This window comes from Streptomyces sp. NPDC030840, from assembly GCF_055572015.1.
Genome location: NZ_JBVIEE010000028.1, coordinates 57,672 through 114,124, shown reverse-complemented (window position 1 = coordinate 114,124; position 56,453 = coordinate 57,672). Strand labels below are relative to the sequence as shown.

The following is a 56,453-nucleotide window of genomic DNA, read 5'->3' as shown; positions in this document are numbered from 1 at the left end:
GGCCGTCGAACAAGGACGACGTCCTGCTCGAACTGGCGTGGGCCGTCACGGTGCACAAGTCGCAGGGCTCGGAATTCGGTACGACCTTCCTGGTCCTGCCCGCCCGGGCCAACCTGCCCCGGGAACTCATGTACACGGCGTTGACCCGGCAGAAGGACAAAGTTGTCATCCTCCACGAGGGCACTCTGGCAGACCTCCGTGCCTTCGCCGAGCCGAGCAACAGCGAAACCGCCCGCAGACTGACCGACCTCTTCGAGACCCCCCATCCGTTCGCGCTCGACGTGCGGGGCCAAGCCCGCAGGTTCGACCGCAAGCTGATGCACGTGTCCGCCGACGGGACGCCGATGGCTTCGAAGAACGAGGTCATCATCGCGGGTCTCCTCGACCGCCTCGCACCGGGACGGTGGCTCTACGAGGAGCCGCTCACCGGCGCGGACGGCCGCGTCGTCCGCCCCGACTTCACCGTGGCCACGAAGGACGGCCGAACGGTCTTCTGGGAACACGCCGGCATGCTCGACCTTCCCGACTACGCGCGGAAGTGGGAGCGCAAGAAGGAGTGGTACGCGAAGAACGGCATCGACTCATGGGACAAGGGCGGCGGTCCGAACGGCACCCTGATGTGGACCCACGACCTCGACGGCGCGGACGCCCGAGCCTGGCTCACGCTCGCCTCCCAGGTCTTGAACGCTGAGCCGACGGACCCCGGGACAGCGGCTGTACCTGCGCGGAGGGCGGCGAAGAAGACCGCTGCTCGACGACCAAGGCCATAGCGCGAGTGCGCGTTCGGCGACGAACGACCGGCCCAGCCACCTTTGCCTGACGCGCCCCGCTCCGGACTCGGGCACGCAACGCACGCCGTCAGACCTTGATCACTGTGATACGCCCGCCGCACAGCACTGTCACGTCCTCAGGATCGGAGGTGAGGACGGTGACGGGGCCGGGCGCGGTGAGGGCGGTGGCGCTGAGCATGGCGTCGATGGCGTACTTGTGGCCGTGGAGGCCGGCGTCAGCGAGGAGAGTTGCAGCGCGCCGGGCGATCGACTCGGTGACCGGTTCGACGACGAGGCGGGAAAGGGTCCACTCCAGCGCCGGGCGGTTGATCCGGGGATGGACTACTTCCACGAGGGTGGCCGCCGAAGTGATCACGCGCAGGTCGTCGGCGCGGGCCAGGGCGAGCCAGCTGGTCACTGTGCGGTCGCGCAGGACAGCCTTGGCCAACCCCTCGCTGTCGAGGACCAGGGTGCCGCCGGGGACGGCGGGTGAACGGGTCACGCCGCGTTCGCTCCGCCCTGCGTCTGCTGCTCGCGTGCCTGGTGGAGCTGGTCCCGCAGGGACTGGATCTCTTCTTCTGTGATGGGTCCGTGCTCGGCCTCGGCCACCTGGATCAGCTCGTTGAGGTTGTCCCGTTCGATCTGGCGGGCGACGGCCGCGGCCACATAGGCGGACAGACCGGAGGGGCCGCTGCGGGCCTTGGCGGCTTCGGCGATGTCGCGCGGCATGGTGATCGAGTACTTGCCGGTGGGCTCACTCATGCTACTGATCCTACCTCTCATGCTCCCTGCGCGGGATTCATGCGCTCTGCTTCTCTGGCATTGCTGCAAGTGATGCGTTGACTTGGAGCTTGGCGGTGGAGGCCGTGTGGACTTCGACAGTTCAGGCGCGGTGCTCCCAGGAGCGTGTGGACCGCGGACGGTGATTGCAGCGCAGCCCTAGCGAGGACGGGCTGCGGCGGAGGGGCGGACATCAGAACGAGGGCCGACGAGCTCGGGGCCGCGTTGGTCAACGCCGTCAAAGGCGGGCTCGGCGGATCCAGTACGTACGACGCCTTGAGGTAACTAATCGTCAACCGGCCAGGGGGTTGGCTCCCCTGGCCGAGGCGATGGGTTCACTGGGCATTCTTTTTCCTAATCTTATTGGCTTCCTGGTGAACCTGCCATGCGATCCAGAAGTCACTCTCGCGCAATGTTGCCAGGTCGCTTGACTTCTTCACTCTGGCCTGGATGAGTTCGGCAAAGGTGGCCGATCCTGCCGCAGTCGACAACACGCCCGAGGCTGCGGGCGAGATTGAATGGAGTGCGGCTGCGACCCCGATTAGAGAAGATGTGAGGGCCATGCCTTCCAGGGATCTTCTGTGGTTTTTTCGGATTGATTCAAAGCGGGCCTCGGCCAAGCGGCATTCGTGATCAATCTCTTCGATAATTTCCCGAAATTGAGTCTCTGAGCTTGAATCTGAGAGGCCGGTCAGGAATTTCCGCAAAGCATACCGTAGTCGGCTAAACGCGTCCTCGTAGTCGCGTCTCAAGCGTGACATGTCTGCGAGCGAAAGCCCGCGCAGGTCCGGCAGGAGCAAGCCAGCAGAGAAGGGTGTCCCGTCGGACGTCCCAGCGTCCTGGGCAAGGAGTTTCCGTACTATGCTTTCTTCTGCCCCAACGCCGATACTGTCCACTCTTTCTCTGATCTGTGCGAACTGGCTGTTTAGGAGTCGTTCGTAATCCCCTGCGTCCAGCACGTCCTCTCCGCCGTCGATTTGGTAGTATAGCGATACTTCCTCAGGCAGGACTACGCAGTACTCGTTGGCATCCAGGCCAGCGGAGACTAGGGTCTCCTCGATTTTATTCAGCTCAGGTGTCATCTCCCAGCCTGAACTGAATCCGGCCCACATGCCGTCACTGCTGACTTTGAGATACCTCATTCTCGGAATTTCAAGCACCACGAACGAGGAGGAGAGTAGGCACCTTCTCACGAGTCGGTCAATCCGGGAGTTAGCTCTGTGGTGGTGACCGACGTTGATCACATGGAACAGTCCATCGTCTTGGCTGAGACATTCGATTCGATCGCTTACGGAACTGACGAAATGTTCCTCGTCGCTCCACAGGCGGGAGGGATCGCCGGACCGCATTCAGGAACCTCTCTAGGTGCATGCTGAAATACTGCTCGCGGGAGAGGTTAAGGTGTGTAAGTTGAGACGTCTCGATATGTGCGAAATTGAAGGGAAGTGGTCCGTCTTGGGGCGGCAGGGTTACGGCCGCGCTACGGCCTCAGTCCCTTTCTGAACGCTGCTCAGGGCTGTTTCTTACCGGGTGGGTGCATGGGGCGGATTCCTGAAAGTCTGGGACTCTCGCGCGCACTGCGGTACCGCCCTAATTGCTGCTGTGGCCGTAGAGCATTCTGGTGTGTCGGAGGTGTGTCGCAAACGCTGAGACACGACGAGAGAGGGCGGGAGTCAGTGAGACTGACTCCCGCCCTCTTCTGTCGGCATCCGCCCTGGTCAGACCTATAATTTCCGCTGATCTGTGGCGAGTGCCCCCGGCAGGATTCGAACCTGCGCACACGGCTCCGGAGGCCGTTGCTCTATCCCCTGAGCTACGGGGGCGATGTCGTGGCGCGGTGTGCGCGGCGACGGGTAGAACCCTACCAGCTTCGGAGGGGAGGTCATGAACGGGTTTCCGGGGGAGCGGGGGTGGGGCTGACCTGGGGGAGGGCGCACGGACGGGGCGGAAGTGGGGAAAACCCGGACGCGGCGGTGGGTGTCGACCTACTCTCGAGTTGTGCCAGGCGCGTCCGGCCGGGTGCTTGTTGTGGACGACAACAAGGTCATCCGGCAGCTGATCAGGGTCAATCTGGAGCTCGAGGGGCTCGAGGTGGTGACCGCGGCCGATGGTGCCGAGTGCCTGGATGTCGTTCACCAGGTTCGGCCGGATGTCATCACCCTCGATGTCGTCATGCCCCGGCTCGACGGTCTTCGTACCGCCGCTCGGCTCCGCAATGATCCCCGTACCCGGAATCTGCCCATCGCCATCGTCAGCGCCTGCAGCCAGTACGAGGTCGAGGCCGGACTCGAGGTCGGTGTCGACGCCTTTCTCGCCAAGCCGTTCGAGCCCGTCGAACTCGTGCAGCTCGTAAGGGAGTTGATCGAGCTGCGGGCGCGAGGCGCGCAGGGGGAGGGGAGCGGTGGAGGGCGTGAGGGCGACTCCCGGTTCGGCTTCGGCGGTGGTACGGGTACGACCACGTCGGTCGGCGGCGGGGCCGCGAGCTGAGTTGGTGGTCCGGTGAGATCCGGTGCGGGGGGTGGGCGGAGGGTCCGTGGCGCTCCTCGGCCCGCACCCCTGTACCCTCCCCGGCTCCCGCACCCCTGTACCCTCCCCGGCTTCCGCACCCCTGTACCCCCCGGCTCCCGTTCCCGTCCACATCCCGGACCCTCCGCCAAACCGGCTCGCCTACCCACCCCCCTCCTCCCCTACGCTTGTCCCGTGACCCCCGTCGAGCTCTCCCGTACCGTGCTGCGCGCGGTGCGCCGTGCTGTGGATGAGGGGGAGCTGAGCGTGGCGGTGCCGGCACGGGCGGTGGTGACGCCGCCGGGGCCCGGCGGGCGAGGGGACTACGCGACGAACATCGCGTTGCAGCTGGCCCGGCCCGCCGGTCGGCCGCCCCGGCAGGTGGCCGAGATCCTTCGCCCCCACATCAGCCGCACGGAAGGCGTGGCCGACGTCGAGATCACCGGGCCCGGTTTCCTCAACATCCACCTCGACGGGGCCGCCACCGCGGCGCTGGTGCGCAGCATCCAGCAGGCAGCCCGGCCGGGTGCCCCCGCCGGAGCGGAAGCTCAGCACGTAGCTCGGCCGGGTGCCCCCGACGGAGCGGAAGCTCAGCACGCAGCCCGGCCGGAGGCCCCCCACGGAGCGGACGCCTCGCAGGCAGTCCGGCCTGAGGCCCCCCACGGAGCGGAAGCCCCGCACGGAGCCCGGCAGCGAGACCCCCGAACAACCCCGCAGCGGCCCTACGGCCACAGCGACGACCTCGCCGGAGACGTCGTCGAGCTCCGCATCCCGTACGACATCCGCGCCGAAGTCGTCGCCGACGCCCTCGTGCGGATCATCGCCAGTCAGGGCGGCCGCGTCGAGGTCGAGCACGCCGAGCCCGTGAACCTCCGGCCCGTACCGGCGCCGGAGGACCCCGCGACGCTCGGGCCCGACGCCGCTCGGTGGGCGCTGCTGTACCCCGCCGCCCATGACAGGCCCCGGGTCACCGCCGATCTCCTCGTGCAGCGCGCGAGCAACCCCCTCTTCCGGGTCCGTTACGCCCACGCCCGCGCCCGGGCCCTCGAACGCAACGCCGCGGCCCTCGGCTTCACCAGCGCCCCGGGAGACGTACGGGACGCACCCCCACGAGATCCACAGGGCCCCGCCCCGCAGGGCCCGCCCCCCACCCCACCGCGGTCCGCCTCGTCGCAGGCCGACGCCTCTCCCGCCACCCCCCTCGTCACCGCCCTCGCCGAATACCCCCACGTCCTCGCCCACGCCGCCACGCACCGCGCCCCCGACCGCCTGGCCCGGCACCTCGTCACCGTCGCCGACGCACTGCTCGCCTTCCAGCACACGGTGCTCCCGCGCGGCGAGGAGAAACCCTCGGCCGCCCACCGTGCCCGGCTGGCCCTCGCCGAAGCAGCCGGGACGGTGCTGGCCGGCGGCCTGTCCCTGCTCGGCATCGACGCACCCGAACACCTCTAGAGAGCCAGCCAAGAACATGAGCCGTTCCGCACACCCCGCAGGGCCCCGTCACGCCGACGTCCTCCCCGAGGGCCATTACTCCGCTCCGCCCGCCGACCTCAACACCCTCGATCCCAAGGTGTGGGCACAGACCGTCAGCCGTGGTGCCGACGGTGTCGTCACCGTGGGCGGGATCGACGTGAAGACGCTGGCCGAGGAGTTCGGCACGCCCGCGTACTTCGTCGACGAGGCCGACTTCCGGGCCCGGGCGCGGGCCTGGCGCACCGCCTTCGGGCACGACGCCGACGTCTTCTACGCCGGCAAGGCCTTCCTCTCGCGCGCCATCGTGCGCTGGCTGCACGAGGAAGGGCTCAACCTGGACGTGTGCTCCGGCGGCGAGCTCACCACCGCCCTGTCCGCCGGTATGCCCGCCGACCGCATCGCCTTCCACGGCAACAACAAGTCGACGGCCGAGATCCGTGCGGCGATCGAGGCCGGTGTCGGGCGGATCGTGCTCGACTCCTTCCAGGAGATCGTGCGGGTCGCGCACATCGCGCAGGAGCTCGGCAAGCGCCAGCGGGTCCAGATCCGCGTCACCGTCGGAGTGGAGGCGCACACGCACGAGTTCATCGCCACCGCCCACGAGGACCAGAAGTTCGGCATCCCGCTCGCCGGGGGACAGGCCGCCGAGGCCGTACGGCGCGCGCTCCAGCTCGACGGGCTCGAACTGATCGGCATCCACAGCCACATCGGGTCGCAGATCTTCGACACGTCCGGGTTCGAGGTCGCCGCGCACCGCGTCGTCGGGCTGCTGAAGGAGATCCGCGACGAGCACGGCGTCGAGCTTCCCGAGATCGACCTCGGCGGCGGGCTCGGGATCGCGTACACGAGTGACGACGACCCCCGCGAACCGCACGAGATCGCCAAGGCGCTCACCGAGATCGTCAGCCGCGAGTGCGAGGGGGCCCGGCTGCGCACCCCCCGTATCTCCGTCGAGCCCGGGCGCGCCATCGTCGGGCCGACCGCCTTCACGCTCTACGAGGTCGGCACCATCAAGCCGCTCGACGGGCTCCGTACGTACGTCTCCGTCGACGGCGGCATGTCCGACAACATCAGGACCGCGCTGTACGACGCCGAGTACAGCGTCGCCCTGGTCTCCCGCACGAGCGACGCCGAGCCGATGCTCGCCCGTGTCGTCGGCAAGCACTGCGAGAGCGGGGACATCGTGGTGAAGGACGCGTTCCTGCCCGCCGACCTGGCACCGGGTGACCTGATCGCCGTGCCCGCCACGGGCGCGTACTGCCGTTCCATGGCCAGCAACTACAACCACGCGCTCCGCCCGCCCGTCGTCGCCGTGGGCGGGGGCGAGGCCCGGGTGATCGTCCGCCGCGAGACGGAGGAGGATCTGCTGCGCCTCGACGTCGGCTGAACTCCGGCCGTATGAACGCGCGTCTGCGGTCACCTGAGATGTCCACCCGAAGGTCCGCACGAAGGGACGTCCGAAGGTCCGACTGAAGGTCCGCACGAAGGGCCGTCCGAAGGTCCAATGGAACGTCCATCGCGAGCCGGCGGAAGATCTCCTGTCTTCCCCCGTCAAGAAAATGAAATACATGTCTCACGATCCGGACGGAGGATAGAAACTCCCGTCCGGTGAGTGAGACTGGTCCCACCGTATTCGGTATGTGAGGAAACGAGGTCGGATGATGCGTACGCGTCCGCTGAAGGTGGCGCTGCTGGGCTGTGGGGTTGTCGGCTCAGAGGTGGCGCGCATCATGACGACGCACGCCGACGACCTCGCCGCCCGGATCGGCGCCCCGGTGGAGCTCGCCGGGGTGGCGGTACGGCGGCCCTCCAGGGTGCGCGAGGGCATTCCCGCCGAGCTCGTCACCACCGACGCCACCGCGCTGGTCAAACGCGGGGACATCGACGTCGTCGTCGAGGTCATCGGAGGGATCGAGCCGGCTCGGTCCCTCATCACCACCGCCTTCGAGTACGGCGCGTCCGTCGTGTCCGCCAACAAGGCGCTGCTCGCCCAGGACGGCGCCGCCCTGCACGCCGCCGCCGAGGACCACGACGCGGACCTCTACTACGAGGCCGCCGTCGCCGGTGCCATCCCGCTGATCCGTCCGCTGCGCGAGTCGCTCGCCGGCGACAAGGTCAACCGGGTGCTCGGGATCGTCAACGGCACCACCAACTTCATCCTCGACAAGATGGACAGCACGGGCGCCGGGTACCAGGAGGCGCTCGACGAGGCCACCGCTCTCGGGTACGCGGAGGCCGACCCCACCGCCGACGTCGAGGGGTTCGACGCCGCCGCCAAGGCCGCCATCCTCGCCGGGATCGCCTTCCACACGCGCGTACGGCTCGACGACGTGTACCGCGAGGGCATGACCGAGGTCACCGCGGCCGACTTCGCCTCCGCGAAGGAGATGGGCTGCACCATCAAGCTGCTCGCCATCTGTGAGCGGGCGGAGGACGGCGCATCCGTGACCGCGCGCGTCCACCCCGCCATGATCCCGCTCACCCACCCGCTCGCCTCCGTGCGCGGCGCCTACAACGCCGTATTCGTCGAGTCGGACGCCTCCGGGCAGCTGATGTTCTACGGGCCGGGCGCGGGCGGCGCCCCGACGGCCTCCGCGGTCCTGGGCGACCTGGTCGCCGTCTGCCGCAACCGGCTGAGCGGCGCGACCGGGCCCGGGGAGTCCGCGTACGCGGCCCTGCCCGTCTCCGGGATGGGCGACGTCGTCACGCGCTACCACATCAGCCTCGACGTCGCCGACAAACCGGGTGTTCTCGCCCAGGTCGCCACCGTTTTCGCTGAGCACGGTGTCTCCATCGATACGGTGCGCCAGCAGGGCAAGGACGGTGAGGCCTCCCTCGTCGTCGTCACCCACCGCGCGTCCGACGCCGCCCTGAGCGGGACCGTCGAGGCGCTGCGCAAGCTCGACACCGTGCGGGGTGTCGCCAGCATCATGCGGGTTGAAGGAGAGTAACGAGCAATGACCCACCAGTGGCGCGGAATCATCGAGGAGTACCGGGACAGGCTGCCGGTCTCGGACACCACGCAGGTCGTGACGCTCCGCGAGGGCGGTACGCCCCTCGTGCCCGCGCAGCTGCTCTCCGAGCGCACGGGCTGTGACGTTCACCTCAAGGTGGAGGGCGCGAACCCGACCGGTTCCTTCAAGGACCGCGGGATGACGATGGCCATCACCCGGGCCAAGGAGGAGGGTGCGAAGGCCGTCATCTGCGCGTCGACCGGCAACACCTCGGCCTCCGCCGCCGCGTACGCCGTACGGGCCCAGATGGTGTCCGCCGTGCTCGTGCCGCAGGGCAAGATCGCGCTCGGCAAGATGGGCCAGGCCCTCGTGCACGGCGCGAAGATCCTCCAGGTCGACGGCAACTTCGACGACTGCCTCACCCTTGCGCGCGAACTGTCGGACAACTACCCGGTGGCCCTGGTCAATTCGGTCAACCCGGTGCGTATCGAGGGCCAGAAGACGGCCTCGTTCGAGATCGTGGACATGCTGGGCAACGCCCCCGACATCCACGTCCTGCCGGTGGGCAACGCGGGCAACATCACGGCCTATTGGAAGGGCTACAAGGAGTACGCGGCCGACGGGATCGCTGCGCGGACCCCCCGGATGTGGGGTTTCCAGGCCTCCGGCTCCGCCCCGATCGTGCGCGGTGAGGTCGTCAAGGACCCGTCGACCATCGCCACCGCGATCCGTATCGGCAACCCCGCTTCCTGGCAGCACGCGCTGGCGGCGAAGGACGAGTCGGGCGGTTTCATCGACGAGGTGACGGACCGTGAGATCCTGCGCGCCTACCGGCTGTTGGCCGCGCAGGAGGGTGTCTTCGTCGAGCCCGCCTCCGCAGCGTCCGTGGCCGGCCTGCTGAAGGCCGCCGAGCAGGGCAAGGTCGACCCCGGGCAGACCATCGTGTGCACGGTCACCGGCAACGGCCTCAAGGACCCCGACTGGGCCGTCGCCGGAGCCCCCCAGCCGGTCACCGTCCCGGTGGACGCGGCTACGGCGGCGGAGCGGCTCGGCCTCGCGTGAGCGCTCCGCGTGAGTGCTCCGCTGGGTGCGTGGTGAGTCCGCGGGGCGGTGGGGGCTGGTCGCGCAGTTCCCCGCGCCCCTACGGGGCGCGGGACACCGCGCCCACGCGGACCTCGGCCTCCCGTGCGACCGCGCACAGCGCTCACCCGCCGCGCAGAAGCGTGCCGGGCACCACGTTCCGGCGTAAGGAGGGCCCTCCTGGGGGATAACCCCGCATGGGACCCGACACAGGGGGCACAGGGGGCTTACGACACGCATCGTGCGCCTCCTGTGCGCCCTATGTCGCCACTGAACCTTCCTTCGATAGGCTGTACCGAACCCGCCCGCCGCATATGCCGCGGTGCCGCGTGGTCGACAGTGGTCCCCGGATCTCGTCGGCAGCGGCCTGAAGGGTCTTCGTACGCCTCGGATGTCATTCGAACGTCATTCGACAGTTCCGCAGCTCAAGGAGAGTCATCGAGCGATGGCCGGTCCAGCGTTCCGCGCCGCCGCCGTCCGGGTGCGCGTTCCCGCCACCAGCGCCAACCTCGGCCCGGGCTTCGACGCCCTGGGCCTGTCGCTGGGTCTCTACGACGACGTGGTCGTCCGGGTGGCCGACTCCGGCCTGCACATCGACATCGCGGGTGAGGGCAGCGAGACACTCCCGCGTGACGAGAGTCACCTCCTCGTCCGCTCCCTGCGTACCGCCTTCGACCTGCTCGGCGGACAGCCCCGCGGCCTCGAAATCGTCTGCGCCAACCGCATCCCGCACGGCCGCGGCCTGGGCTCCTCCTCCGCCGCCATCTGCGCCGGCATCGTCGCCGCGCGCGCCGTGACCATAGGCGGCGACTCCCGGCTCGACGACACCGCGCTGCTCGAACTGGCCACGGAGATCGAGGGACACCCCGACAATGTCGCGGCCTGTCTGCTGGGCGGCTTCACGCTCTCCTGGATGGAGGGCGGCGCCGCGCGGGCCATCAGGATGGACCCCGCCGATTCCATCGTTCCGGTGGTTTTCGTGCCGGGGAAACCGGTACTGACCGAGACGGCCCGCGGACTGCTCCCGCGCACCGTCCCGCACGTCGACGCCGCCACCAACGCGGGCCGTGCCGCCCTGCTCGTCGAGGCCCTGACCAGGCGCCCCGAGCTGCTGCTGCCCGCCACCGAGGACCGGCTGCACCAGGAGTACCGCGCCCCGGCCATGCCGGACAGCGCCGCCCTGGTGGAGCGGCTGCGGGCCGACGGAGTCCCCGCGGTGATCTCCGGCGCCGGACCCACGGTCCTCGCGCTGGCCGACGGCGACAGCGCCGACAAGGTGGCCCACCTGGCCGGCCCTGGCTGGGCCGCCAACCGGCTGGAACTCGACGCCCAGGGAGCGAGCGTTTTGCCGCTCGCCACCTCCGGTGTTGATTAATTGCGCGCGGTTGCCGGATTTCGAGAGGGGGAATGTTTGTTGGATCCGGTAGTGTTAACCTCAAGTCTGCACCCGACCCCACCATGGCGAGGTGCTTCGTGTCCCCGTCCGGGACAACCTTCTTCCGGGAGCCTCCCAAATCGCACCGTGTTCTCGTACGTCACGCAGTACGTCGTACGCAGGCGCTGAGCGATCTGTCGAGCACGCTCCGGAACCGGCGTGACCGAGCCGCGTGACACAGGACACTCAGTGCCACGGCTCAGGGAAGCGCCGAATCACAGAAATCACCTCCGCCGCCTTTGGCGGACCACCGCCCCGGCACGGTCCACACAGCAAGGACCGAAGCCGGACAGCACAACCGGTCGCCGAGCCAGACAGGCCGACGTCCGCTCCAGGGAAGGACCCTTCGTGAGCGACACCACCGATCTGATGGGCGCACGTGTCGAGGAGACCGCTGCCGCGCCCGCCACGGACGCCTCCGCGCCTGCCACCGGTGCCGGCTCCCGGCGGCGCCGCGGTACCGGCCTCGAGGGCATGGTGCTGGCCGAGCTGCAGCAGGTCGCATCCGGCCTCGGAATCAGGGGCACCGCGCGCATGCGCAAGAGCCAGCTGATCGAGGTCATCAAGGAGGCGCAGGCGGCCGGGGGCGCCCCGGCGAAGGCCGACGCCGCCGCCGAGACCAAGCCGAAGCGCCGCGCCACCTCGAAGGCGCGAACGGGTGAGGACGCCCCCGCCGCGAAGGCCGAGGCTCCCGCCGAGAAGAAGGCGGACAAGAAGGCCGCCGCGAAGGCCGAGGCCCCCGCCGAGAAGGCCGTGGCCCAGCAGCAGATCGAGATCCCCGGCCAGCCGCAGCCGGCGAGCGAGGACGCGCCCACCGAGCGCCGCCGCCGTCGGGCCACCGCCGAGGCGGGCAGCCCCGAGACGGTCGCCGCCGAGGCCAAGAGCGAGCCCAAGGCCGAGACGCCGGCCCCGGCGCAGACCCAGTCGCAGGGCGAGTCCCGCTCCGACGCCGGTGACCAGGGCGGCGAGGGCCGTCAGGGCCGCCGTGACCGCCGCGAGCGCGGCCGGGACCGGGACCGCGGGGACCGCGGCCGCGGCAAGGGCGACGACCAGCAGGGCGGCCAGCAGCAGCGTGGCCAGCAGCAGGGCCAGCAGGGTGGCGGCGGCCGGCAGGACCGCCAGCAGGACGACGACGACTTCGAGGGCGGCCGCCGTGGCCGTCGCGGGCGCTACCGAGACCGCCGTGGCCGCCGTGGCCGCGACGACATCGCCGAGCCGCAGCTCGCCGAGGACGACGTCCTGATCCCCGTCGCGGGCATCCTGGACATCCTCGACAACTACGCCTTCATCCGCACCTCGGGTTACCTGCCGGGCCCGAACGACGTGTACGTGTCCCTCGCCCAGGTCCGCAAGAACGGCCTGCGCAAGGGCGACCACGTCACGGGTGCGGTCCGTCAGCCGAAGGAGGGCGAGCGCCGCGAGAAGTTCAACGCGCTGGTCCGCCTGGACTCCGTCAACGGCATGGCGCCCGAACACGGTCGTGGCCGCCCGGAGTTCAACAAGCTGACGCCGCTGTACCCGCAGGACCGCCTCCGCCTGGAGACGGACCCGGGTGTGCTGACCACCCGCATCATCGACCTCGTCTCGCCCATCGGCAAGGGCCAGCGTGGTCTGATCGTGGCCCCGCCGAAGACCGGCAAGACCATGATCATGCAGGCGATCGCCAACGCGATCACGCACAACAACCCCGAGTGCCACCTGATGGTCGTCCTCGTCGACGAGCGTCCGGAAGAGGTCACCGACATGCAGCGGTCGGTCAAGGGCGAGGTCATCTCCTCGACCTTCGACCGCCCGGCCGAGGACCACACCACGGTCGCCGAGCTCGCCATCGAGCGCGCCAAGCGGCTGGTGGAGCTCGGCCACGACGTGGTCGTGCTGCTCGACTCGATCACGCGTCTGGGCCGTGCGTACAACCTGGCCGCGCCCGCCTCCGGCCGCATCCTGTCCGGTGGTGTGGACTCCACCGCGCTGTACCCGCCGAAGCGCTTCTTCGGTGCCGCGCGGAACATCGAGGACGGTGGCTCGCTCACCATCCTCGCCACCGCCCTGGTGGACACCGGGTCCCGCATGGACGAGGTGATCTTCGAGGAGTTCAAGGGCACCGGCAACATGGAGCTCAAGCTCGACCGGAAGCTCGCCGACAAGCGCATCTTCCCGGCGGTGGACGTGGACGCGTCCGGTACGCGTAAGGAAGAGATCCTGCTCGGCAACGAGGAGCTGGCCGTCGTCTGGAAGCTGCGGAGGGTGCTGCACGCGCTCGACCAGCAGCAGGCGATCGAGCTGCTGCTCGACAAGATGAAGCAGACCAAGTCGAACGTCGAGTTCCTGATGCAGATCCAGAAGACGACGCCGACGCCTGGTAACGGTGACTAGTCGCTTCGCGGTAGTGCCGGGGGACTGCTTGTTGTAGGGCGGCTGCGAGTTCGTCGTGGCTGGTCGCTCCCCCACTCTCGGCTTCGCTCGAGCGGGGGGACCCCCATCGCGGCGGAGCCGCACATCCAACACAGCCCCGCGCCCCTAAAGACCTGGAGGGCGCCCTCGTGATGAGGGCGCCCTCCAGGTGTGTTTGGGACAGGTGTACGATCACGGTCTTCATGTTGTGTCGAGGTGTGTGTCGCCTGATGTTCGGCGGACCTTCGGCATCTCAACTCTTGACGCTCAGGGGGGACTTGAGTGGGTACACCTTTGTCTGGCCTGTCCGGGGGCGGTCGTCACAGACGCCGGATACGGATCGGGCTGCCGGTAGGGGCGGCCGCGGTCGCCGCAGCCGTCGCGGGGGCGCTGCTGGTGTCGTCCGCGGGCGCGGCCACCGCGCTGCCGACGCCGACGTCCAAGCCGAGCACCAGCGCTCCCTCGCTCGACGAACTCACGCAGCGCCTCGCGGGTGCGGTGGCCAGTGATGACACCGCCGGGGAGACGGCGAGGAAGCAGTCGTCACTGAGCGCCGGTCCGGCGGCGTCGGGCGACTCCGACTCGCCGATCGACGCGAAGATCATCGGTGGCAACGAGACCACCATCACCTCGGCGCCGTGGATGGCGCAGCTCTGGTACTACGACGACACCCAGGACCTCGGGTTCTTCTGCGGCGGCGCCGTGGTCGCGCCGACGAAGATCCTCACCGCGGCGCACTGCGTCGACGGCTACAACTGGAAGCAGTACGGTGCCGTCGTCACCGGCACCTCGCAGCTGCCCGACGACGCGGGGGAGACCGACGGCACCGTCTCCGCCGTCTGGCGCCAGTGGGACCACCCGTCGTACAACGGGGACACGATCGACAACGACATCGCGGTCCTCACGCTGCCCAACCCCATCAAGGCGACGCCCATCAAGATGACGACGTCGAACGACACGGCGTCGTACGCGGAGGGCACCAGCGCCAAGGTGTACGGATGGGGCCGCACCAGCTCCACCAGCGACGACATCTCCCCGACGCTGAAGACGGCCACGCTGCCCATCCAGACCGACGCCACCTGCTCCGGCGCGTACGGCGACTGGTTCATCAAGGGCCACATGGTGTGCGCGGGCGAGCCGGCCACCGGCAGCGACGAGGGCACCACCTCCGCCTGCAACGGTGACTCCGGCGGCCCGCTGGTCGTCAACAACCGCATCGTGGGCGTCGTGTCCTGGGGTGTCGAGGACTGTGTGGCTGCGGGCGCCTACAGCGTCTTCAGCAAGGTCAGCACGTACGTCGGCGCCGCCTACCCGCGCGTGGACGACACCGACATCAGCGGCGACGGCAGGGCCGACCTGTTCCTGCGCAAGGACTCCACCAACGTCGGCTACGTGAAGAACTCCAAGGGCACCTCGTTCGCCGCGCGCGAGTCGTGGGGCTCCTGGGCGGGTCTCAACGTCGTCCTGCAGACCGACCTGAACCGGGACGGCTACCAGGACTTCGTGGTCCGCCGCAGCTCCGACGGCGACGTCTTCTGGATGCACTTCGTGCCCTCCACGGAGACCTGGTCCAACACGAAGATCTTCGACAACTGGAAGACCCGCACCCGGATCGTGGCCCCCGGCGACGTCACCGGTGACGCCCTGCCCGACCTGCTCTCGGTCGACTCCGGCGGCTACCTGTGGATCTACCCGGGCAAGGGCAACGGCTCCTTCTCGTCCCGCGTCCAGGTCGGCTCCGGCTGGAACCAGTACAACTCGGTGCGCGGCCACGGCGACTTCACCGGCGACGGCAAGGCCGACCTGATCGTCCGCAAGAGCAGCACCTCGGACATCTACCTCTACAAGGGCACCGGCAAGGCCGGCACCGGCGCGTTCTCCACCCGGATCAAGGTCCGCAACTGGAGCAGCTACAACGCCTTCGTCGCCCCCGGCGACGTGACCGGCGACGGCAAGGCCGACTTCCTGGCCCGTACGAGGGGCGGCACGCTCTACCTGTACAAGGGCACGGGCAAGGCCACCAGCGAGATCTTCGCCACAAGGATCTCGGTCGGTACCGGTTACGACCAGTACGACCTCTTCGGCTGAAACCGCAGGTGAGCCCGCGCTCACCGTAGCGGCCGATCACACACTGTGCCCATCGCGTCCACGCGATGGGCACAGTGCCGTGTGCAACCCTTTTTCCCGATCCGCCATCTGACCGTACGGAGTGGCCACCGCAGCGCCACTGGCCACGGTCGGCGGTGCCTGCACCTGACAGCAGGGGGTAACCGACCCGCACGAGGACCGAGGAGCACATGTCTGCCGAGAGCATGCCGGAGCCCGCCCCACACAGGAGGGCCGGAACCACGGGCCCACATCACCGCGCCAAGGGCCACCGCCGCAGGCCCAGGAGCAGAGGCAGCAAGGCCCTCCTGGTCACCGCCTGGACCACCGCCGGCATCGTCGTACTCGGCGGCACGGGCTTCGGCTACCTGTACTTCAAGCTCAACGGCAACATCAAGAGCGTCGACATCAACCAGGCCCTCGGCACCGACCGGCCCGCGAACGTCGACAACGGCTCGCAGGACATCCTCGTCCTCGGTTCCGACACCCGCGCAGGCGGCAACAAGAAGCTGGGCGGCGGCGTCGACGACGGCAGCGCCCGCTCGGACACGGCGATGATCGTGCACATCTACGAGGGCCACAAGAAGGCCAGCGTGGTCTCCATACCGCGCGACACCCTCGTCGAGCGCCCCGAGTGCACCGACAGCAAGGGCAGGGAGTACCCCGCCGCCGAGAACGTGATGTTCAACTCCGCGTACTCCACCGGCGGCGCGGCCTGCGCGGTCAAGACCGTCGAGGACCTGACCGGCATCCGCATGGACCACTACCTGGAGGTCGACTTCGCCGGCTTCCAGAAGCTCATCGACGAGCTCGGCGGCGTCGACATCACCACCACCAAGGACATCGAGGACCCCGACAGCCACCTGGACCTCAAGGCGGGCCCGCACACCCTGAACGGCAAGCAGGCCCTCGGCCTCGTGCGCACCCGGCACGGCGTCGGCGACGGCTCCGACCTCGGCCGCATCCAGCTCCAGCAGGCGTTCGTCAAGGCCCTGGTCAACCAGGTCAAGGACCTCGGCATCCTGACCAGCCCCACGAAGCTGTACGACCTCGCCGACACCGCCACCAAGACGGTGACCACGGACTCCCAGCTCGGCTCCGTCACGGACCTGGCGACCTTCGCGAGCGGCCTCAAGGGCATCAGCCCCAAGAACATGACCATGGTCACGATGCCCGTCCAGTACGACTCCGCGGACCCCAATCGCGTCCTGCTGGCCAAGAGCAAGGCCGACCTCGTCTGGAAGGCCCTCAAGGCCGACAAGCCGATCCCGAAGTCGGCCACGAAGGGCACGGCCCAGGGCGAGGCGAACGGAGTGGTGGAGTCGTCCTGAGGGCACGCGCACCGGCTTCTGGGGTGCGTCAGGGCTTCTAAGGGGCGCGGGGCTGTGTCGATGTGCGGCTCCGCCGCGATGGGGGTCCCCCCGCTCGAGCGAAGCCGAGAGTGGGGGAGCGACCAGCCACAACGAGCCCGCAGCCGCCAACAAAGATCACCCGGCACCCCCTCGGGCGACCCCCTCCAGGCGCCAGGGGAATACTCAGGCTCAACCCCCGGTTTGGGAGGATGGCCCCAGTCCTGGCAGACTGGACCGTCGGCTCCGGTTCACGCTCCCGCACCCCGCGGCAGCGACCCGGCGCCCTCCCGAAACTAGGAGACACCCTTGAAGCGCGACATCCACCCCGAGTACGTCGAGACGCAGGTCAGCTGCACCTGCGGCGCGTCGTTCACCACCCGCAGCACGATCACCTCCGGCGCCATCCGTGCCGACGTCTGCTCCGAGTGCCACCCGTTCTACACGGGCAAGCAGAAGATCCTCGACACCGGTGGCCGCGTGGCCCGCTTCGAGGCCCGCTTCGGCAAGGCTGCCGCTGCCAAGAAGTAGCGAGCCCCTGGGGCCTGTCCGTCCTGATCGGCCGGACAGGCCCTGGCGCCGGTCCCTGGTGCCCCCGTTCGGGGGTCCCGGGACCGGCGTTTTGCGGTAACAGCAGCCCACTTATTCGTCGTACGCACGTCCCCGGGCTCATGATGGGAGCGGGGGACAGTCCAGGGAGCCGGAGATGTTCGAGGCGGTCGAGGAACTGGTCGGTGAGCACGCCGATCTGGAGAAGAAGCTCGCCGATCCGTCGGTGCACGCGGACCAGGCCAACGCGCGCAGGCTGAACAAGCGTTACGCCGAGCTGAGCCCGATCGTCGCCACGTACCGCTTCTGGAAGGCGAACCGCGAGGACATCGAGACGGCGCGCGAACTCGCCGCCGACGACCCGGACTTCGCCTCCGAGGTCAAGGAACTGGAGAAGCTGCGCGAGGAGCTGACGGAGAAGCTGCGCTTCCTGCTCATCCCGCGCGACCCCAACGACGAAAAGGACGTCATCCTCGAGATCAAGGCGGGCGCGGGCGGCGACGAGTCGGCCCTGTTCGCCGGTGACCTGCTGCGCATGTACCTGCGGTACGCGGAGCGCGTCGGCTGGAAGACCGAGATCATCGACTCCACCGAGTCCGAACTCGGCGGCTACAAGGACGTCCAGGTCGCCGTGAAGACCAAGGGCGGCCAGACTCCCGAGCCCGGACAGGGCGTGTGGGCGCGCCTGAAGTACGAGGGCGGCGTGCACCGCGTGCAGCGGGTGCCCGCGACGGAGTCCCAGGGCCGTATCCACACCTCCGCGGCCGGTGTGCTGGTCACGCCCGAGGCCGAGGAGATCGACGTCGAGATCAACCCGAACGACCTGAGGATCGACGTCTACCGGTCCTCCGGCCCCGGCGGCCAGTCCGTCAACACGACCGACTCCGCGGTGCGCATCACGCACATTCCCACCGGAGTCGTCGCCTCCTGCCAGAACGAGAAGAGCCAGCTGCAGAACAAGGAGCAGGCGATGCGTATCCTGCGCTCCAGGCTGCTGGCGGCGGCGCAGGAGGAGGCGGAGAAGGAGGCCGCCGACGCCCGTCGCAGCCAGGTCCGCACCGTCGACCGCTCCGAGAAGATCCGCACGTACAACTTCCCGGAGAACCGCATCTCGGACCACCGTGTCGGCTTCAAGGCGTACAACCTGGACCAGGTCCTGGACGGCGACCTCGACGCGGTGATCCAGGCGTGCGTGGACGCGGACTCCGCCGCGAAGCTGGCAGCCGCGTAAGGCACGTACGAGTACCAGACGGAGGACTTGCGTGAACCTGCTGCTCGCAGAGGTGGCCCAGGCCACCCAGCGGCTGGCCGACGCCGGCGTGCCCTCGCCGCGCAACGACGCGGAGGAACTCGCCGCGTTCGTGCACGGCGTGAAGCGGGGCGAGTTGCACTCCGTGAAGGACTCGGACTTCGACGCCCGGTACTGGGAGGTCATCGCGCGCCGTGAGCAGCGCGAGCCGCTGCAGCACATCACCGGGCGGGCCTTCTTCCGGTACCTGGAACTCCAGGTCGGGCCAGGGGTGTTCGTGCCCCGCCCCGAGACCGAGTCCGTCGTCGGCTGGGCCATAGACGCCGTGCGGGCCATGGACGTCGTCGAGCCGTGCATCGTCGACCTGTGCACCGGTTCCGGCGCCATCGCGCTCGCGCTCGCCCAGGAGGTGCCGCGTTCCCGGGTGCACGCCGTGGAGCTGTCCGAGGACGCCCTGGTGTGGACCCGCAAGAACATGGACGGCTCCAGGGTCGACCTGCGCCAGGGGAACGCCCTGGACGCGTTCCCCGACCTCGACGGCCAGGTCGACCTGGTCATCTCCAACCCCCCGTACATCCCGCTGACGGAATGGGAGTACGTCGCTCCCGAGGCGCGGGACTACGACCCCCAGCTCGCCCTGTTCTCCGGCGAGGACGGCCTCGACCTGATCCGGGGCATCGAGCGCACCGCACACCGGCTCCTGAGGCCCGGCGGTGTCGTCGTGATCGAGCACGCGGACACGCAGGGCGGCCAGGTGCCGTGGATCTTCGCCGAGGAGCGGGGCTGGGCCGACGCGGCCGATCACCCCGACCTCAACAACCGGCCGCGCTTCGCGACCGCCCGCAAGGCGTTGCCGTGAGCACGCCACAGACTTCCACCCAGCAGTACGTGTACGAGGAGGCCCGCCAGATGGCACGGCGATACGACACCAATGACGCGACCGACCGCGCGACGGGTCTGCGTGAGGCAGGGTCCGCGGTTCGCCGTGGCGAGCTGGTGGTCCTCCCGACCGACACCGTGTACGGGGTGGGCGCCGACGCGTTCTCCTCGGAGGCCGTGGCCGATCTGCTGGAGGCGAAGGGCCGGGGCCGCAGCATGCCCACGCCCGTCCTCATCGGCTCCCCGAACACGCTGCACGGCCTCGTCACGGACTTCTCCGAGACGGCCTGGGAGCTCGTGGACGCCTTCTGGCCGGGCGCGCTCACGCTCGTCGCCAAGCACCAGCCGTCGCTCCAGTGGGACCTCGGGGACACCCGGGGCACGGTTGCCGTGCGCATGCCACTGCACCCGGTCGCGATCGAGCTGCTGACGGAGGTCGGCCCGATGGCGGTGTCGTCCGCGAACCTCACGGGACACCCGGCCCCGGAGGACTGTGACGCCGCTCAGGAGATGCTCGGCGACTCCATCTCCGTCTACCTGGACGGCGGCCCGACCCCGGGCAACGTGCCCTCCTCGATCGTCGACGTCACGGGCAAGGTGCCGGTGCTGCTGCGCGCGGGCGCCCTGTCGGCCGACGAGCTGCGCAAGGTCGTACCCGACCTCGAGGTGGCGAATTGACGGCCCCTGACGCGGGGCGTGGCATAGGGAACGGGGACGAGACGAGGACCTTCACAGGGCTTCCGCGTGACACCTTCCGCATCCTCCACGTCAGCACCGGCAACGTGTGCCGCTCGCCGATCACCGAGCGGCTGACACGCCATGCCTTGGCGGACCGGCTCGGCGACCCGCTGGGGGGCGGGCTCATCGTGGAGAGCGCCGGTACCTGGGGCCACGAGGGTGCGCCCATGGAGGCCAACGCCGAGGCGGTCCTCGCGGACTTCGGCGCGGACGCCTCCGGGTTCGTCGGCCGGGAGCTGCTGGACGAGCACGTCATCATGGCCGACCTGGTCCTGACCGCGACCCGGGACCACCGCGCCCAGGTCATCTCCATGGGCCACTCGGCGGGCCTGCGCACCTTCACCCTGAAGGAGTTCACCCGCCTCGTACGAGCCATAGACCCGACCACCCTGCCCCCGCTGGAGGAGGGCCTGGTCGCGCGTGCGCGGGCGCTGGTGCGCGCTGCGGCGGCTCTACGCGGGTGGCTTCTCGCGCCGACGGCGGAGGCGGACGAGGTGTACGACCCGTATGGGGCGCCGCTGCCGTTCTTCCGCTCGGTGGGGGACGAGATACACCAGGCGCTGGATCCGGTGGTGACTGCTTTGACAGGGGTGCCCGCGCGGGCCTAGGGCGGTGTCTGGGCAGGTACCGGTTGGACGCGACGCCGGGCGGCTCACGGGGCACGGCCCTACATTGGGTGCTAGCGGACCTGTCGAAGCCCGGTGCGGTACCGCGCCCCTCAGGGGCGCGGGGAACTGCGCGACCAGCCACAGACGGCCCGCACAATCGAACCGCGATTCCAGCGGAGCGCCCCGGCACCCGGAGCCCACCATGTCGGTCACCCCTTCGGTCACACCCACGCTCGAAGCGGACGTCCTGCGCCGGCAGGACCCGGAACTCGCCGAGATCCTGATCGGCGAGCTGACCCGGCAGTCGACGACGCTGCAGCTCATCGCCGCCGAGAACTTCACCTCGCCGGCCGTGCTCGCGGCACTCGGATCACCGCTCGCCAACAAGTACGCGGAGGGGTACCCCGGGGCACGGCACCACGGCGGGTGCGAGATCGTCGACGTGGCCGAGCGGATCGCCGTCGAGCGGGCGAGGGCGCTGTTCGGCGCCGAGCACGCCAACGTGCAGTCGCACTCGGGCTCGTCGGCCGTCCTCGCCGCGTACGCGGCCCTGCTGCGGCCGGGGGACACCGTGCTCGCCATGGGACTGCCCTTCGGAGGGCACCTCACGCACGGCTCGCCCGCCAACTTCTCCGGGCGCTGGTTCGACTTCGTCGGCTACGGCGTCGAGGCCGAGTCGGGGCTCGTCGACCGCGAGCAGGTGCGCACCCTGGCCCGTACCCACCGCCCCAAGGCCATCGTGTGCGGGTCCATCTCCTATCCGCGCCACATCGACTACGCCTTCTTCCGCGAGGTCGCCGACGAGGTCGGGGCCTATCTGATCGCGGACGCCGCGCACCCCATGGGGCTCGTCGCCGGGGGTGCGGCGCCCTCCCCGGTGCCGTACGCCGACATCGTCTGCGCCACCACCCACAAGGTGCTGCGCGGCCCGCGCGGCGGCATGATCCTTTGTGGCGGTGATCTCGCGGAGCGCGTCGACCGGGCGGTCTTCCCGTTCACGCAGGGCGGCGCGCAGATGCACACCATCGCCGCCAAGGCCGTCGCGTTCGGTGAGGCGGCGACACCGGGTTTCGCGGCGTACGCCCATCAGGTGGTCGCGAACGCCAGGGTGCTCGCCCGGGGGCTGGCCGAGGAGGGCCTCGTCGTCACCACCGGCGGCACCGACACCCACATGGTGGTCGCCGACCCCGCGCCGCTCGGCGTCGACGGACGCACCGCGCGCGGGCGGCTGGCCGCGGCCGGGATGGTCCTCGACACCTGCGCCCTGCCGCACGGCGACGCCCGTGGCCTGCGGCTCGGCACGGCGGCACTGACCACCCAGGGCATGGGCGAGGTGGAGATGGCCCGGATCGCCGCCCTGTTCGCGGCGGTACTGCGCGAAGACGTCGACGGCAGGCGGGCGCGTGAAGAAGTACGGGAGCTGACCGGGAGATTCTCGCCCTACCCGCAGTGACGGAATGCCGGAAGCAGACCGAGATGCCCCGGAAGATCCCTGCGGTATCCCGGCCGAGGTGGGGTAGGCGCACCACCGGACACAGACACACGTGCAACCATCGTCGCTACCCGGAAGTCCCCATCGATATGCGCTCATCGCTAGGGTGTGGGGCTGAGATGGCCAGCGAGACCTGTGGGGAAGCCTGTGCGTGAATACCTGCTGACACTCTGCATCACGGCCGCGGTGACGTACCTGCTGACGGGGCCGGTACGGAAGTTCGCGATCGTGGCGGGTGCCATGCCGGAGATCCGTGCGCGCGACGTCCACCGGGAACCCACGCCCCGGCTCGGTGGCATCGCCATGTTCTTCGGGCTGTGCGCGGGCCTGCTGGTCGCCGACCACCTCACGAACCTCAGCGAGGTCTTCTCCAGCTCGAACGAACCGCGTGCCCTGCTCTCCGGCGCCGCGCTGATCTGGCTCATCGGCGTCCTGGACGACAAGTTCGAGATCGACGCGCTGATCAAGCTCGGCGGTCAGATGATCGCCGCGGGCGTCATGGTCATGCAGGGTCTGACGATCCTGTGGCTGCCCATCCCGGGTGTCGGCAACGTGGCGCTGACCCAGTGGCAGGGCACCCTGCTCACGGTCGCCCTCGTCGTCATCACGATCAACGCGGTCAACTTCGTGGACGGCCTCGACGGCCTCGCCGCGGGCATGGTGTGCATCGCGTCCTGCGCGTTCTTCATGTACGCCTACCGCATCTGGTACAGCTACGGCATCGAGGCCGCCGCCCCGGCGACCCTCTTCGCGGCCATCCTCATGGGCATGTGCCTGGGCTTCCTGCCGCACAACATGCACCCCGCCCGGATCTTCATGGGCGACTCCGGCTCGATGCTCATCGGGCTCGTCCTGGCCGCGGGCGCCATCTCCGTCACGGGCCAGATCGACCCCGACGCCATGAACCTGTTCTCGGGTTCCGAGCGCAACACGGTCCACCAGACCGTCCCCGTCTACATCCCGCTGCTGCTGCCGCTCACGATCATCGCGATCCCGGCGGCGGACCTGGTGCTGGCGATCGTGCGCCGCACCTGGCGCGGCCAGTCGCCGTTCGCCGCCGACCGCGGCCACCTGCACCACCGTTTGCTGGAGATCGGCCACTCGCACAGCCGGGCCGTGCTGATCATGTACTTCTGGTCCGCGCTGATCGCCTTCGGCGCGCTGGCGTACTCGGTGAACTCGGCCTCGATGTGGATCGTCCTCGGCGTCGTCGCGCTCAGCTTCGTCGGTCTCGTGCTGCTCCTGCTGCCCCGCTTCACGCCGCGCACCCCGCGCTGGGCCGAGGCCTTCGTGCCCCCGCGGTACCGCCGGCGCCGTGCGGAGGCGGTCGCGGTCGCCCCGGCCGCGTCGAGCGCCGCGTACGGGACGACGGACGTGGACCCGGACACCGCCCTGCCCGTCGATCCCCGCACCCCCGTGGCCGCGGGAGTCTCACGCGTCAACGGCGCCACCGCGCTCGGCGCCCGTTCGCGCATGCTGGACGGGCGCAAAGCCGAAACCTCGCGCTGACCCGAAGGTAAGAATCTGACTAACTCTTGACTCGACGTCCAGGGCGCGAACCGGGCTTATACCAGACAAAAGGGTGCAGTTTTTGCTCAGAAGCGCAGCTTCACTCTCAGGTGTGACACCCTGCACACCAACCAGGTAAAGACCTCATCAAATAGTTTGTGATACGGTTCACGAGAACCCGGGATAGAGCCGAAGGACCGCAATGCGACGGTCCGTAGGCGGGGAATTCTCCCTCTCGCCCCGGGACTACGCTCGTCCATGACGACACCCTGCCCCCTGTGAAAGCGGAGTTGCCGCCATGCCGTCCAATGACGCCCGGATCCTGCTTCAGGCCGCCGTACCCACGGCTGCCGTCGGTGCGATCGCTGCCGTCGTCAGCGGTGTGGTCGTCGGCGGTAAGGGGGCGGTCGGTGCCATCGTGGCGGCGGTGCTCACGATCCTCTTCATGGGTATCGGGCTCTACGTTCTGCAGCGCACTGCCAAATCGCTTCCGCATCTGTTCCAGATGATGGGCCTGATGCTCTACGCGGCGCAGATCCTGCTGCTGTTCATCTTCCTGAGCGCGTTCAAGAACACCACGCTGTTCCACCCCAAGGCCTTCGCGATCACGCTCATCGGGACCACCCTCGCGTGGATCGCCGCCCAGACGCGGGCGCACATGAAGGCCAAGATCCTCTACGTCGAACCCGATTCGTCCTCGGGCAGCAAGCCCGAAAAATCGGGGCACTCGTCGTGAGGGGTAGGGCCGGGATAAATGCGTGTGCGAACTCCTGCTATCGTCCGGTGCCAACTGCGGCATCGCGGGCGCGGGCATCTGAGCTGACGCCTGCTCAATCGCGAGGCTCGATGCCCCCCAGCCGCCCCCACATCCGTAACACCAGTCCGGTGCCGATCCGCGGCTGCGCGCCGCGCCGACACAACGAGGTTGCCGTACCCATGCGTCACGCCGAAGGAGCCCGCGGTGAGTGCTGACCAGACCCAGCTCGCCTTTGACTGGAGCTGTCGGATCATGTCCGACAACGGCTGTGGCTTCCCGGCTCCGGGCCTGCACTCGTTCCTCTTCAAGCCGATCGCCACGGTCGGCGGGTTCGAGTTCAACAAGGTGATGCTGCTCGCCATCATCACCACCCTCCTGGTGGTCACCTTCTTCACGCTCGCCTTCGGCAAGGCGAAGGTGGTGCCGGGCAAGCTCCAGATGATCGGCGAGGCCGGCTACGACTTCGTGCGCCGCGGCATCGTCTACGAGACCCTCGGCAAGAAGGAGGGCGAGAAGTTCGTCCCCCTGATGGTCTCGCTCTTCTTCTTCATCTGGATCATGAACATCTGGTCCGTGATCCCGCTGGCCCAGTTCCCGGTGTCCTCGATCGTCGCGTACCCGATGGTGCTGGCCGCGATCGTCTACATCACCTGGGTCTCGCTGACCTTCAAGCGGCACGGTTTCGTCGGCTTCTTCAAGAACGTCACGGGCTACGACAAGGAACTCGGCCCGGTTTTGCCGCTGGTGATGTTCATCGAGTTCTTCTCGAACCTGCTGGTCCGCCCGTTCACGCACGCGGTGCGACTCTTCGCCAACATGTTCGCCGGCCACCTGATGCTGGTCATGTTCACGGTCGCCTCCTGGTACCTGCTGAACAGCTGGATGATCCCGGCCGCCGGTGTCTCCTTCGTCATGGCCACGGTCATGATCGTCTTCGAACTCTTCGTGCAGGCCGTCCAGGCGTACGTCTTCGTCCTGCTCGCCTGCTCGTACATCCAGGGCGCTCTCGCCGAGCACCACTGAGCCCCGCGCCGCTCCACAAACCCCCAAGAACGTCCGGTGGCCAACCCCCGCCGGTCCATGAAAGAGAAGGAAGAATCAGCATGGCTGCCCTTGAGACCCTCGCCGCTGTCGAAGGCAACCTCGGTTCCATCGGTTACGGCCTTGCCGCCATCGGCCCCGGCGTCGGCGTCGGCATCATCTTCGGCAACGGCACCCAGGCCCTGGCCCGCCAGCCCGAGGCGGCCGGCCTGATCCGTGCCAACCAGATCCTCGGTTTCGCGTTCTGTGAGGCGCTCGCCCTCATCGGCATCGTCATGCCGTTCGTCTACTAGACCGACGCACCCGACGATCGAAACCTTTCCACGAAAGGCACTGATGTGATCGCCAACCTGGTACAGCTGGCGGCCGAGGAGAAGCAGAACCCGCTTATCCCTCCGGGCCCCGAGCTGCTCGTGGGCACCATCGCCTTCGCCATCGTGTTCTTCTTCTTCTGGAAGAAGCTCCTCCCGAACATCAACAAGGTTCTGGACGAGCGTCGCGCGGCGATCGAAGGCGGTATCGAAGAGGCCGACGCCATGAAGGTCGAGGCCCAGAGCGTGCTCGAGCAGTACAAGGCTCAGCTCGCCGAGGCCCGGCACGAGGCCGCGCGTCTGCGCCAGGAGGCGCAGGAGCAGGGCGCCGCGCTCATCGCCGAGATGCGTGCGGAAGGCCAGCGGCAGCGTGAGGAGATCATCGCCGCGGGCCACTCCCAGATCGAGGCCGACCGCAAGGCCGCCGCGTCCGCGCTCCGCCAGGACGTCGGCAAGCTCGCCACCGACCTGGCCGGCAAGCTCGTCGGCGAGTCCCTCGAGGACCACGCCCGGCAGAGCCGCGTGATCGACCGCTTCCTCGACGAGCTCGAGGAGAAGGCCGAGGCCGCGCGATGAACGGAGCGAGCCGCGAGGCCCTGGCAGCCGCACGTGAGCGTCTCGACGCGCTGACGGACTCCACGTCCGTGGACGCGGCGCAGCTCGCCGACGAGCTGGCCGCCGTCACCGCGCTGCTCGACCGCGAGGTCAGCTTGCGTCGGGTCCTCACCGACCCGGCGCAGGCCGCTGACGCCAAGGCTGGACTCGCCGGACGCATCTTCGGCGACCAGGTCAGCGGCGCCACCGCCGACCTGGTGGCCGGCGTGGTGCGCTCCCGCTGGTCGCAGTCGCGCGACCTGGTGGACGCGCTGGAGGAGCTGGCCGCCACGGCCGACCTCACCGCGGCCCAGAAGGCGGGCGCACTCGACGACGTCGAGGACGAGCTGTTCCGGTTCGGCCGGATCGTCTCTTCGAACACCGAGCTGCGGTCCGCCCTGACCGACCGTGCCGCGAGCACCACGGCCAAGAGCGAGCTGCTGCGCAGCCTGCTCGGCGGTCGTGCCAACGTGGCGACCGAGCGTCTGGTGACGCGCCTTGTGACCGCGCCGCGTGGACGTAGCCTGGAGGCGGGACTCGAGTCCCTGTCCAAGCTCGCCGCCGAGCGCCGGGACCGGCTCGTGGCCATCGTGACCTCGGCGGTTCCGCTGAGCGACCGGCAGAAGCAGCGCCTGGGCGCCGCCCTCGCCAAGCTCTACGGCCGCCAGATGCACCTCAACATCGACGTGGACCCCGAGGTCCTCGGCGGGATCCGGGTGCAGGTCGGTGACGAGGTCATCAACGGCTCGATCGCGGACCGACTCGAGGACGCCGGCCGCCGCATGGCGGGCTGAGGCAACTTCATAGCAGTACGTACTTACGGCCCTGGTTGGGCCGTGCAGAAGAATCCTGGGGGTCGCCCCCAGACCCCCAAAGTGAAACTTCGGGCCCAACAAGGAGAGCAGGGAACCCAGATGGCGGAGCTCACGATCCGGCCGGAGGAGATCCGGGACGCGCTGGAGAACTTCGTCCAGTCGTACAAGCCGGACGCGGCCTCGCGCGAGGAGGTCGGTACGGTCACCCTTGCCGGCGACGGCATCGCGAAGGTCGAGGGTCTTCCCTCGGCCATGGCCAACGAACTGCTGAAGTTCGAGGACGGCACCCTCGGCCTCGCGCTGAACCTGGAAGAGCGCGAGATCGGCGCCATCGTCCTCGGTGAGTTCAGCGGCATCGAGGAGGGTCAGCCGGTCACCCGTACCGGCGAGGTCCTGTCCGTGCCCGTCGGCGACGGCTACCTCGGCCGCGTGGTCGACCCGCTCGGCAACGCGATCGACGGCCTCGGCGAGATCGAGACCACCGGCCGCCGCGCCCTCGAGCTGCAGGCCCCCACGGTCATGCAGCGCAAGTCGGTGCACGAGCCGATGGAGACCGGCTACAAGGCCGTCGACGCGATGACCCCGATCGGCCGCGGTCAGCGTCAGCTGATCATCGGTGACCGCCAGACCGGCAAGACCGCCCTGGCCGTCGACACGATCATCAACCAGCGCGACAACTGGCGCTCGGGCGACGTGAACAAGCAGGTCCGCTGCATCTACGTCGCCATCGGCCAGAAGGGCTCGACCATCGCGTCGGTCCGCCGCGCGCTGGAGGAGAACGGCGCGCTCGAGTACACGACCATCGTCGCCGCCCCGGCGTCCGACCCGGCCGGCTTCAAGTACCTGGCGCCGTACACCGGTTCGGCCATCGGCCAGCAGTGGATGTACGAGGGCAAGCACGTCCTCATCATCTTCGACGACCTCTCGAAGCAGGCCGACGCCTACCGCGCCGTGTCCCTGCTGCTGCGCCGCCCGCCGGGCCGCGAGGCCTACCCGGGTGACGTCTTCTACCTGCACTCCCGGCTGCTGGAGCGCTGCGCGAAGCTCTCCGACGACATGGGCAAGGGCTCGATGACGGGTCTGCCGATCGTCGAGACCAAGGCCAACGACGTCTCGGCGTTCATCCCGACCAACGTCATCTCCATCACCGACGGCCAGTGCTTCCTGGAGTCGGACCTGTTCAACGCCGGTCAGCGTCCCGCGCTGAACGTCGGTATCTCCGTCTCCCGAGTCGGTGGTTCCGCCCAGCACAAGGCGATGAAGCAGGTCTCCGGCCGTCTGCGCGTGGACCTCGCCCAGTTCCGTGAGCTGGAGGCGTTCGCCGCCTTCGGTTCCGACCTGGACGCCGCGTCGAAGGCGCAGCTGGAGCGCGGTCAGCGCATGGTCGAGCTGCTGAAGCAGAACCAGTACGAGCCGATGTCCACCGAGGACCAGGTCGTCTCCGTCTGGGCCGGCACCACCGGCAAGATGGACGACGTGCCGGTCGCCGACATCCGCCGCTTCGAGAAGGAGCTGCTCGAGTTCCTGCACCGCAAGGAGCAGGGCCTCATGACCTCCATCAAGGAGGGCGGCAAGATGTCGGACGACACCCTCACCGCCGTCGCCGACGCCATCGCCGAGTTCAAGAAGCAGTTCGAGACCTCGGACGGCAAGCTGCTCGGCGAGGACGCCACGGCGGCGCCGAAGGCGACCAACGCCTCCAAGTGACGTAAGGAAGGGACCTGACTCATGGGAGCCCAGCTCCGGGTCTACAAGCGTCGCATCCGATCCGTCACCGCGACCAAGAAGATCACCAAGGCGATGGAGATGATCGCCGCCTCGCGCGTCGTCAAGGCGCAGCGCAAGGTGGCGGCCTCCACGCCGTACGCGCAGGAACTGACCCGCGCGGTCACGGCGGTCGGCACCGGTTCGAACACCAAGCACGCGCTGACCACCCAGGCCGAGACGGTCACCCGGTCCGCGGTGCTGCTCCTGACGAGCGACCGCGGTCTGGCAGGCGCGTTCAACTCCAACGCCATCAAGGCGGCGGAGCAGCTGACGGTTCGTCTGGAGGCCGAGGGCAAGCAGGTCGACGTGTACATCGTCGGCCGGCGCGGTGTGGCCCACTACAACTTCCGCGAGCGCAAGATCGCGGAGTCGTGGACCGGCTTCACCGACGAGCCCTCCTACGCGGACGCCAAGAAGGTCGCGGCGCCCCTGATCGAGGCCATCGAGAAGGAGACGGCGGACGGCGGCGTGGACGAACTCCACATCGTCTACACCGAGTTCGTCTCGATGATGACGCAGAACGCGGTCGACGCCCGACTGCTTCCGCTCAGCCTCGAAGAGGTCGCGGAGGAGTCGCCCACCAAGGGCGAGATCCTGCCGCTGTACGACTTCGAGCCGTCGGCGGAGGACGTCCTCGACGCCCTGCTGCCGCGCTACGTCGAGAGCCGGATCTACAACGCACTGCTCCAGTCGGCCGCTTCCAAGCACGCCGCCACCCGTCGTGCGATGAAGTCCGCCACTGACAACGCCGGAGAGCTCATCGAGAACCTCTCCCGGCTTGCCAACGCGGCCCGCCAGGCCGAAATCACCCAGGAAATCAGCGAGATCGTCGGTGGCTCCGCAGCCCTGGCCGACGCGACCGCGGGGAGTGACCGCTAATGACCACCACTGTTGAGACGGCCACGGCTACGGGCCGCGTCGCCCGGGTCATCGGCCCGGTCGTCGACGTGGAGTTCCCCGTCGACGCGATGCCCGACATCTACAACGCCCTGCACGTCGAGGTGGCCGACCCGGCCCAGGACGGCGCGAAGAAGACGCTGACCCTCGAGGTCGCCCAGCACCTGGGCGACGGCCTGGTCCGCGCCATCTCCATGCAGCCCACCGACGGTCTGGTCCGCCAGGCCCCGGTGACGAACACCGGCACGTCGATCTCCGTCCCGGTCGGCGACTTCACCAAGGGCAAGGTGTTCAACACCCTCGGTGAGGTGCTCAACGTCGACGAGACGTACGACGGCGAGCGCTGGCCGATCCACCGCAAGGCCCCGAACTTCGACGAGCTCGAGTCGAAGACCGAGATGTTCGAGACCGGCGTCAAGGTCATCGACCTGCTGACCCCGTACGTCAAGGGCGGCAAGATCGGTCTGTTCGGCGGCGCCGGCGTCGGCAAGACGGTGCTCATCCAGGAGATGATCTACCGCGTCGCCAACAACCACGACGGTGTGTCGGTGTTCGCCGGTGTCGGTGAGCGCACCCGTGAGGGCAACGACCTCATCGACGAGATGAGCGAGTCCGGCGTCATCGACAAGACCGCGCTGGTCTTCGGCCAGATGGACGAGCCCCCGGGCACCCGTCTGCGCGTGGCGCTGGCCGGTCTGACCATGGCGGAGTACTTCCGCGATGTGCAGAAGCAGGACGTGCTGTTCTTCATCGACAACATCTTCCGCTTCACCCAGGCCGGTTCCGAGGTGTCGACCCTGCTCGGCCGTATGCCCTCCGCGGTGGGCTACCAGCCGAACCTGGCCGACGAGATGGGTCTCCTCCAGGAGCGCATCACCTCGACCCGCGGTCACTCGATCACCTCGATGCAGGCGATCTACGTCCCCGCGGACGACCTGACCGACCCGGCCCCGGCCACCACCTTCGCCCACCTCGACGCGACGACGGTTCTCTCCCGTCCGATCTCCGAGAAGGGCATCTACCCGGCCGTGGACCCGCTGGACTCGACGTCCCGCATCCTCGACCCGCGGTACATCGCGGCGGACCACTACAACGCCGCGATGCGCGTGAAGAACATCCTGCAGAAGTACAAGGACCTGCAGGACATCATCGCGATCCTCGGTATCGACGAGCTCGGCGAGGAGGACAAGCTCGTCGTCCACCGTGCCCGTCGCGTGGAGCGCTTCCTGTCCCAGAACACCCACGTCGCCAAGCAGTTCACCGGCGTCGACGGGTCGGACGTGCCGCTGGACGAGTCGATCGCCGCGTTCAACGCGATCATCGACGGTGAGTACGACCACTTCCCGGAGCAGGCCTTCTTCATGTGCGGTGGTATCGAGGACCTGAAGAAGAACGCGAAGGAGCTGGGCGTCTCCTGACGTCGCGCTCGACGGTGAGAGGGGCGGGTGAGCACCTCGCAAGGGGTGCGTCCCGCCCCTCTCTCCACTCCCACTAGAATTGACCCAACACCCGGCAGAACCGCCGGGTGGTGACCCGAGGAGCCAACCTTGGCTGCTGAGCTGCACGTCGCGCTGGTCGCGGCCGACCGAGAGGTCTGGTCCGGCGAGGCCACCCTGGTCGTCGCGCGCACCACGTCCGGCGACATCGGCGTCATGCCCGGTCACCAGCCGCTGCTCGGTGTGCTGGAGTCGGGCCCGGTGACCATCCGTACGAGTGATGGTGGAACGGTCGTCGCCGCGGTGCACGGCGGTTTCATCTCGTACGCGGACAACAAGCTGTCGCTGCTGGCCGAGATCGCCGAGCTGTCGGACGAGATCGACGTCCAGCGCGCGGAGCGGGAGCTCGAGCGCGCGAAGGCGGAGGGCGACGCCCACGCCGAGCGCCGCGCGGACGTCCGCCTGCGTGCGGTGGCGGCGCGCTGACTGGTGGGGCGCCTCCCAGGCCGTTCAGGCACTGGGGGAGCGTCATGTGATGCTGTACCTCAGCCGCGGCTGGGTCTGGACATATCCATCCGGACCCAGCCGCGGCTGAGGCGAATGTGGGAGTTTTTTCCGTTCCGTTACCTAGGAGACGAGGAGGTCGGTGTCGATGGTCCTCGCTCTGACTGTGTGCGGGCTGGTGGTCGCGCTCGTGGTGGTGGGTCTGTTCGTCTTCGGCCTGAGACGACGACTGATCCAGCGCTCGGGCGGCACCTTCGACTGCAGCCTGCGGTGGAACGCTCCGGAAAAACCCGAGAAGGGCGAGGAGAACGGCAAGGGCTGGGGCTACGGCATCGCCCGCTACAACGGCGACCGCATCGAGTGGTTCCGTGTCTTCTCGTACTCCCCGCGTCCGCGCCGCATCCTGGAGCGCTCGGCGATCGAGGTGGCCGGGCGCCGCACCCCTGAGGGTGAGGAGGAGCTCGCGCTGCTCTCCGACGCCGTGATCCTCGCCTGCCTCCACCGGGGGAGCAGGCTTGAGCTGGCGATGAGCGAGGACGCGCTGACCGGTTTCCTCGCGTGGCTGGAGGCAGCCCCGCCGGGACAGCGCGTGAACGTGGCCTGACGGCAGGCCTTGATCCGGTCTTCGAGCGCGGTCCCGAGGCCTTCGACTGAGCGGTCGAGCCTGGCGGGACCGGTTGCAGTTTTGCGTCAGTGAGTTGCCTGGCGAGTGAGGGGCGTCCGGCGGGGGTGGGGTGTTGTGGCCCGGCCCCCGAGTCAGCCGGTGCCGCGAACGGCACCGGCTGTTCGGGATCCAGTTTCTCCTCCGGGGGTGCCCATCGCGGTAAGCCGGGGTCGTTCACCCGCCGCTCCTGCAGAAAAGCCGCAGGCAGTCCGACTGCCGCTCCCCCGGTGAGAATGGGCGGCCCACCGGCCAGATCCATTCCAGTAATCCACGCCCGTCCTGGTGGCTGCCAGGCTTTTGTCATATGTCACTCGAATGGTCCAGTTCCCGCGCCGCTGCCCACCGCCGAGGTGTGGGGGTTCAGTCGGCGTGGGCCGTTTCCTCCATGTGCCGGTGCGAAGCATCAAGTAGTCGCCGTGACAGTCGAGTTGGTTCTCCGCGTGAGGCTTCGGTGCGGCGGTTCCCCGCCAAGTCCCTGCCCGGGCGCGGGGCGGCACCAGTCCCGTGCGGGACGCCAGGGGTTCCTCACCCTCGACGGCGGCAGTGTGACGGGGAACGAGGCCGGCTCGTACGGCGGGTACTCCATACGGGTGATTGGGGTGGCATCGTCTTGTCGCTCAAATGGATGTGTGGGTCACTGAGAGTGTGAACCGGCGGGCTGCCCATCCCCGAGCCGGGGGAACGTTCGGACAGGCAGCGCTTGCCGGTTTTTCCTTGCCCGGGAGACATGGCGGAGGCCGCGGTGCGCCCGACTGGGTGCGCGGGGGCGCCGGTGCCGGTTCGTTCTCCCCGACATGGCAGTCGATGGCTGGCCATTCCCGCCGGTTCCTCGCATGTCCCCCTCAACGAGCGAGGAGCTTCGTCATGCCGATCTCTCCGAATCAGGGTTCCACCGGAGGCGGGACCCTGGTCACCATCACGGGTACGAACCTGTCCAACACCAGCGCGGTGACGTTCGGCAGCAAGCCTGCCACCAGCGTCACCAACGTCTCTCCGACCCAGGTCACCGCTGTCTCCCCCTCGGGGACCGGCACGGTCGGGGTCACCGTGACGACCCCGGGCGGGACCAGCAACCCGGTGCCGTACTTCTACGTCGGCGCCCCCTTCAAGTCCTCCCTGGGCTCCACCTCCGGGCCGCTGGCCGGCGGCAACACCATCTCCGTCAACGGCACCGGCCTGTCGACGGCCACCAGCGTGTCGTTCGGTGGCGTCACGGCCACCCCGACCGTGAACAGCGACAGCTCGCTCAGCGTCACGGTTCCCGCGGGCGCGGCGGCCGGGCCGGTCGCGGTGAGCGTGACCACCGCGGGCGGCACCAACAACGGTCTCACCTACACCTACGTGGACGTCCCGACGATCGGGACCATCAGCCCGACATCGGGCCCGACCTCGGGCGGGACGGCGGTGACCATCACCGGCACCAACCTGGACAGCACGGACTCGGTCACCTTCGACGGCACCGCGGCCCCGTTCTCGGTGATCAGCGCGACCACGCTGTCCGTGGTCACTCCGCCCGGTACGGCGGGAGCGGCCGATGTGGTCGTGACCAACCCCGCCGGATCGGACACGGAGGTCGGTGCCTTCACCTACGTCGCGGGCCCCGGCATCTGACCGGTCCGATCGCCTCCGCGGCAGAGGTGATGAACCCCCGTCCGGGCGGTAGTCCCCCCGCCGCCCGGACGGGCTCGACCACGTGTGGCCACGCTGCGACGCGGCCGCACGTGGTATCGATCCCGAGTCTTGCGCGAAGGAGGACAGCCATGGCTGCCCCTGTGGTCTCTTCGGTCAGCCCCAATCAGGGGCCGCCCTCGGGCGGTACCACCGTCGTCGTCACCGGAAGCGGTTTCACCAATGTGACGACCGTCCGGTTCGGATTCACTCCCGCCACCTCGTTCACCGTGAACAGCAGTACCCAGATCACGGCGGTGACTCCGCAAGGCACCGGTACCGTGAACGTCAACGTCATCACGAACGAGGGCACCAGCTCCCAGTCCGTGCCCTTCACTTACACCACCGCTCCTTCCCTCACCGCTGTTTCGCCGAATCAGGGGCCGGTCTCGGGTGGGACGACGGTGACGTTGACGGGCTCCAACTTCTCCGGTGCGACGGCAGTGCGGTTCGGCGGGGTGGCGGCGGCCTCGTTCACCGTCAACTCCGCCACGCAGATCACCGCGGTGACCCCGCCGCGTGCGGCCGGTGCCGCGGCCGTCACGGTCACCACCCCCAGCGGCACCAGCAACTCCGTCACCTTCACCTACGTCGGCGCTCCTTCCGTCACCGGTGTTTCGCCGAATCAGGGGCCGGTCTCGGGTGGGACGACGGTGACGTTGACGGGCTCCAACTTCTCCGGTGCGACGGCGGTGCGGTTCGGCGGGGTGGCTGCGGCCTCGTTCACCGTCAACTCCGCCACGCAGATCACCGCGGTGACCCCGCCGCGTGCGGCCGGTGCCGCGGCCGTCACGGTCACCACCCCCAACGGCACCAGCAACCCCAACGATCCCAACGCCTTCTTCTACTACGCCGGGCTGCCCTCGCTGACCGACCTCGCCCCTCCCTCCGGGAGGACGGCGGGCGGCACCACGGTCATCGTCACCGGCAACGACCTCCTCGGTGCGACGGCGGTGCGGTTCGGCGGGGTGGCGGCGGCCTCGTTCACCGTCGACTCCGCCACTCGGATCACCGCGGTGAGCCCCAGCCACCCCGAAGGGGTCGCGGACGTCACGGTGACCACCTCCGGCGGTACCAGCAACCCCCTGAGTTTTGTCTTCCTGGACGCTCCCGTGCTGGTCTCCCTGGAGCCAGGCCAGGGACCGGCGGATTCCGTCACGGTCGTCACGCTGACCGGCAGCGACCTCGCGACCGCCACCGGCGTCCGGTTCGGCGCCGTACCCGCGTCGTTCACGGTGGTCTCCCCGACGCAGATCACCGCCGTCGCTCCGACAGGCCCCGCAGGGCCGCTTTCCGTCACGGTCACCACGCCTGCCGGCACCAGCAACGGCCTGACGTACACACGGGTGGCCGCACCCGGCATCTGACGCGCCATGTCCCGGAGAGGCAGGCCACTGCCTCTCCGGGACATCGGGGCGCCGGCCGGCGCAGGGAGCCGGGCGCCGGGCGGATGTCAGCTCAGACCGTTGCGGATCGCGGTCACCAGTTCGCCGCCTGCCGTGTCCCCGCTGAACTCCCAGAAGAAGGCTCCGCCCAGGCCCTGGTTCTTGGCCCAGGTCATCTTCGTGCCGATGGTGGCCGGGGTGTCGTAGCTCCACCAGTTGCTGCCGCAGTGGGCGTACGCCGTCCCCGCGATCGTGCCGGTGGCCGGGCAGGAGTTCTTGAGCACCTTGTAGTCCTCGATGCCCGCCTCGTACGTGCCCGTGGCCGCGCCGGTCGCCGTGCCGCCGGGCGCGGACTGGGTGACGCCGGTCCAGCCGCGGCCGTAGAAGCCGATGCCGAGCAGCAGCTTGGCCGAGGGGACGCCCTTCGACTTCAGCTTGGCGATCGCGTCGGCGGAGGTGAAGCCGGCCGTGGGGATGCCGGAGTACGAGGTGAGCGGCGAGTGCGGGGCGGTCGGGCCCGTGTTCGCCCAGGCGCCGAAGTAGTCGTACGTCATCACGTTGTACCAGTTGAGGTACTGGGCCGCGCCGCCGTAGTCGGCCGCGTCGATCTTGCCGCCGGAGGAGCCGTCACCGGTGATCGCGGCGGTGACCAGGTAGTTCGAGCCGAACTCGGTGCGCAGGGCCTGCATGAGGTTCTTGAAGGCGGCGGCACCGGAGGTGTCACAGCTCAGACCGCAGGCGTTCGGGTACTCCCAGTCGATGTCGATGCCGTCGAAGACGTCGGACCAGCGCGGGTCCTCCACGACGGCCTTGCAGGACTTGGCGAACGCCGTCGGGTTCTGCGCGGCCTGTCCGAAGCCGCCCGAGTAGGTCCAGCCGCCGAACGAGTACAGCACCTTGATGTTCGGGTACTTGGCCTTGAGCTGCCGCAGCTGGTTGAAGTTGCCGCGCAGCGGCTGGTCCCAGGTGTCGGCGACGCCGCTGACGGACTGGTCGGCGGTGTAGGCCTTGTCGTAGGCGGCGTAGGTGTCGTCGACGACGCACTGGCCGTTCTTGACGTTGCCGAAGGCGTAGTTGATGTGCGTGATCTTGGAGGCGGAGCCCGAGGTCACCAGGTTCTTCACGTGGTAGTTGCGGCCGTAGACGCCCCACTCGGTGAAGTAGCCGAGGTTGACCTTGGAGCCGGGGGCGGGACCGGTGCCGCCGGTGGTCCGCACGGAGGCGGCGCCGCTCACCGGGCCGGTCTGGTCGGCGGTGTCGCGGGCCCGCACGGTGTACGAGTAGTCCGTGCCGGCGGTCAGCCCGGTGTCGGTGTACGAGGTCGCCGTCACGGTCGCGACCCTGGTGCCGCCGCGCAGGACGTCGTAGTTCTTGATGCCCTTGTCGTCGGTGGCCGGCGACCAGGACAGTCTCACCGAGGTGTTGGTGACGTCGGAGGTGGTGGGGGTGCCGGGCGCGGAGGGAGCCGCGTCACCGGGGACGGTGCCTCCGCCGTCACAACTTCCACCGTTCAACCTGCAGTTGGCCGGGGAGCCTGAGCCGCTCCCGTTGAACCCGAAGGAGACGGAGGCGCCTGGAGCGAGAGTGCCGTTCCAGGACTTGTTCTTGGCGGTCCAGTGGGTGCCGGACGAGGTGACGTCGGCGTCCCAGGCCGAGGTCACGGACGTTCCCGAGGGGAAGTCCCACTCGACGGTCCAGGAGTTGATCGTGGTGGTGCCGGTGTTCTTGACGGTCCACTTGCCTTCGAAGCCGGTGCCCCAGTCCTGGGTCCTGGTGTAGGTGGCGGTCGCCTCCGTGGCCGCGTTGGCCGGGGTGGCGAGGCCTACCAGGCCGGCGAGGGGGAGGAGGAGAGTGGCGAAGCCCGCCGCAGCTCTGTGTCTGAAGCGCATGTGCGCCTCCTTGTGGGGTGTCTTGAGCATGAGCATGACGTGGCGCAGTGCGGCTGAGAATAGAAAGGTCTGGACCAGCGGTCAAGAGGTCTGGACCAGTTCGCCTGCTGCGTCGGCCCGGCGACCTACACGCCCAACTCCTGCGCCAGTACGGCAGCTTGGACCCGGCTGCGCAGGTCCAGCTTGCCGAGGAGGCGGCTGACGTGGGTCTTCACGGTGGCCTCCGCCATGTCCAGCCGCGTGGCGATCTCGGCGTTGGACAGCCCTTCTCCGAGACAGGACAGGACCTCGCGTTCACGGCGGGTGAGGGAGTCCAGGACGGACGGATCGGCCGCGGGCTCCCGCACGGGCCTGGCGGCGAACTCGGCGATCAGGCGCCGGGTGACCGCCGGGGCGATGAGCCCGTCGCCCCCCGCGACCGTCCTGACGGCCGTGATCAGGTCCTTCGCGTCCGTGTTCTTGAGCAGGAACCCGGACGCCCCGGCCCGCAGCGCCCCGAACACGTACTCGTCGAGGTCGAAGGTGGTCAGCACGAGCACGTCGGCCAGCCCCTCCGCCACGACCTGCCGGGTCGCTGACACCCCGTCGAGACGGGGCATCTGTACGTCCATCAGCACCAGGTCCGGCCGGAGTTCACGGGCGAGCAGCACCGCCTGCTCTCCGTCGGCGGCCTCGCCGACCACCTCGATGCCGGGCGCGCTGCGCAGGATGAGGACGAGCCCGGAGCGTACGGCGGCCTGGTCCTCGGCGACGAGCACGCGGATCATTCGGGGGCTCCTTCTGTCACGGGGAGGGTGGCGCGTACGGCCCAGATCTTGCCGTGGGGGGAGACCGGGTCCTCGACGGGGCCGGCCTCGAAGGTGCCGTCCAGCAGGGCGGTCCGCTCCCGCATGCCGACCAGGCCGGCGCCCGACCCGGGTGCGCGGGGGCCGTCGCGGTCGCCGTACGGGCTGGTCACCTCGACCGTCAGGGCACCGTCCCGCTGCGCCAGCGTCACGGTGACACGGCCGGGGCAGGCGTGCTTGAGGGCGTTGGTGAGGGACTCCTGGACGATGCGGTAGGCGGCGAGCTCGACCGGAGCGGGCAAGGGGCCGTGGCCGGTGTCGAGGGTGATGTCGAGGCCGTTGGCGCGGGCGCCCTCGACCAGGGCGCCGAGCCCGTCGAGCGTCGGGGCCGCGGCCGGTTCCAGATCGCCGCTGCTGTCGCGCAGGATGCCGATCAGCCGCCGCATCTCGGCGAGCCCCTCGACGCTGTTCTCGCGGATGACGGTCAGGGCGTCCCGGGAGGTCCTCGGGTCGTCGAGGGAGAGGGCGGCCGTGGAGTGGATCGCGATCGCGGAGAGGTGGTTGGCGACCATGTCGTGCAGCTCGCGGGCCATCCGCGCGCGCTCCGCGCCGACGGCCTGGGAGCGGTCCATTTCGGCGAGGAGGGCGGTCTGCTCGGCGCGCAGACGGGCGGCCTCGGCGGCGTCGCGGTGGTTGCGGACCACCCAACCGGTGGTGGCGGGCGCCAGGGCCACCACACCGACACCCAAGCCGATCAGGATCGTCTCGGGCTCTCGCCAGACCGCGAGGGGCACCACCGCGCCGGCCACGGTGAGCAGCCCGCTGATCCAGGGGATGCGGCGGGCGGAGGCCGGGGTGCCGTACAGGACGGCCGCGTACACGAGGTCGGTGAACAGCACGACGGTGACCACATTGCCCCGCGTGACGGTGTCGAGGGTCAGCATGACGACGCCGACCAGCAGGGCGGTACGCGGCCGGGTCCGGCGCAGCAGCTCGCAGGCGGTCGTCACGGACAGCGGTACGAGCGCTGCCCACTCCGGGGACCAGAGGACGATCCCGCTGCCCGGCGGGCGGGGGAAGAGACCGATGCCCCACAGCAGGAGCCCGCCCAGCAGCCCGCCCACGGCGATCGCCACGTCGTCGCGGTGGGGTCGGGGGAGTCGTACGGCCATGACTCCATCCAACACGGGGCCCAAACGCGCCGCGTGATGCCGGGGGGTGGTCTCGGACTGCATCTTTCGATGTACCGCCACTTCGTCACCGCCGACGACGAAAGCGGCTGCTCGCGACGGGAGCCTTGAAGGGCGACCGGAAGGAGAGAGCTGTGATCGTCGCGCTGATCATCGCCTGCGAGGTGGGCTTCTGGGTGCTGCTGGCACTCGGCCTCACCGCCCGCTACCTGCTGAAGTGGCGCCGTACCAGTGTGGTGCTGCTGCTGTGCGAGCCCGTACTGGAACTGGTCCTGTTCGTCGCGACGGCGATCGACCTCAAGAACGGTGCCGAACCCGGCTGGGAGCACGGTGTGGCGGCGCTCTACATCGGCTACACGGTGGCGTTCGGCCACTACACGATCCGCTGGCTCGACGGGCACGCGGCCCACCGCCTGGGCGGCGGCCCGCCCCCGCGAAAGCCGCCCCGCTACGGCCGCGCCCGCGCCCGACACGAGGCGAAGCTGTGGCTGAGGGCGGTCGTCGCGGGCGCGGTGGCGCTGGTGCTCCTCCAGCTCGCCGTCTGGTACGTGGGCGACTCCGGCGACATCAGCTCCCTGCGCGCCTTCCAGTGGGTGGCCGTGCGTACGGTCGGCATCTACGGCCTGATCGCCCTGTGGTACACCATCTGGCCGCCGAAGGACCCGGGCGGGCCGGGGGAGTCCCAGATCACCGAGAACACCGACCCGGTCACATCCGCCAGGGAAGGTGCCCACCGATGAGCAAGGCGCGGAGGAGCCTGCTGGAGGGCGTCGGCACCTTGCTGGTGGGCCTGGCGCTGTGGCTGTTCACGGAAGACGTCGAGGTCCCGGTCGTCACCTTGACGAAGGTCGGGGTGGTGATGATGTGCGTGGGGGGCGCGTACGTCGCCGTCGGGCTGTACCAGGCGGCGCGCGCGTCGGCCGGGACCCGTTGAGAAGGCCTCAGCGCTCCCCGCCCGGCACCCACAGCACGTCCCCGACCTCCTTGTTCGCCGTCCTGGCCAGGATGAACAGCAGGTCCGACAGGCGGTTGAGGTAGGTCGCGGTCAGCGGGTTCATCACCTCTCCGTGCACCTCCAGCGCCGCCCACGTGGAGCGCTCGGCGCGCCGTACGACCGTGCACGCCTGGTGCAGCAGGGCCGCGCCGGGTGTGCCGCCGGGGAGGATGAAGGAGCGGAGCTTCTCGACCTCGGCGAGGAAGCGGTCGCAGTCCGCCTCCAGCTTGTCGATGTAGAACTGCTCGACCCTGAGGGGCGGGAACTCCGGGTTCTCGGCGACCGGGGTGGACAGATCGGCCCCGACGTCGAAGAGGTCGTTCTGGACGCGGGTGAGGACCTTGACGACCTCCTCGTCCAGGTCGCCGAGGGCGATCGCGGTGCCGATCGCCGCGTTCGCCTCGTTGGCGTCGGCGTAGGCGGCGATGCGGAGGTCGGTCTTGGGCACCCGGCTCATGTCGCCGAGGTTCGTGGTGCCCTGGTCGCCGGTCCTCGTGTAGATGCGTGTCAGATTGACCATGTTGACCAGCGTAGTTATGCCCCGGCCGTCCGGAACACCCGTGTGCCCACCGTCACGGCCAGCGCCGCGAGTCCCAGGGCGACCAGCACCCCGTACAGCATGGACGCCGTCGCGTACTCGCCCACGTACGCGTCCCGCACCGCGTCCACCAGATAGCGGAACGGCATGAGGTGGGAGAGCAGGTCCAGCCAGCCGGGCGCGAGTGTCATGGGGAGCATCAGTCCGGACAGGAGCATGGACGGCATGGTGAGCGCGTTGATCGTCGGGCCGAACTCCTGGGGCGTGGCGACCTTCATGGCCAGCGCGTACGACAGGGACGCCAGCGAGATCGTCAGCAGTGCGACGAACGCGAAACCGATCAGCACGCCGGCGAGCGGCGCCCGCAGCCCCATCACCACGGCCGCGAGCACCAGCAGCACTGCCTGGAAGACGAAGATCGCGGCGTCGCGCAGGACGCGGCCGAGGAGGAGGGCCAGCCGGCTCACGGGCGTGACCCGCATCCGCTCGACCACCCCCTGCCCCTTCTCGATGATGATGGCGAAGCCCGCGAACGACGCGCCGAACAAGCCGAGTTGGAGCAGTAACCCGGGCACGAGGATCTGCCAGGAACTGCCTTGCGGGCTCAGGGGCAGGTCCGTCAGCAGCGGGCCGAAGAACAGCAGGTAGAGCAGCGGCATCAGCACCCCGAAGAGCATCTGGAAGCGTGAGCGCAGGGTCTGGCGGAGGTAGCGGCCGAAGACCAGCGCGGTGTCGTGGAGAAGCATCGGGTTCCTGTCCGGTTGCGGGTCCTTATACGGCTACGGGGGCGGCGTCGGCCGGGGCGGGGCCGCGCCCGGTGATCGCGAGGAACGTGTCCTGGAGCGTGGCGTCGATCGAGCCGCCGTACTGGAGCTTGAGCGCGCCCGGGGTGCCCTCGGCGACGACCACGCCCTGGTCGACGATCACCAGCCGGTCGGAGAGAGCGTCGGCCTCGTCCAGGTAGTGGGTCGTCAGGAAGACCGTGGTGCCGTACTCGTCGCGCAGGCGGCGGACGAGGTCCCACAGGTCGGCGCGGCTGCCCGGGTCGAGTCCGGTCGTCGGTTCGTCGAGGAAGAGGACCTGGGGGTGGTGGGTGAGGGCCAGCGCGATGTCGAGACGGCGGCGCTGACCGCCGGAGAGCGCGGCGCACTTGCGGTCGAGCAGGTCGGTGAGGCCGAGGTCGTGCGCCAACTCCTCAGCCCGCTCCACGGCCTGAGGCTTCGTCAGTCGGTAGAGCCGACCCTGGGTGACCAGCTCCTCCCGCACGGTCACATAGGGGTCGACGCCGCCGGACTGTGCCACGTAACCGCACGCCCGTCGCACCCCGGCCGGATCGGTGGCCAGGTCGTGGCCCGCGACGGTGGCGGCGCCGCCGGTGGGGGCGAGCAGCGTCGTGAGCATCCGCAGGGTCGTCGTCTTGCCCGCGCCGTTCGGACCGAGGAAGCCGAGGATCTCGCCCGGGTGGACGGTGAGGTCGATGCCGCGCACGGCCTCCACGGGGCCGCGCTTCGTCTGGAAGGTGCGGGCCAGTCCGGCCGCACTGATGATTGCCATGCTCACAGAAAAACAGAGTCACTGAAATTTTGCAACGACCCCAAACTTTGAGGGAGGCCAAGGATCTTGGATCCGCCTACGATGAGGCCATGGCAGAGGGGCTCAGGGAGCGCAAGAAGCGCGAGACGAGGCAGCGGATCTCGGACATCGCCACCGCGCTGTTCGTGGAGCACGGCTTCGTGACCGTGACGATCGCGGAGGTGGCCGACGCGGCCGACGTCTCCGTCAACACGGTCTACAACTACTTCCCCGCCAAGGAGGACCTCTTCCTCGACCGCAGCAAGGACGTGGTCCACCGGCTCTCGCGCTGGGTGCGCGGCCGTGACGTGGGTGAGTCGGCTGCCGCGGCGGTACTGCGCGAGCTGCGGGAGGAGGTCGAGACGGTCTCACCGCGCGTCGGACTCACGACAGACTACGAGCGCTTCCTCAAGGTCATTCACGAGGCGCCCCCCCTGCGCTCTCGGCTGTGGAGCATCGCGCAGGAGGTCCAGGAGAACCTGGAGGCGACCCTGCGCGAGGAGACCGGCGCTTCCGCCGGTGACCCCATGCCCACCCTGATCGCCGGCCAGATCAACTGGCTCCACCAGACCGTGATGGCCGTCATCGGACGCGAGATGGTCGCCGGGCGCGATCCGGACGAAGTGTCCCGGGAAGTGCTCGTGCTCCTCGACGACATGGAGGGGCTGTTGAGCGAGAAGGTGCTCAACTACGCCGTCCGAGGGGCCGAGTGACCCCTGCCGGTGTGACGTCCGTCAGATGAGACGTGACGCGCATTACTTACCGGTCACACAGCCCCTCACGAGCGCTAGGGTCCGGCCGAGAGGCATACATAACAAGCGTGTCAGCCAGGGTCAGCAGGGGAGTCGCACAGTGGCACGGAAGCTCGCCGTCATCGGGGCCGGTCTCATGGGGTCCGGTATCGCCCAGGTCTCCGCACAGGCGGGCTGGGAGGTCGTCCTGCGTGACGTCACCGACGAGGCGCTCACCCGTGGCACCGACGGCATCAAGGCGTCGTACGACAAGTTCGTGAGCAAGGGCAGGCTGGAGGCCGCCGACGCCGAGGCCGCCCTGGCCCGTATCACCGCGACCACCGACCTCGACGCCGTCGGCGACGCCGACGTCGTCGTCGAGGCCGTCTTCGAGAAGCTGGAGGTCAAGCACGAGATCTTCCGCGCGCTCGACAAGCTCGTGCGCGACGAGGCCGTGCTCGCCTCCAACACCTCCGCGATCCCCATCACCAAGATCGCGGCGGTGACCGAGCGCCCCGAACGGGTCGTCGGTACGCACTTCTTCTCGCCGGTCCCGATGATGCAGCTCTGCGAGCTCGTCCGCGGCTACAAGACCAGCGACGAGACCCTCGCCACCGCGCGGGAGTTCGCCGAGTCCGTCGGCAAGACCTGCATCGTCGTCAACCGCGACGTGGCCGGTTTCGTCACCACCCGGCTCATCTCGGCCCTCGTCGTCGAGGCCGCGAAGCTCTACGAGTCGGGCGTGGCCACCGCCGAGGACATCGACCTCGCCTGCAAGTTGGGCTTCGGCCACGCCATGGGGCCGCTGGCCACGGCCGACCTCACCGGCGTGGACATCCTGCTGCACGCGACCAGCAACATCTACACCGAGTCCCAGGACGAGAAGTTCGCCCCGCCGGAGCTGATGCGCCGGATGGTTGACGCGGGTGACATCGGCCGAAAGAGCGGGCAGGGCTTTTACACGCACTGACGTCACGGGACCGCGTGAACCTCACGGGGATCACCCGTTGAGGTGAATTCGGTATCGGTTCGCTTACAGACGGCAACCTCTGGGGTTCCCGAACCGTCAGAAGTTGCATCACCAGAAACGACCGGCGTACGAAGACGCACTCTCGGGGAGCGCATATGTACATCAGGGGCGACCACGCCGAGCTGGTCGTCGGGGGCCGCCTCGACGTACGCAGCGCGGCGGACGCCCGTACGGTCCTGCACACGGCCGTCGACGACGGAGTCGGCGACCTGGTGCTCGACCTGTCAGGGCTGGACTCGTGGGACGCCACCGGGCTCGGGGTGATCATGGGTGTGCACCGCCGGGCGGGGAGGTGCGGGCGGCGGCTGGTGCTGCGTGAAGTGCCTCCGCAAATGCAACGCCTGCTGGTGGCCACCCGGCTGCACCGGATCCTCGCCATCGAGGGCGGCATCGGCGTGGAGTCGCTGCCCCGCGTGTGACACCGGACCACGGCCGGGGCGAATCGGTACGCCACCGAACAGGACGGCCCGGAAGTGAACGGACGTGCAGGAACGCGCGTACGGACTCATGTGTGGCCCGGTGGACGGTGGACACCCGGACGTCTCGGGAGCGAAAGGCAGCACACGCGCAATCCTCACGGGACTGTGATGTCTCGGACAGCACGGGGCCCTGGCATTCCGTGGATACTGTGCAAAGGTTTAGGGTTCGGCTGCCCGCCACCCTGACAACCCTCGTAGCGGGCACCGGACCAGAAGCGACAGCGCAGTGTGCGGCAAGGCCGGGAGGGCTCACGCACACGACGCTTTTGGGGGGCTAGGACCTATGGACCCGACGAACCGGGTACCCGAAGAGCACGGCCATGACGACTCAGGACAGGCGCCACGTCCACGTCCGCCACGCGAGTCCCTGACAGCGGACTTCGGCCAGCCCGCGCCGGCGCTCGCCCGTACCGTCCAGCTCGTCTCGGGCGACTTCCTGCTCACCGTGAACCCCGTCGACGGCAGCGAGATAGAGAACTGCCCGCCGCGGGAGCGCCCCGCCCTGCCCGAGAAGCACCCGGCCGCCGAGCGGGCGGAGATCGACCGCACCGCCCGGCCTGCCGTACCGCCGGGCCCCCAACCGCCCCGGCTGCCGCTCCTTGAGCGCAGCGACGAGCGGGAACGGCTCGTACGGCTCCTCGCGCGTGGCCGCTCCGTCCGCCTCACCGGTGCCCCCGGCTCGGGCCGCACCGCGCTCCTCGACCTCGTCGCCGACGACTGCGCGGACCTCGCCCCGGACGGTGTCGTACGCCTCTCCGGCTACCGGCGCACCGTCGGCGAACTGCTCCACGACCTGTGCGCCACTGTCCACAGGGCACCGCTGCACCGGCCCGGCCAGGAAGAGCTGCTTGAGCTCGTCCGGGAGATCGGCGCGGTCGTCGTCCTCGACGACCTGGAGTTCGGCGGCAGCGCGCTCGACGAACTGCTCGACGCCACCCCCGAGTGCGCCTTCCTGTTCGCCGCCACGCCCGATGTCCCCGCGCCGTCCGCCGACTCACCCGTCGAAGAGGTGTTCCTCGGCGGCCTCGACCGCGCCGGCGGCCTGGAACTGCTGGAGCGCGCCGTCGGGCGGGCCCTCACCGAGGACGAGTCGAACTGGGCGGGCGACCTCTGGTTCGAGTCCGAGGGCCTGCCGCTGCGGTTCGTGCAGGCCGGGGCGCTGCTCAGGCAGCGGGACCGGTTGCGCGGCGACGCGGACGCCTTCGACGAGTTCGGGATCTTCCAGGACGCGCCGGTGGACGCCCCCTTCGACGCCGGCGACGGCCACGACGTACCGCTGCCGTCCCTCGCCGAGGGGGCCGCGCCCGCCGCGCTGCTCGCGTCCCGGCTGAGCGAGTCGGCGCGCGACACACTGCGGTTCGCCGTCGCGCTCGGTGGCGAGGTGCCGCACCAGGCCCATCTGCCCGCGCTCGTGGGGGACACCCACGCGGACGCCGCCCTCGCCGAACTGGTGGGCTGCGCCCTGGTGACCCCGGTCGGCTCGCGCTACCGGCTCGCGGCCGGGGTGCAGACCCAGCTGGAGGCCGCCGGCTACGCGGACGACGCCGACGACAGGGCCGTCAGCGTCGCCCAGCACTACTCCTGGTGGGCCGGGCACCCCTCGGTCACTCCCGAGCGGGTGTCGGCCGAGGCGGACGCCGTGCTCGCCGCGCTGAACGCCGTGCTTCCCGTGACGACCCCGCCCGGCGAGGGCGAGGAGAGTGTCGCCGTGACCCTGGCCCGGCAGGCGGCGCCCGCGTTCGCCGCGGGGCTGCAGTGGGGCGCCTGGGAGCGGGCGCTGCGGTCCGGCGCCGAGGCGGCCCGGCTCGCCGGTGAGGTCGGCGACCAGGCGTACTTCCACCACGAGCTGGGCATCCTCGCGCTCTGTTCCGGGCAGCTCGACCGGGCCCGTGCCGAGCTCGAGACGTCCATCGGGCTGCGCGGTGCCCTCGCCGACAAGCGCGGCACGGTCGCGGGCCGGCGCGCGCTGGCGCTGGTCGCCGACCGATCCGGGGCGACCCCGCCATGGGGGTCCCCCCTGTTCGAGCGGAGCCGAGAACTTGGGGGAGGGCGTACGGCGGCGGGGGAGGAGGTGCCGGACGCCCGGCACGAGGAGTCGGCGTCGCCGCCCGGCGGTGTGCCCTCCGGCCTCCTCTCCCGGACCGGCTCCGGATTCGGCCCGTCCCGGACCACGGGCGACACCTCGACACTGGTCACGCACCAGGCGGGCGCCGGCCCCGTCCACAAGGCCGGCGTGAGAGGCCGCCTGGTCGGCGGTGCCCGGCGCAACCTGGTGGCCGCCGGCGCGGGCACCCTGCTCGCGGTCGTGCTCGGCACGGTGGTGACCCTGGGCGCGACCTCCGACGGCGCCGACAGCCCTCCGTCCGAGAAGGTCGGCGTCAACCCGTCGGCCAGCACCGGCATCGACGACGGCGGCCTGGGCGCGGACCGGGCGAAGAAGGGCTCGGGCGACGCCCCCGCCGACGTGGCCACGCCCACGGACCCTGGTCCCGACGGGACCTTCGGTACGCAGGACGACCCGACACCGTCGGCGAGCGGTTCGCCGTCGGACGACCCGAGCGGCACGGACAAGCCGGGCAAGCCGACGAGGACCCCGTCCCAGTCGCCCACGAGGACACCCACCAGGACCCCGTCGCAGACGCCGTCCCAGACGCCCTCGCAGACACCGTCCCAGACGCCCTCGGAGTCGCCGTCCGAGTCGCCCAGCTCGCAGAACCCGCCTCCTCCGGACACGGGCAACTCGGCCAGCCGCTCCACCTCCAGCGAGCCGCCGGAGACCACCACCTCGGCGAGCGCCCCGGACAGCAGTGCCCCCGACGCGCCCACGAACGTGATCTGACGAGTCCCGCGTACGACACGAGGGCCGGGCCCGCCACCGGACCCGGCCCTCCGTGCGTGACCTCTCAGAACAGCCGCAGCTTGTCGTCCTCGATGCCGCGGAGCGCGTCGTAGTCCAGGACCGTGCAGCCGATGCCGCGGTCGGTGGCGAGGACGCGGGCCTGGGGCTTGATCTCCTGGGCCGCGAAGATGCCGCGTACGGGTGCGAGGTGGGGGTCGCGGTTCAACAGCTCCAGGTAGCGCGTGAGTTGCTCCACGCCGTCGATCTCGCCGCGGCGCTTGATCTCCACGGCCACGGTCTGCCCGTCGGCGTCACGGCACAGGATGTCGACGGGGCCGATGGCGGTCATGTACTCGCGGCGGATGAGCGTGTAGCCCTCGCCCAGGGTCTCGATGCGGTCGGCGAGCAGTTCCTGGAGGTGCGCTTCCACGCCGTCCTTGATCAGGCCCGGGTCCACGCCCAGTTCGTGCGAGGAGTCGTGGAGGACCTCCTCCATGGTGATGATGAGCTTCTCGCCCGCCTTGTTGGTGACGGTCCAGACGCCTTCCTCGTCCCCGGAGCCCTCCTTCAGTGTGCAGGGCGGGGACATCCAGTTGAGGGGCTTGTAGGCCCGGTCGTCCGCGTGGATCGAGACGCTGCCGTCCGCTTTCACCAGGATCAGGCGGGGGGCTGAGGGGAGATGGGCCGTGAGCCGCCCGGCGTAGTCCACGGAGCAGCGGGCAATGACGAGACGCATGGTCGGAAACGCTACTCGACACCCACCACCGCACGCGATTCGACCACCTCATCACTTCCCTGAGCGCCTGGAGCCTCGTGCGCGCCGCGCACTCCGGGCGTGTGCCATCGGTGGGCATGTGCCAGAGGCAACTCGTGTGCGGCAATGGCTGATTGTGTTCCTAGTGCGAGTGCCCCGTATACGCATTCGCCTGGTGCGGTCACCGTCCGCTGCTTACCGTATGAGCGGGAGGTCGCGGCGCGTGTACGCAGCGTGTTCGATATCGCGAACCCCCACCCTGTCCGTCAACCCCCGCCCCCGCGGGGGTGCGAGAGGAGAACCCATGTCGCTCGACGTCTCACCGGCCCTACTCGAACAGGCCGAGCGAGGCGAGGTCGACGAAGCCGCCTTCGTCGACTGCGTCCGGACCTCCCTGCCCTACGCATGGGAGATGATCAGCTCCCTGGTGGCCCAGCTGAAGGTCGACGGCGGTGAGTTCGCCGACAACCAGACGCCCCCGCCGGACGAGCAGGCACGTGGCCAGCTGCTGCGTGCGCTCGCGAGTGACGCGATACGCGGCGCGCTGCAGCGGCACTTCGGGGTGCGCCTGGCCTTCCAGAACTGCCACCGGGTGGCCGTGTTCCCGCTGGACCCGTCGGTGGACGACACGCTGGCTCGCTTCACCTCGGTGCGCAACCAGCTGCTGAACCAGTCGCCGGAGCTTCGGGACTGCTGAGGCGGCCATGCCGCACTGCTTGCCGCTCCGTACGCGGGAGGTGCAGTTGTACCGGAGCGGCAAGCTCCTCGCCGTGCAGGACCGTGGCGTGTCCGTCAGCCGAGGTGGGGGAGCACCTCGGCGCCGAGCCTGCGCACGTTCTCCTCGGTGGCCGCCAGATCGCCGGTGCCCTCGACGAGCAGGGCGAAGCGCGAGATGCCCGTCCGCTCCGATGTCGCCGCCAGCCGGTCCGCGCACAGGCGGGGGGTGCCCACCGGGTGCAGCCCGCAGAGCAGTTCCGTGTACGCCAGGGGGTCGCGCATCGTGCGGGCGCGGCCGTCCACCGTCACATGGGCGTCCAGACCGTGCCTGAGCCAGCCCGGCATGGCCTTCGTGAGTGCCTCGACCGCGTCCGTCCGCCGGTCCGCGATCTGGCAGACACCGGCCGACACATGGCCGGCGACGGCGATCTCGTCCGCCGAACGGCCCGCCGCGCGTGCGTGATTGCGCCACAGTGCGACCATCTCCGCCTTCTCCTCGTCCCCGACGTGCATCCCGAGGAGCATCGGCAGTCCGCGCTCGGCGGCGAGCCGGATGCTCGACGGGGACGTGCAGGCGACGACGACCTCCGGGCCGGGGGCGCCGCTCAGCACCTCCGAGGGCCGCGGGACGACCGGGACCTCGCGGAAGGCGAATCGTTCCCCCGCCGCTTCCACCGTGGGTTGGCGCAGCCACCGCACCAGCAGATCGAGTGACTCCGGGAACCCCTTCTCGTACGCCTCGATGCCCGTCCCGAAGACCTCCAGGTCCACCCATGGGCCGCCGCGTCCCACCCCCAGCGAGAAGCGGCCCCCGGACGTCACGTGGAGCAGCGCGGCCTGCTCGCCGAGGGACACCGGGTGGGCGGTGGGGAGCACACTGACCGCCGTGCCGACGCGGATCCGCCGCGTGCGCCCGAGCAGTAACGCGGCGAGGGTGACCGCCGACGGACAAGTCCCGTACGGAACGAAGTGGTGCTCGGCCAGCCAGACCGCGTCGAGGCCGGCCTCCTCGGCCACCTCCGCCGTCCGTACGGCGCGGTGAAGCGCCTCCCCCTGGCCCTGTCCCGGGAACTGGGCCGCCAGTACAAAAGTGCCAACGTGCATCGCGTTTCCTGCTTTCTCGGTGCTCCGACCCGGAGCTCCCCCACCCTGCATAACCGCCTGACACGTGCCAAGGACACGGCCTGGCGGCGAGATTTGCGGATTGTCTGCAGAATGCGCTGGACGGAGGGGGTTCTGTGGCGGTTCGCGGAGTACGCGTACCCGTGGTCGGCACGCGTAGGCTGGACACGACCCGTCCCCCCTGTATAGCCCCGTGAGGTGTTCTGTGTCGCCGCGTCGCAACCGACCCAAGGGCGCCGGTCCGTCCGGCCGGAGCGCCGACGAGGACCAGGGCGACCGTTACGGCGGCTGGCAGTCCACGGAGAGCTGGCAGGGCGAGGACTGGAGCGTGCGCCATGTGGCCGGGGCCAGTGCCGAGGGCAAGACGTACCGCTGCCCGGGCTGCGACCAGATGATCTCCTCCGGGGTCCCCCACGTGGTGGCCTGGCCCCAGCACGCCGGCGTCGACGACCGCCGCCACTGGCACAAGGCCTGCTGGAACGCGAAGGACCGCCGCACCACGAGGGTGCGGCGGTCCCGTAACGCGCCACGTTTCTAGGCGGGTCGGCTCACCGGCCCGTCAACGCGCCTCACACGTCCCGCCGCTCCAGCAGCACGAACGCGCCCGCGATCGCGGCCCCCGTCAGGCCCGTGAGGAGGACCAGCTGGGCGTTCCCCCCGCCGCTCCCCTCGGTGCCCACCGCGAAGATCTCGGCGAGGGAGTTGGGGGCGCTGTACTCCATCATCTTCTCGCCGATCTCGCGCATGCTCTCCGAGATCATCAGGAACGCGGGCAGGATCGCGGGCACCAGCACGAGCCCGAGCATCGCGGTGATCGCACCCGCCGAGTGCCGCAGCATCGATCCCACCGCGAGCGCGAGGACACCGAGCAACGAGACGTACAGGGCGCCCTTGAAGACCGTGCCGATCCAGTCGTTGCTCGTCCCGTCGTCGTGCAGGCTCTGCGTGAACAGACCGACCAGCCCGATGGCGAAGGCCGACACGACGTACGCCACCGCGAAGAAGATCAGCAGCTTGGCGGTGAGCACCCGGTGCCGCTGCGGCGAGGCCGTGAACGTCGTACGGATCATGCCCGTCCCGTACTCCGACGAGATCACCAGCACGCCCAGCGTGATGAGGCAGATCTGACCCAGGATCAGGCCGAAGAAGGCCGGGATGGTGTACGGGACGTCCGAGAAGTCCTCGCCCTGCGTCTGCGTCGCGACCAGGAAGCCGATGCCGATGACGAGCAGCAGGAAGATGCCCAGCGTCCACATCGTCGAGCGCACCGACTTGATCTTCGTCCACTCGGAGGCGAGGGCGTGCCCGAGGTGGGTGCGCACGACCGGGATGGGCGAGGTGTACGAACCGCCGGGCGACGCCTGCCAGTTGGGTGCGGGCTGCTGGGTCGCGGGAGGCTGGGGCGTGCTCATCGGGCGTCCTCGGGCTTGGTCGGGGAGGGAGCGGGAGCGGCAGGGGGCTGCGGGGGCGCCGCGGGCGCCGGGGCGGCGTACGGGTTGGGCTGACCCTGCGCCGGCGCACCGGGCGCGGGCGGGGCGCCGTACGGCCCCGCGGGCGGCTGGCCCTGGGGCGTCCCCTGCGGCATCCCTTGCGGCATCGCGAACGGCTGCCCGCCCTGCTGGGGCGGCGGCGGGGCGTACCACCCCGGCTGACCCTGCCCCGGCACCGGGACCGGCGGCTGCGCACCGGGCGGCAGCGGCTGCATCAGCCCCTCCTTCTGGTCGACGGTCGACCGGTAGTCCACGGCACCCTGCGTCATCCGCATGTACGCCTCCTCCAGCGAGGCCTGGTGTGGCGACAGCTCCCACAGGCGTACGTCGGCGCCGTGCGCGAGATCGCTGATGCGCGGCAGCGGCAGGCCGGTCACGCGCAGGGCGCCGTCCGCCTCGGGCAGCACCTGTCCGCCCGCCTCGGTCAGCGCGGCCGTCAGCTTCTCCCGCTGCTGCGGCTCGGTGTCGGGGGTACGGACCCGTGCGAAGTCGGCCGAGTTGTGCGAGATGAAGTCCTTGACGCTCATGTCGGCGAGCAACTGCCCGCGCCCGATCACGATCAGGTGATCGGCGGTGAGAGCCATCTCGCTCATCAGGTGCGAGGAGACGAACACGGTCCGCCCCTCGGCCGCCAGGGACTTCATCAGGTTCCGCACCCACAGGATGCCCTCGGGGTCGAGCCCGTTGACCGGCTCGTCGAAGAGCAGCACCTGGGGGTCACCGAGCAGCGCGGCGGCGATGCCGAGCCGTTGTCCCATGCCCAGCGAGAATCCCTTGGAGCGCTTTCTGGCCACGTCCTGCAGGCCGACGACGCCCAGCACCTCGTCCACGCGGCGTGCCGGAATGCCGGACAGCTGCGCGAGGCACAGCAGGTGACTGCGGGCACTGCGTCCGCCGTGCACCGCCTTGGCGTCCAGCAGGGCGCCCACCTGGCGGGGCGCGTTCGGCAGCTTCCGGTAGGGATAGCCGCCGATCGTCACCTGCCCCGTGGTGGGGTTGTCCAGGCCGAGGATCATCCGCATGGTCGTCGACTTGCCCGAGCCGTTCGGCCCGAGGAAGCCGGTGACGGAACCAGGGCGCACCTGGAAGGAAAGGTTGTACACGGCTGTCTTGTCGCCATAGCGTTTCGTCAGGCCGACTGCCTCGATCATGCTCCGCACCCATCAGCAAGGTCAGGACGTCGGGGCACACGCCCCCCGTAAGAGTTAGGAGCATATCGAGCCGCTGACGGTTCCCTCCGGGGGTGGAGCAGGTCGCGTCTGCCGGGTTCTGTTTCTGGGCGGCTGCGGGTTCCCTCCGGGGGCGTGGGCGACGATCTCGTCTGCCGGGTCCTGCCGGTGGCCATGTGCGGGTTGTGAGGGGCTGGTCGCGCAGTTCCCCGCGCCCCTAAAGGCACGAGGGCGCGCCCCAGGCTTTTAAGGGGCGCGGGGAACTGCGCGATCAACCACGACGGACCCGCAGCCGCCCACGCACAGAACCCGGCAGACGCGACCCGCCCAACCCCCGGGGGGAACCGGCAGACGAGACCGGCTGACCCCCGGCGGGAACCGGCAGACGCGAACCCCGCCCCAGCCCAGCGCAGCGGCTACGCGTCGCGGTGCCGGAGGACCCCGTACCCGCCCAGCAACGCCACGAGCACCCACAGCACCATGATCCCCAGACCGCCCCACGGACCGTACGGCGTGTCGTCGTCGACCGGTGCGACGACCCGCATGATCCTGCTGCCGGCCTGGTCGGGCAGATAGCGCGCGACCTTCTCGGTCGCCGACACGTTGCCGAGGATGTTGGAGACGAGGAAGAAGAACGGCATCAGGACGCCCAGCGCCGGCAGCGGGCCGCGCAGCATCGCGGCCACGCCCATGGAGAACACGGCCATGAGCGTCATGTAGAGCCCGCCCCCGATGACCGCGCGCAGGACACCGGGCTCGTCGAGCGAGGTGCGGTGCCCGCCGAGCATCGCCTGGCCGAGGAGGAAGGTGACGAAGCTGATCGCGAGGCCGACGGCGAAGGCGAGCGCGGTCGCCACGGCGATCTTGCTGAAGAGGAACGTGCCGCGCTGCGGGACGGCGGCCAGCGACGTGCGGATCATGCCGGTGCTGTACTCGTTCGACACCACCAGCACACCGAAGACGATCATCGAGAGCTGGCCGAGGCTCATCCCCGCGAAGCTCACGTACGTGGGATCGAAGGCGATCCTCTCCTCCGGGGGCATGTTCTCCCAGTCACGGTTGACCAGCGCCGGGATCAGCATGCCGAGGGCGATCGTGACGACCGCGGCGATCCCGAGCGTCCAGACGGTGGACGCCACCGACCGGATCTTGGTCCACTCGGAACGCACCACCTGTACCGCCGCCATGCTCAGGACCCCTTCTTCCAGTCGCTGCCCCACGCCCGGCGCGTGGGCACCGGCATCGCCTCGTCCGCGGCCGGCACGGCGGCACCCGCACGGGAGTGGTACTCCACCGACTCCGCCGTCAGCCGCATGAACGCCTCCTCCAGCGAGGCCTGCTGCGGGCTCAGCTCGTGCAGCACGACCTGGTGCCGCGCGGCCAGCTCACCGATCTGCTCGGGCTTGCAGCCGTCCGCCTCCAGCGCCCCGCCCTCCGCCTCGACCGCCGTGATCCCCGCCCCGTCCAGTACGTCCAGCAGCCGCTCCCGCTGCGGCGTACGGATCCTGACGTACGACCGGGAGTTCCGCTGGATGAAGTCCGCCATGGAGGTGTCGGCGAGCAGCCGGCCCTGGCCGATGACGACGAGGTGGTCGGCGGTCAGCGCCATCTCGCTCATCAGGTGCGAGGAGACGAAGACCGTACGGCCCTGCGCGGCGAGGGATTTCATCAGGGTGCGGATCCAGTGGATGCCCTCGGGGTCGAGCCCGTTGACCGGCTCGTCGAACATCAGGATGTGGGGGTCGCCGAGGAGCGCGCCCGCGATGCCGAGCCGCTGCCCCATGCCGTAACTGAATCCCCTGGCCTTCTTCCGGGCCACCGCTGTGAGACCGACGGCGTCGAGGACCTCGGTCACGCGGCTCTTCGGGATGCCGTTGCTCTGCGCGAGGCACAGGAGGTGGTGGTAGGCGCTGCGGCCGCCGTGCACGGCCTTCGCGTCGAGGAGCGCGCCGATGGACATCAGCGGTTCCCTGAGCTGGTCGTAGTGCTTGCCGTCGATGCGGACATCACCCAGGGTGGGCCGGTCGAGCCCCAGCACCATCCGCATCGTCGTCGACTTGCCGGCCCCGTTCGGCCCGAGGAACCCGGTGACGATGCCGGGTCGGACGGTGAAGGTGAGGTTGTTGACCGCCACTTGCTCGCCGTAGCGCTTGGTCAGTCCCTCCAGCTCGATCATGCGGCCACGCTAAAACGGGACAAAGCCCCCTGCCACCGGAGTGGCAGGGGGCTTCGCACACCTGCTGCGGAACGCTCAGGCGTTACCGGGACTGCTGCGCCGGAACCCCACGGGAGATCGGCTCGTCCTCGGCCGGCGAACCGGCGGCGGCCACCGCGGCGCCCGTGAGCGTCGCGAGCATCTCGCGGACGTTCGTCAGCTGGGCGTTGATGCTGTCGCGGCGGTTGGTGAGGGCGGCCAGCTCGCGCTCGGATTCGGAACGGATCCGGTCGGCCTTGGCGTTGGCGTCGGCCACGATGTCCTCGGCCTGGCGCTGGGCCGTCTCCACCGTCTGGCGGGCGCGGCGCTCGGCGTCCGTGCGCAGCTTCTCGGCCTCGAGACGGAGCTGCTCGGCGCGGTGCTCGATCTCGGCGAGACGCTTCTCGGCCTTGGCCTGACGGGAGGCCAGGTCGCGCTCGGACTGCTCGCGGCGCTTGGCGAGGTTCGTCTCGAAGTCGGCGGCGGCCTGAGCGGCCTTGGCGCGGGTCTCCTCGAAGAGGGCGTCCGCCTCCTCGCGCTTGGACTGCGCGTCCTTCTGCGCCTCGGCCCGCAGCTGGGAGGCGTCGCTCTTGGCCTTCTCGACGATCCTGACGCCCTCGTCCTCGGCCTTGGCCTTGCGCTCCGCAGCGAACGATTCTGCGTCGTTGCGCACCTGCTGGGCCGCCGACTCGGCGAGCTCGCGGTGCTGCTCGGCGGCGCGGCGGGCCTCCTCACGCAGGTCCTTCGCCTCTTCCTCGGCGAGGCGGAGGATCTTCTCGACGCGCGCGCCGAGCCCGGCGTACGACGGCTCGGCGTCGACGACCTGGGCCTGGGCGTTCTGCGTTTCGAGGTGAAGCTCCTCGATGCGCTTTTCCAGAGCAGTGATACGGGCCAGAGCGCTGTCGCGGTCGGAGACGAGCTTCGAGATGCGTTCGTCCACCTGCGCGCGGTCGTACCCACGCCGCACAAGCTCGAAGCCATAGGGGGAAGTGTCGCTCATGGGGTTCCTGTCGAATGAGACCGGTGAGGTGATAGGTGGAATCCTAGGGGGCGAAGCGGCGTGTCATCGAGCAGATGCGCGTTTGATCTGGAGAATGACACCCCTTTTGAGTGGCGAACCTACAGTTACTTGTCAGAAACTTTGCGTAGAGGGCTCCCGCACGCTCCGCTGAGCATGGATCGGCGCCTCAGACTAGCCGTCTGACGCCTTGCCACCCGATCTGGGTGCGCCCACCGCGGCGCCGGCCTTGACGC

Annotated in this window: 54 protein-coding genes and 1 tRNA gene (2 of these 55 cut by a window edge); 37 read left to right on the top strand and 18 right to left on the bottom strand. The window is 69.5% G+C overall.

From position 1 onward, the window contains the following. Nucleotides 1-770: the end of an AAA family ATPase gene (locus tag ACZ49J_RS39485; protein WP_467450775.1), read on the top strand. 3,028 nt of this gene lie to the left of the window's left edge; the window shows 770 of its 3,798 coding nt (coding positions 3,029-3,798); the start codon falls outside the window, past its left edge; the stop codon is at nt 768-770. Nucleotides 771-858: 88 nt separating this feature from the next. On the opposite strand, the gene ACZ49J_RS39480 is transcribed toward ACZ49J_RS39485, so the two are convergent. The 4 genes from ACZ49J_RS39480 to ACZ49J_RS39465 all read right to left on the bottom strand — a co-directional run bounded on the left by ACZ49J_RS39480 (nt 859) and on the right by ACZ49J_RS39465 (nt 3,373). Continuing rightward, nucleotides 859-1,272 carry a DNA-binding protein gene (locus ACZ49J_RS39480; RefSeq protein ID WP_467450774.1) on the bottom strand — a complete coding sequence of 138 codons (414 nt, stop codon included), beginning with the start codon at nt 1,270-1,272 and terminating at the stop codon, nt 859-861. Beyond that, a complete protein-coding gene (locus tag ACZ49J_RS39475; protein ID WP_467450773.1) occupies nt 1,269-1,532 on the bottom strand; it encodes a CopG family transcriptional regulator in 264 nt (87 codons plus the stop codon). The genes ACZ49J_RS39480 and ACZ49J_RS39475 overlap by 4 nt, the downstream gene beginning before the upstream one ends. A gap of 353 nt (nt 1,533-1,885) precedes the next feature. Then, nucleotides 1,886-2,794 (bottom strand): hypothetical protein, encoded by a 909-nt coding sequence (locus ACZ49J_RS39470; protein ID WP_467450772.1) that lies wholly within the window; start codon nt 2,792-2,794, stop codon nt 1,886-1,888. A gap of 507 nt (nt 2,795-3,301) precedes the next feature. Further along, nucleotides 3,302-3,373 (bottom strand) — tRNA-Arg (locus ACZ49J_RS39465). Between the two features lie 127 nt (nt 3,374-3,500). Between ACZ49J_RS39465 and ACZ49J_RS39460 the strand changes: the two genes are divergently transcribed. From ACZ49J_RS39460 to ACZ49J_RS39325, 28 genes are all read left to right on the top strand, one after another. After that, the gene (locus tag ACZ49J_RS39460; protein ID WP_468351878.1) at nt 3,501-4,037 is read left to right on the top strand and encodes a response regulator; all 537 of its coding nucleotides are present in this window, start codon (nt 3,501-3,503) and stop codon (nt 4,035-4,037) included. 213 nt (nt 4,038-4,250) lie between these two features. Continuing rightward, a complete protein-coding gene (nrtL, locus tag ACZ49J_RS39455; RefSeq protein ID WP_467450770.1) occupies nt 4,251-5,507 on the top strand; it encodes an ArgS-related anticodon-binding protein NrtL in 1,257 nt (418 codons plus the stop codon). A 16-nt stretch (nt 5,508-5,523) separates the two neighbouring features. Beyond that, on the top strand, nt 5,524-6,915 hold the full coding sequence (gene lysA, locus ACZ49J_RS39450; protein ID WP_467450768.1) for a diaminopimelate decarboxylase: 1,392 nt from the start codon (nt 5,524-5,526) through the stop codon (nt 6,913-6,915). A 271-nt stretch (nt 6,916-7,186) separates the two neighbouring features. Continuing rightward, nucleotides 7,187-8,479: a homoserine dehydrogenase gene (locus tag ACZ49J_RS39445; protein ID WP_467450767.1), complete on the top strand. Its 1,293-nt coding sequence runs from the start codon at nt 7,187-7,189 to the stop codon at nt 8,477-8,479. A gap of 6 nt (nt 8,480-8,485) precedes the next feature. Then, nucleotides 8,486-9,544 (top strand): threonine synthase, encoded by a 1,059-nt coding sequence (gene thrC, locus ACZ49J_RS39440; protein ID WP_467450766.1) that lies wholly within the window; start codon nt 8,486-8,488, stop codon nt 9,542-9,544. A gap of 463 nt (nt 9,545-10,007) precedes the next feature. Continuing rightward, nucleotides 10,008-10,937, top strand: coding sequence for a homoserine kinase (gene thrB / locus ACZ49J_RS39435; RefSeq protein ID WP_467450765.1), 930 nt, complete (start codon nt 10,008-10,010; stop codon nt 10,935-10,937). A gap of 408 nt (nt 10,938-11,345) precedes the next feature. Continuing rightward, nucleotides 11,346-13,370, top strand: coding sequence for a transcription termination factor Rho (rho, locus tag ACZ49J_RS39430; protein ID WP_467450763.1), 2,025 nt, complete (start codon nt 11,346-11,348; stop codon nt 13,368-13,370). Between the two features lie 300 nt (nt 13,371-13,670). Further along, nucleotides 13,671-15,476 carry a trypsin-like serine protease gene (locus ACZ49J_RS39425; protein WP_467450761.1) on the top strand — a complete coding sequence of 602 codons (1,806 nt, stop codon included), beginning with the start codon at nt 13,671-13,673 and terminating at the stop codon, nt 15,474-15,476. A 209-nt stretch (nt 15,477-15,685) separates the two neighbouring features. After that, entirely contained in the window at nt 15,686-16,825 is a 1,140-nt protein-coding gene (locus ACZ49J_RS39420; protein WP_467450760.1) for an LCP family protein, read from the top strand. Between the two features lie 327 nt (nt 16,826-17,152). Further along, complete coding sequence (gene rpmE, locus ACZ49J_RS39415; protein ID WP_467450759.1) at nt 17,153-17,374, top strand: 50S ribosomal protein L31; 222 nt, start codon at nt 17,153-17,155, stop codon at nt 17,372-17,374. 175 nt (nt 17,375-17,549) lie between these two features. Continuing rightward, nucleotides 17,550-18,623: a peptide chain release factor 1 gene (prfA, locus tag ACZ49J_RS39410; protein ID WP_467450758.1), complete on the top strand. Its 1,074-nt coding sequence runs from the start codon at nt 17,550-17,552 to the stop codon at nt 18,621-18,623. Between the two features lie 31 nt (nt 18,624-18,654). Further along, nucleotides 18,655-19,500 (top strand): peptide chain release factor N(5)-glutamine methyltransferase, encoded by an 846-nt coding sequence (prmC, locus tag ACZ49J_RS39405; protein WP_467450756.1) that lies wholly within the window; start codon nt 18,655-18,657, stop codon nt 19,498-19,500. Nucleotides 19,501-19,550: 50 nt separating this feature from the next. After that, on the top strand, nt 19,551-20,198 hold the full coding sequence (locus tag ACZ49J_RS39400) for an L-threonylcarbamoyladenylate synthase (protein ID WP_467450973.1): 648 nt from the start codon (nt 19,551-19,553) through the stop codon (nt 20,196-20,198). Then, on the top strand, nt 20,195-20,866 hold the full coding sequence (locus tag ACZ49J_RS39395; protein ID WP_467450755.1) for an arsenate reductase/protein-tyrosine-phosphatase family protein: 672 nt from the start codon (nt 20,195-20,197) through the stop codon (nt 20,864-20,866). The genes ACZ49J_RS39400 and ACZ49J_RS39395 overlap by 4 nt, the downstream gene beginning before the upstream one ends. Before the next feature lie 202 nt (nt 20,867-21,068). Next, nucleotides 21,069-22,319, top strand: coding sequence for a serine hydroxymethyltransferase (locus ACZ49J_RS39390; protein WP_467450754.1), 1,251 nt, complete (start codon nt 21,069-21,071; stop codon nt 22,317-22,319). A 186-nt stretch (nt 22,320-22,505) separates the two neighbouring features. Next, complete coding sequence (locus ACZ49J_RS39385) at nt 22,506-23,867, top strand: MraY family glycosyltransferase (protein ID WP_467450753.1); 1,362 nt, start codon at nt 22,506-22,508, stop codon at nt 23,865-23,867. A gap of 298 nt (nt 23,868-24,165) precedes the next feature. Then, nucleotides 24,166-24,603: a hypothetical protein gene (locus ACZ49J_RS39380; RefSeq protein WP_467450752.1), complete on the top strand. Its 438-nt coding sequence runs from the start codon at nt 24,166-24,168 to the stop codon at nt 24,601-24,603. Between the two features lie 273 nt (nt 24,604-24,876). Continuing rightward, entirely contained in the window at nt 24,877-25,647 is a 771-nt protein-coding gene (gene atpB, locus ACZ49J_RS39375; protein ID WP_467450972.1) for a F0F1 ATP synthase subunit A, read from the top strand. Nucleotides 25,648-25,727: 80 nt separating this feature from the next. Continuing rightward, nucleotides 25,728-25,958, top strand: a complete 231-nt coding sequence (gene atpE / locus ACZ49J_RS39370; protein ID WP_030049631.1) for an ATP synthase F0 subunit C — start codon at nt 25,728-25,730, stop codon at nt 25,956-25,958. A gap of 45 nt (nt 25,959-26,003) precedes the next feature. Then, nucleotides 26,004-26,552, top strand: a complete 549-nt coding sequence (locus ACZ49J_RS39365; RefSeq protein WP_467450751.1) for a F0F1 ATP synthase subunit B — start codon at nt 26,004-26,006, stop codon at nt 26,550-26,552. After that, entirely contained in the window at nt 26,549-27,364 is an 816-nt protein-coding gene (locus tag ACZ49J_RS39360) for a F0F1 ATP synthase subunit delta (RefSeq protein WP_467450750.1), read from the top strand. The genes ACZ49J_RS39365 and ACZ49J_RS39360 overlap by 4 nt, the downstream gene beginning before the upstream one ends. A gap of 120 nt (nt 27,365-27,484) precedes the next feature. After that, nucleotides 27,485-29,092 (top strand): F0F1 ATP synthase subunit alpha, encoded by a 1,608-nt coding sequence (gene atpA, locus ACZ49J_RS39355; protein WP_467450749.1) that lies wholly within the window; start codon nt 27,485-27,487, stop codon nt 29,090-29,092. Between the two features lie 21 nt (nt 29,093-29,113). Continuing rightward, nucleotides 29,114-30,031, top strand: a complete 918-nt coding sequence (locus tag ACZ49J_RS39350) for a F0F1 ATP synthase subunit gamma (protein WP_467450748.1) — start codon at nt 29,114-29,116, stop codon at nt 30,029-30,031. Further along, nucleotides 30,031-31,467, top strand: coding sequence for a F0F1 ATP synthase subunit beta (gene atpD / locus ACZ49J_RS39345; RefSeq protein WP_467450746.1), 1,437 nt, complete (start codon nt 30,031-30,033; stop codon nt 31,465-31,467). The genes ACZ49J_RS39350 and atpD overlap by 1 nt, the downstream gene beginning before the upstream one ends. Before the next feature lie 129 nt (nt 31,468-31,596). Then, nucleotides 31,597-31,971 (top strand): F0F1 ATP synthase subunit epsilon, encoded by a 375-nt coding sequence (locus tag ACZ49J_RS39340; protein WP_467450744.1) that lies wholly within the window; start codon nt 31,597-31,599, stop codon nt 31,969-31,971. 166 nt (nt 31,972-32,137) lie between these two features. After that, a complete protein-coding gene (locus tag ACZ49J_RS39335) occupies nt 32,138-32,593 on the top strand; it encodes a DUF2550 domain-containing protein (protein WP_467450742.1) in 456 nt (151 codons plus the stop codon). 924 nt (nt 32,594-33,517) lie between these two features. Beyond that, nucleotides 33,518-34,264: an IPT/TIG domain-containing protein gene (locus ACZ49J_RS39330; RefSeq protein WP_467450740.1), complete on the top strand. Its 747-nt coding sequence runs from the start codon at nt 33,518-33,520 to the stop codon at nt 34,262-34,264. A gap of 149 nt (nt 34,265-34,413) precedes the next feature. Then, nucleotides 34,414-35,688 (top strand): IPT/TIG domain-containing protein, encoded by a 1,275-nt coding sequence (locus tag ACZ49J_RS39325; RefSeq protein WP_467450739.1) that lies wholly within the window; start codon nt 34,414-34,416, stop codon nt 35,686-35,688. An 86-nt stretch (nt 35,689-35,774) separates the two neighbouring features. On the opposite strand, the gene ACZ49J_RS39320 is transcribed toward ACZ49J_RS39325, so the two are convergent. The 3 genes from ACZ49J_RS39320 to ACZ49J_RS39310 form a co-directional block, all read right to left on the bottom strand. Next, nucleotides 35,775-37,595: a glycosyl hydrolase family 18 protein gene (locus tag ACZ49J_RS39320; RefSeq protein ID WP_467450738.1), complete on the bottom strand. Its 1,821-nt coding sequence runs from the start codon at nt 37,593-37,595 to the stop codon at nt 35,775-35,777. Between the two features lie 125 nt (nt 37,596-37,720). Continuing rightward, nucleotides 37,721-38,362 (bottom strand): response regulator, encoded by a 642-nt coding sequence (locus ACZ49J_RS39315; protein ID WP_467450736.1) that lies wholly within the window; start codon nt 38,360-38,362, stop codon nt 37,721-37,723. Then, nucleotides 38,359-39,552 (bottom strand): sensor histidine kinase, encoded by a 1,194-nt coding sequence (locus tag ACZ49J_RS39310; RefSeq protein ID WP_467450735.1) that lies wholly within the window; start codon nt 39,550-39,552, stop codon nt 38,359-38,361. Before ACZ49J_RS39310 ends, ACZ49J_RS39315 begins: the two co-directional genes overlap by 4 nt. Nucleotides 39,553-39,704: 152 nt before the next feature. Between ACZ49J_RS39310 and ACZ49J_RS39305 the strand changes: the two genes are divergently transcribed. Together ACZ49J_RS39305 and ACZ49J_RS39300 are read left to right on the top strand one after the other, a co-directional pair. Continuing rightward, complete coding sequence (locus tag ACZ49J_RS39305) at nt 39,705-40,310, top strand: hypothetical protein (RefSeq protein ID WP_467450733.1); 606 nt, start codon at nt 39,705-39,707, stop codon at nt 40,308-40,310. Then, nucleotides 40,307-40,504 (top strand): DUF5708 family protein, encoded by a 198-nt coding sequence (locus ACZ49J_RS39300; protein WP_467450732.1) that lies wholly within the window; start codon nt 40,307-40,309, stop codon nt 40,502-40,504. The genes ACZ49J_RS39305 and ACZ49J_RS39300 overlap by 4 nt, the downstream gene beginning before the upstream one ends. Before the next feature lie 7 nt (nt 40,505-40,511). Here the strand turns inward: ACZ49J_RS39300 and ACZ49J_RS39295 are convergent, their stop codons facing one another. The 3 genes from ACZ49J_RS39295 to ACZ49J_RS39285 are packed head-to-tail and all read right to left on the bottom strand — an operon-like array spanning nt 40,512 to nt 42,656. Then, nucleotides 40,512-41,084 carry a cob(I)yrinic acid a,c-diamide adenosyltransferase gene (locus ACZ49J_RS39295; RefSeq protein ID WP_467450731.1) on the bottom strand — a complete coding sequence of 191 codons (573 nt, stop codon included), beginning with the start codon at nt 41,082-41,084 and terminating at the stop codon, nt 40,512-40,514. Nucleotides 41,085-41,098: 14 nt separating this feature from the next. After that, nucleotides 41,099-41,848, bottom strand: a complete 750-nt coding sequence (locus ACZ49J_RS39290; protein ID WP_467450730.1) for an ABC transporter permease — start codon at nt 41,846-41,848, stop codon at nt 41,099-41,101. A 25-nt stretch (nt 41,849-41,873) separates the two neighbouring features. Next, on the bottom strand, nt 41,874-42,656 hold the full coding sequence (locus ACZ49J_RS39285) for an ABC transporter ATP-binding protein (RefSeq protein WP_467450728.1): 783 nt from the start codon (nt 42,654-42,656) through the stop codon (nt 41,874-41,876). A gap of 89 nt (nt 42,657-42,745) precedes the next feature. On the opposite strand from ACZ49J_RS39285, the gene ACZ49J_RS39280 reads away from it, so the two are divergent. From ACZ49J_RS39280 to ACZ49J_RS39265, 4 genes are all read left to right on the top strand, one after another. After that, entirely contained in the window at nt 42,746-43,387 is a 642-nt protein-coding gene (locus ACZ49J_RS39280) for a TetR/AcrR family transcriptional regulator (protein ID WP_467450727.1), read from the top strand. A gap of 139 nt (nt 43,388-43,526) precedes the next feature. After that, on the top strand, nt 43,527-44,375 hold the full coding sequence (locus tag ACZ49J_RS39275) for a 3-hydroxyacyl-CoA dehydrogenase family protein (RefSeq protein WP_467450726.1): 849 nt from the start codon (nt 43,527-43,529) through the stop codon (nt 44,373-44,375). A gap of 155 nt (nt 44,376-44,530) precedes the next feature. After that, a complete protein-coding gene (locus tag ACZ49J_RS39270; protein WP_152771282.1) occupies nt 44,531-44,854 on the top strand; it encodes an STAS domain-containing protein in 324 nt (107 codons plus the stop codon). A gap of 343 nt (nt 44,855-45,197) precedes the next feature. Then, nucleotides 45,198-47,753: an ATP-binding protein gene (locus ACZ49J_RS39265; protein ID WP_467450725.1), complete on the top strand. Its 2,556-nt coding sequence runs from the start codon at nt 45,198-45,200 to the stop codon at nt 47,751-47,753. A 64-nt stretch (nt 47,754-47,817) separates the two neighbouring features. On the opposite strand, the gene nucS is transcribed toward ACZ49J_RS39265, so the two are convergent. Next, nucleotides 47,818-48,489, bottom strand: a complete 672-nt coding sequence (nucS, locus tag ACZ49J_RS39260; RefSeq protein ID WP_467450724.1) for an endonuclease NucS — start codon at nt 48,487-48,489, stop codon at nt 47,818-47,820. Nucleotides 48,490-48,811: 322 nt separating this feature from the next. On the opposite strand from nucS, the gene ACZ49J_RS39255 reads away from it, so the two are divergent. Continuing rightward, on the top strand, nt 48,812-49,204 hold the full coding sequence (locus ACZ49J_RS39255) for an SCO5389 family protein (RefSeq protein WP_131559062.1): 393 nt from the start codon (nt 48,812-48,814) through the stop codon (nt 49,202-49,204). Nucleotides 49,205-49,299: 95 nt separating this feature from the next. Here ACZ49J_RS39255 and ACZ49J_RS39250 read toward each other — a convergent pair whose 3' ends face one another. After that, entirely contained in the window at nt 49,300-50,328 is a 1,029-nt protein-coding gene (locus ACZ49J_RS39250; RefSeq protein ID WP_467450723.1) for an LLM class flavin-dependent oxidoreductase, read from the bottom strand. Nucleotides 50,329-50,551: 223 nt separating this feature from the next. Here ACZ49J_RS39250 and ACZ49J_RS39245 point away from each other — a divergent pair, with 223 nt between their 5' ends. Continuing rightward, nucleotides 50,552-50,884, top strand: coding sequence for an ATP/GTP-binding protein (locus ACZ49J_RS39245; protein WP_467450721.1), 333 nt, complete (start codon nt 50,552-50,554; stop codon nt 50,882-50,884). A gap of 31 nt (nt 50,885-50,915) precedes the next feature. Here the strand turns inward: ACZ49J_RS39245 and ACZ49J_RS39240 are convergent, their stop codons facing one another. The 6 genes from ACZ49J_RS39240 to scy form a co-directional block, all read right to left on the bottom strand. Next, nucleotides 50,916-51,758, bottom strand: a complete 843-nt coding sequence (locus ACZ49J_RS39240; RefSeq protein ID WP_467450720.1) for an ABC transporter permease — start codon at nt 51,756-51,758, stop codon at nt 50,916-50,918. Continuing rightward, nucleotides 51,755-52,987, bottom strand: a complete 1,233-nt coding sequence (locus ACZ49J_RS39235; RefSeq protein WP_467450718.1) for an ABC transporter ATP-binding protein — start codon at nt 52,985-52,987, stop codon at nt 51,755-51,757. Before ACZ49J_RS39235 ends, ACZ49J_RS39240 begins: the two co-directional genes overlap by 4 nt. Nucleotides 52,988-53,421: 434 nt before the next feature. After that, on the bottom strand, nt 53,422-54,192 hold the full coding sequence (locus ACZ49J_RS39230) for an ABC transporter permease (RefSeq protein ID WP_467450717.1): 771 nt from the start codon (nt 54,190-54,192) through the stop codon (nt 53,422-53,424). A 2-nt stretch (nt 54,193-54,194) separates the two neighbouring features. Beyond that, on the bottom strand, nt 54,195-55,181 hold the full coding sequence (locus ACZ49J_RS39225; RefSeq protein WP_467450716.1) for an ATP-binding cassette domain-containing protein: 987 nt from the start codon (nt 55,179-55,181) through the stop codon (nt 54,195-54,197). Between the two features lie 82 nt (nt 55,182-55,263). Next, nucleotides 55,264-56,199 (bottom strand): cellulose-binding protein, encoded by a 936-nt coding sequence (locus ACZ49J_RS39220; RefSeq protein ID WP_467450714.1) that lies wholly within the window; start codon nt 56,197-56,199, stop codon nt 55,264-55,266. Nucleotides 56,200-56,391: 192 nt separating this feature from the next. After that, nucleotides 56,392-56,453, bottom strand: partial view of a polarized growth protein Scy gene (scy, locus tag ACZ49J_RS39215; RefSeq protein WP_467450712.1) — the 3' end only. 3,787 nt of this gene lie beyond the right edge of the window; the window shows 62 of its 3,849 coding nt (coding positions 3,788-3,849); its start codon lies off the right edge, out of view; the stop codon is at nt 56,392-56,394.

What these genes read in the sequence shown, in the direction of transcription:
- ACZ49J_RS39475 (WP_467450773.1), bottom strand. Translation starts at nt 1,532, where the DNA reads ATGAGTGAGCCCACCGGCAAGTACTCGATCACCATGCCGCGCGACATC.
- lysA (WP_467450768.1), top strand. Translation starts at nt 5,524, where the DNA reads ATGAGCCGTTCCGCACACCCCGCAGGGCCCCGTCACGCCGACGTCCTC.
- ACZ49J_RS39445 (WP_467450767.1), top strand. Translation starts at nt 7,187, where the DNA reads ATGATGCGTACGCGTCCGCTGAAGGTGGCGCTGCTGGGCTGTGGGGTT.
- thrC (WP_467450766.1), top strand. Translation starts at nt 8,486, where the DNA reads ATGACCCACCAGTGGCGCGGAATCATCGAGGAGTACCGGGACAGGCTG.
- thrB (WP_467450765.1), top strand. Translation starts at nt 10,008, where the DNA reads ATGGCCGGTCCAGCGTTCCGCGCCGCCGCCGTCCGGGTGCGCGTTCCC.
- ACZ49J_RS39420 (WP_467450760.1), top strand. Translation starts at nt 15,686, where the DNA reads ATGTCTGCCGAGAGCATGCCGGAGCCCGCCCCACACAGGAGGGCCGGA.
- prfA (WP_467450758.1), top strand. Translation starts at nt 17,550, where the DNA reads ATGTTCGAGGCGGTCGAGGAACTGGTCGGTGAGCACGCCGATCTGGAG.
- ACZ49J_RS39400 (WP_467450973.1), top strand. Translation starts at nt 19,551, where the DNA reads ATGGCACGGCGATACGACACCAATGACGCGACCGACCGCGCGACGGGT.
- ACZ49J_RS39390 (WP_467450754.1), top strand. Translation starts at nt 21,069, where the DNA reads ATGTCGGTCACCCCTTCGGTCACACCCACGCTCGAAGCGGACGTCCTG.
- ACZ49J_RS39380 (WP_467450752.1), top strand. Translation starts at nt 24,166, where the DNA reads ATGCCGTCCAATGACGCCCGGATCCTGCTTCAGGCCGCCGTACCCACG.
- atpB (WP_467450972.1), top strand. Translation starts at nt 24,877, where the DNA reads ATGTCCGACAACGGCTGTGGCTTCCCGGCTCCGGGCCTGCACTCGTTC.
- atpE (WP_030049631.1), top strand. Translation starts at nt 25,728, where the DNA reads ATGGCTGCCCTTGAGACCCTCGCCGCTGTCGAAGGCAACCTCGGTTCC.
- ACZ49J_RS39360 (WP_467450750.1), top strand. Translation starts at nt 26,549, where the DNA reads ATGAACGGAGCGAGCCGCGAGGCCCTGGCAGCCGCACGTGAGCGTCTC.
- atpA (WP_467450749.1), top strand. Translation starts at nt 27,485, where the DNA reads ATGGCGGAGCTCACGATCCGGCCGGAGGAGATCCGGGACGCGCTGGAG.
- ACZ49J_RS39350 (WP_467450748.1), top strand. Translation starts at nt 29,114, where the DNA reads ATGGGAGCCCAGCTCCGGGTCTACAAGCGTCGCATCCGATCCGTCACC.
- atpD (WP_467450746.1), top strand. Translation starts at nt 30,031, where the DNA reads ATGACCACCACTGTTGAGACGGCCACGGCTACGGGCCGCGTCGCCCGG.
- ACZ49J_RS39335 (WP_467450742.1), top strand. Translation starts at nt 32,138, where the DNA reads ATGGTCCTCGCTCTGACTGTGTGCGGGCTGGTGGTCGCGCTCGTGGTG.
- ACZ49J_RS39330 (WP_467450740.1), top strand. Translation starts at nt 33,518, where the DNA reads ATGCCGATCTCTCCGAATCAGGGTTCCACCGGAGGCGGGACCCTGGTC.
- ACZ49J_RS39325 (WP_467450739.1), top strand. Translation starts at nt 34,414, where the DNA reads ATGGCTGCCCCTGTGGTCTCTTCGGTCAGCCCCAATCAGGGGCCGCCC.
- ACZ49J_RS39320 (WP_467450738.1), bottom strand. Translation starts at nt 37,595, where the DNA reads ATGCGCTTCAGACACAGAGCTGCGGCGGGCTTCGCCACTCTCCTCCTC.
- ACZ49J_RS39315 (WP_467450736.1), bottom strand. Translation starts at nt 38,362, where the DNA reads ATGATCCGCGTGCTCGTCGCCGAGGACCAGGCCGCCGTACGCTCCGGG.
- ACZ49J_RS39310 (WP_467450735.1), bottom strand. Translation starts at nt 39,552, where the DNA reads ATGGCCGTACGACTCCCCCGACCCCACCGCGACGACGTGGCGATCGCC.
- ACZ49J_RS39300 (WP_467450732.1), top strand. Translation starts at nt 40,307, where the DNA reads ATGAGCAAGGCGCGGAGGAGCCTGCTGGAGGGCGTCGGCACCTTGCTG.
- ACZ49J_RS39295 (WP_467450731.1), bottom strand. Translation starts at nt 41,084, where the DNA reads ATGGTCAATCTGACACGCATCTACACGAGGACCGGCGACCAGGGCACC.
- ACZ49J_RS39290 (WP_467450730.1), bottom strand. Translation starts at nt 41,848, where the DNA reads ATGCTTCTCCACGACACCGCGCTGGTCTTCGGCCGCTACCTCCGCCAG.
- ACZ49J_RS39285 (WP_467450728.1), bottom strand. Translation starts at nt 42,656, where the DNA reads ATGGCAATCATCAGTGCGGCCGGACTGGCCCGCACCTTCCAGACGAAG.
- ACZ49J_RS39280 (WP_467450727.1), top strand. Translation starts at nt 42,746, where the DNA reads ATGGCAGAGGGGCTCAGGGAGCGCAAGAAGCGCGAGACGAGGCAGCGG.
- ACZ49J_RS39270 (WP_152771282.1), top strand. Translation starts at nt 44,531, where the DNA reads ATGTACATCAGGGGCGACCACGCCGAGCTGGTCGTCGGGGGCCGCCTC.
- ACZ49J_RS39265 (WP_467450725.1), top strand. Translation starts at nt 45,198, where the DNA reads ATGGACCCGACGAACCGGGTACCCGAAGAGCACGGCCATGACGACTCA.
- nucS (WP_467450724.1), bottom strand. Translation starts at nt 48,489, where the DNA reads ATGCGTCTCGTCATTGCCCGCTGCTCCGTGGACTACGCCGGGCGGCTC.
- ACZ49J_RS39255 (WP_131559062.1), top strand. Translation starts at nt 48,812, where the DNA reads ATGTCGCTCGACGTCTCACCGGCCCTACTCGAACAGGCCGAGCGAGGC.
- ACZ49J_RS39250 (WP_467450723.1), bottom strand. Translation starts at nt 50,328, where the DNA reads ATGCACGTTGGCACTTTTGTACTGGCGGCCCAGTTCCCGGGACAGGGC.
- ACZ49J_RS39240 (WP_467450720.1), bottom strand. Translation starts at nt 51,758, where the DNA reads ATGAGCACGCCCCAGCCTCCCGCGACCCAGCAGCCCGCACCCAACTGG.
- ACZ49J_RS39235 (WP_467450718.1), bottom strand. Translation starts at nt 52,987, where the DNA reads ATGATCGAGGCAGTCGGCCTGACGAAACGCTATGGCGACAAGACAGCC.
- ACZ49J_RS39230 (WP_467450717.1), bottom strand. Translation starts at nt 54,192, where the DNA reads ATGGCGGCGGTACAGGTGGTGCGTTCCGAGTGGACCAAGATCCGGTCG.
- ACZ49J_RS39225 (WP_467450716.1), bottom strand. Translation starts at nt 55,181, where the DNA reads ATGATCGAGCTGGAGGGACTGACCAAGCGCTACGGCGAGCAAGTGGCG.
- ACZ49J_RS39220 (WP_467450714.1), bottom strand. Translation starts at nt 56,199, where the DNA reads ATGAGCGACACTTCCCCCTATGGCTTCGAGCTTGTGCGGCGTGGGTAC.